Genomic DNA, 53,665 nt, shown 5'->3' with positions numbered 1-53,665 from the left:
CGGGCCTCTCCGGTCGTTCTCGCCGCCCACCCCCGCCTCGGGGGAGCCATGGGGTTTTTGGGCAGTGCTGGAGGCACCGATGGTTTTCACCTTCCAACCGCCATTTTTCGCTGGACTGTCAGGATATATTGCCGAAATGGCGGGAGCCTTCATCTGCGCCGCGCTCGGGATTGTGCCAAGCGTTCGCCACGCTGACTACATCGGCTCGTGGCTCCAGATTATCCGGGAAGACAATCGCGCCATCCTGCGCGCCGCCAGCGCTGCCTCCAAGGCGGCAGATTATATCCTCGCCTGTCGTGACACCGCATCGACTGATGTTGATGTCGCTGGTGAGGACGAAGCCGACGGCTTCGAGCTGGAAGGGAGGTTGGCGGCATGAACCTGCTCACCCCCGAAATTCGCGCGGCCTTGCTCGCGAACATGCACGCGCGCCGCAATGCGCAGGCACAAGGCGAACGAGAGCCTGATCCGGTTCCCGTTGTCCGCTTCTTCAATCCGCTTGGCGCGGCCACTTGGCTTGCCACCGAACTCGACGAGGACGGCATCCTGTTCGGCCTTGCCGATCTCGGCCTTGGCTGCCCCGAACTCGGCAGCTTCTCATTGCGGGAATTGCAGTCGCTGCGCCTGCCGTTCGCCCTCGGTATCGAGCGGGATATCCTCTTCGACACCGCGTTGCCCATATCGGCCTACGTCGCGGCAGCCCGTCAGGCCGGTTCGATCCCGGGCGCTGAAAAGCTGCTGAGGGAACGTGCCATGCAAGAAGGGGATGGCTGAAATCTGGTAGCCTGGCGACCTGCAAGATCGCTGGGTGGCCCGCCTGCGGCGGCCAGAGAGGAAGAGGAAGGCCAGGGCCTTCGTGACGGGCTTGGAAGCCGAGAGAGTGTCTCGCGGCGGCCCGTCCTGGAGACCTGCCATGGCCAGACAGCCTGCAAAAATCACCCTCAGCCCGTCGCGTGACATTCCCTTCGACCATCTGATCCTGTCACAATCCAATGTCCGCCGCGTGAAGGCCGGCGTGTCGATCCCCGAACTTGCTGAGGATATCGCGCGCCGGACTTTGCTTCAGAGCCTCAACGTGCGCCCGGTACTTGATGCCGAAGGTCAGGAGACCGGCATCTTCGAAGTTCCGGCCGGTGGCCGACGCTACCGTGCCCTTGAACATCTGGTGAAACAGAAGCGCCTGGCGCGCACTGCTCCCATTCCCTGCATCGTCAAGGCGGCGGACAATGACGTCTCGGCGGAAGAAGACAGCTATGCCGAAAACGCGCACCGGGAACAGTTGCATCCGCTCGACCAGTTCCGGGCCATGCAGGCCATGGTAGACAAGGGTAGCGCCGCCGAAGACATCGCCGCGCATTTCATGACCACGCCCGCCGTCGTGCGCCAGCGTCTCAAACTGGCGTCGGTTTCGCCCAAACTCCACGACATTTACGCCGAGGACGGCATGTCGCTGGACCAGTTGATGGCGTTCACCGTGTCCGAAGATCATGAGCGCCAGGAGCAGGTGTGGGAAATGCTTACCCACAGCTTCAACAAATCCGCCGCCTACATCCGCCAGCGCCTGACGGAAAACAGCGTCCGGGTTGCCGACAAGCGGGTGCGGTTCGTGACCGTCGATGCCTATGTCGCGGCTGGCGGCGGCGTGATGCGCGACCTGTTCGAGGACGATGACGGGGGCTGGCTCACCGATCCCGCACTGCTCGACCGCTTGGTCGACGCGAAACTTGCCGCCGAGGGCAACCGCATTGGCACCGAAGGCTGGAAATGGGTGGCGACTGCCGTCGACCAGCCATGGAATGCGACCAACGGACACCGTGAGATCGTTGGCGCAGAATTGCCCATGACTGAGGACGAGCAGGCAAGGCTCACGGTGCTTCAGGCTGAAATCGAGCAGATCGAGACCGAATGGGCCGACGACCCCAACGTGCAGCAAGACGTCTATGCGCGGATCGAAGGGCTTGAAACGGAAATCGGCCAGCTGGTCGACCGGCCCATGATTTTCGATCCTGCCGAAATGGCAATCGCCGGTGCCTTTGTGACGATCGAGGCGGATGGTTCGCTTTGCATTGAGCGTGGCTATGTCCGAGCCGAAGACGAGCCGGTGGCGGAAGTGAGCGGCGAAGACGATGGCTCCGGGGTCGATCCCGTTTCGGGCGAGCCAATGCCTGGCGCAAACCACAACGGGACCGCACCAAGCGCCAGCGGTTCGGCACCTACCGGAACTGATGAAGAAGATTCCGACGATGACATCCTCAAGCCGTTGCCCGACCGCTTGGTTGCCGACCTGACCGCCTGGCGCACGCTCGCGTTGCAGGATGCCTTTGCCCAAAGTCCCGCCACAGCCTTCGCGACGGTGTTGCACGCGCTCGTGCTCGACACCTTCTACAGCTACAGCCGCGAGAGCTGTCTGCAACTGTCGCTCAATCGGGTGTCCTTTGCCAATCCACCTGCAGGTCTGCGCGACAGTGCGCCCGCGCGGGCCATCGCCGAGCGCATGAAGCGCTGGCAGGATCGACTACCGGAGTCCGACAAGGAGCTTTGGGACGCGCTTCTGGCCTTCGACGCCGATGAACAGGCCAGTCTGTTTGCCCATTGCACATCGCTGGCGGTGAATGCTCAGGCCGAGATCGTCCCCAAATACGACAATGGCCGGGTGTCGACGCATAGCGTTGCACGCCGCATCGCTCACAGCCACGTGCTGGCGCATGCCGTTGGTCTTGATGTCGTCGCGGCAGGCTGGAAGCCCACTGTCGATGGCTATTTCCGCAGCGTGACCAAGCCGCGCATCCTTGCCGATGTGACCGAAGCGCGCGGGGAGCAGTTCGCTGGCATGATTGATCACCTGAAAAAAGGCGACATGGCCCGCGAAGCGGAACGGCTGCTGGAAGATGCCCACTGGCTTCCAGAGCCGCTGCGCACGCCCGACGCCGACGGTGGTCACGGCGCTGTGCCCGACGTTGATCGTGAAGGGCTCGAATTACCCGCGTTCCTTGATGATGACGAGGCGGCTTACGCGATCGCCGCCGAATGATCTGAACCGCGCGAGTTCAACATCCCGACTGTTTTTCCGTCACTCAGGCCCGGCCACCACGCCGGGCCGCCTCTTTTTGAGGAGACCTCACATGCCAAAAATCAGTGCTCCCGTGCCTTGCTGGGGAGGACGCCATGGCTGACTATCATTCACCAACGGTCGTACAACCCGACATACCAGTCGCGGCGATGACCCCGCTCGAACGCCGTTTGCTGTGCGAACTGTTCGACCATGAAGGCAATGACCAAGCGGTCTACTTTTTTGCTAGCGATAATGTCGCCGATACGGCTTGGATCGCGACCGCTGAGCTGGTCGAATTGCTCGGTCAGGATAATGGCATGGTCAGTCGCATCGCTGACGTGGTGCGCGCGGAAATCGCCAAGGGTGATCTTGGCGAAGACGAGTTCGAGCTCGATTTCTCGATGATCGGCTATGACCTGATCTTCCAGGACATTGTCCGGCGATCGCCTGACCTTGACCATGTGCAGATCATCGCAGCGTGGACCTGCACGAAGATGCGGCCCGACGGCTTTGGCGGGATGGCGACCGTCATAACGGCTGACGACGTCCATTCGATGTCCACCGCGTCCTACATCGAAGAGGTACTCGGGCGTTTGGGCGAGCCACCGCCCTCCACCTGAAATTTCCTATCCAATCACCCCACGAAGCCCGGCCGTTTAGCCGGGCTTTCGCGTTTCAAGGAGACCTGAAAATGTCTGCGCAATACATCTACGACACCGCCCCCTTGGGCAGCCTGATCCGCTATTCGAACGGCGAGCCGCGCCCGCCGGAGCGTTTTCGCCGAAAGCTTGCCGCTTGGAACAACGACAATGGCACCGGCAGGCTCGTTGAACGCTACCCCGGCCAGGTTGCCGACAACTACCGTTCGCCGGCGCATTTCATGCTCCATCTGGCAACATACGGCAGTCAGGGCGTTATCGTCATGACCGTGCGCCGCGCCTACAGCGTCGAAAGCCCGCTCAATTTCGAGATCATCGAAATGCCGAAACTTGGGCAAGTGCGCGTCTTGACCACGTTTCGGGATAAGGACGAATTGCGCCACCTCGCAGCCGACATGGCATCGGCAGAAGCATGGATGCGCGACAATCCCTATTCCGGGATGCGCACCGAGATTGTGACCGACGCTGATCTGGCCGTTCTGCCCACTGAACTCAGGAGGGCGGCATGAGCGGCATCATCGTCGAACATGGCAGGACCAGCGACGGATTGATGGCAGCGCGCGTCGATGGGCTGGCATACATCGCCGTTCCGCTCAAGGAAGGCTTCTCGATCGTGTCCGGCTGGAAGCTCAACCGGCCGATTTGCGAATGGACCCGTTCGGATGTCTATGTCGCCGAAAGTGCTGTGGCTGATGAAGTCTCCTTCCGTGCCTACATTGCCGACATCGCGCTGCATGTCCGCCAGCGCAACGCCCTCGGCCGCGTCGATACAATCCTGCGCGTTTCCACACCTTGGGGCATATCTCAATCGGCGACCATCTACGCTGAGGGGATCGTATTTCATTCCACTGCCGGTCATGGCGGCTTTAAGCTCGACCGGGCGCGCAATGCAGGGATGGATCCCGCGTTGCGACTATCTGGCGGCTGGTATGAAGAAGACGCCGAATGGGCGCTCGTCGCCGCAGGTTACCCGGACCTGTTCACCTACCGCGAACAGGCAATGGCGGACAGGGCGTTGCGGGATTGGTATCCTGATGCTTGGGAAGCCGTCCATGGCCGCGACTTATCAGCGGCAGAATCTTTCACCCGTGACCGCCAGCAGTTCGCCCGCCGCCACGCAAAGGACTGGGTGGTGATTTCCGCTGTCCGATCATCCGATCATCCTGGTATGGTAGAGGCGCTGGCCACCGTCGGAGGGGATCGGAATAGCCAAGAAACGCGACGATTTCTGGTGCGGGTCGGAGAATATGCAGCCGGACGCCATGGGTTCGTCATTGTTCCTGCATGCCACCAAGAAAGTGCACGCGTGGGAATTTGCTAGCGGCAAGTTGTTTGGGCGATCCGGAACGTCGGCTTCACGGCTACGACATTCTAAAGCAGGCCTTTGACGAGGCAGATCTCGTCATACTCCACCGACTCCTGGGTGCCCGACACGCTTCTCATGCCGGAAACCACAGACGCGGAGTGGACGGGATGCCAGCATCATTCCGCGACCCATGTCTGGAAAACGTCGATCGCGATCGCGAGCTGGCGGGCTTCTTCGGGACCACCCTTGTGGACGATGCCGACGATCTCGTTATGCGCATCAACTATCGGGCCTCCGGACATACCCTGTGCTAGTTCCTGGCTCACCTCGACCATTTGAACGCCGCTTTTGATTGGGAGCGAGGTAACCGAACCGCCGCGCACGTTCATTTTGTCACCGGGGCCGAAACCGGGATAGCCGAACGCCGTCACGGCGACGCCGACGGCCACCGGTTGAGCGGCGGCCTCAAGCTCGAAGTAGTCGGTCGCAGGAATCGCATGACCGAGCAAGGCGAGATCGCGATGGGGACACCGCTTCGCGACCGTCACATCGAAGCGGTTCGATGGCTTGGACGGGTGATAGACGGTGAAGTCGCTCACACCCTCGACACAATGCGAGGCCGTTACCAGTCCGATATCCTTCAGGAAGAAGGCCGTGCCCTGCTGACCACCCTTGGCCGAATGCTCGACGAGCCATACCGCACGATCCCGCCGCTCCTCGATCGTCGGCGCGAGTTTGATCGGCCGTGCCCCAAAGTTCTTGTTGAACCGAGTAGCCAGCGACCGCACGACGGGATCGGTCAGACCCTTCAGGTGGGTGATGTAGGAGATTTTGCCGCGCAGATGCTCGGCGATGACACCTTTGCCGCCTGCGTCGGCATATCTCTGCTGCGCGTCTTCCAGCCCAAGCTTCTCGACGGAGTGCAGCAGGGCGCGGATCTGTCGGACATAGCGCCGATCGACATTCAGGCCAGCGTTGATCTTAACGCCAGTGACGACCCGCCTTGAATTGCGATCGGCATAATGGGCTTTGTCGGGATTCACCGCGAAGCCGTTACTCTTGAAGGTCTCGCGCAGCGAAGGCGCGAGCGTGTCCGGCGAGAAACGGCCGACTGCGGGCAAGGCACCCTCGAACAGCGGTGACGGTGGCTGATAGCTTGAGAAGGTGATGTCGTCGGCATAGCGGGTGTAAATCGAACGCGCGGCCTTGGCGGCGCGAAGCAGCTCGGAATCGAGCCGGAAGCAGATCATATTGGAAAGGACAGGGCTTGAAGGCGCGCCCTGCGGGAGATGGCTGTTGAAGCAGCAAAGCCGGGCGATGATCTCGGCAACCCGATCATTGACGCCGAGTGACCGGAGCAATCCCGTGATGCGGTTCTCGGTAATCGTCGGGAAAAAGTCCTTCAGATCGAGATTGACGACAAACCGTCGCCGACCGTGGGCCGCGGCGTTGGTCTTTACCGAACGTGCTGGCACGAAGCCGTGGACTGGATTGCGGACCCGGTAGAGTTGATCGAGCAGTGGCGCGAGCTTGCTCTGCAGAATCTTCAGCCGCTTGTCGGGGGCGGTGATGTGCCGGACCTTGCCGCCGCCCTTGGCGATCGAAAATTGCGCGTACATCCGTTCTCGATACCACCAGATTTTTTTCAGCTCCTTCGGGCTGAGACCGAGATGCGCAAGAAGGCTGGCTTCATCGCCAAGTTCTGGGGGGATTGTGAGAGGGAAGTGCTTGCCGAATATGCGCGCAGCCGATGGCACGAGGTCTCCCTTCCAATCACGCCAGTCGCCCCGTAAAGAGCTGCGCGCTCGATATGTCCAGACATTCGCTCTTAGGCCGCAGTTGCACCGCCCGTATGCGAAGGAAGACCTCGTTGGACGACGTCTAACAGCTTACCCTGCTTTATTCCAGTGAGAGGTGATGCCGTCCGTGGGCTTCGGTCAGAGTAGCAGGCCAGACCTGCGGCAGGATCGACTGCAAGGTTCTCAAACCTCACTGATACCTTCAGTTCAGTGAGCGCGCGGCACGCTGGTACTGGCGTCCGACCACGAGATCTTGTTGATCAAGCTCGGGGGCAATCTTAGACGTGGTGTAAATGATCTGATGTGGCGTCTTCGAGCGCTTCGATAAATCCACAAGCAAGCGTTGAAAATTCCAAGACCGTTCTTCGACCATTCCCTTGTCTTCGACATTATCGAAGAGCATCCAGCGCGGCAGATTGAAACGCTTGTCGAGTAGAGAGGCACTCAGCAGGCCAGCAGCAAAGCTATTTTTTAAGATTACCATGCCGCTCGCACTGCCGGCGCGGTTCTTCTCACCATTGATCGCAATCCAGTCTCCCGAGAATTCAAAGGAGACGTTGTCGACCTCACCAAAATCGCTGTGCTCCTGAAGGTCTTTATCGAGGAACGCCTTCGTCTCATTCGAGATAAGCGTGTACGCCTCGAGCTTTCGCTTGCCTTGCGCACGCAAAATCGCCTCGATTTCTGCCTTTAGTCGCGTGACGCGGGTGTTGAGATCCTCTTTCGCATCGGACGCCGCCTGAATTTTCTTTGCCAACTCAAGGCGCTTTTGAAGGCCTTCGAGTTGGCTGTCGATGAAACCAACTTTGCGGCTCAGCTCAGCGATCGCACTTTCGCGGCCTGTGACCATGCCGGATTGGCCAAGTTCGATTGTCGACGATGCGCGCTTGAGCACCTGACGAGCAACGCGCAGCGTGCTCTTCTTCTGGGAAAGTTCCTGAAGTCGATCGACCTGGAGCGATTCAGATTCCTTCAGTTGCATCTGGAGATCTAGGCGAACAGCAAGCGTACGGCTGTCGTCAGCGCCATCGACACGCTTTGTGTCGCACAGTTGGCAATGCGCCTCATCTTTGGGTGCCACCGGCGCGAAGCATGACGGGCAATACTCAAAAGCGAGATGACCAAGCGCGAAGAATGTGGTTGATGCATCTTCGAAATCAGACAACGATTGACCTAGATGTTTTATGAAATCTTCTGCGTCGGAAATCTCGTATTCAAGAACTTCGATTTCATCGATCAGTTGAGCAACCGAACGTCTAGCGAGATTATATTCCTTGATCGCATCAGATCGCATCTTTTTTAGATCTGCATGTTCAGTGGCTTGTTCAGAAGCTGAAACCAGCTCATCGATCGACGAGAGCAGACCGGTCCGTTCGTTGCTGACCTTCTCGATGGTCGCGCTAATATGCTCGGAGAGGATATTCTCACCATAGCCAGACGCCACCACTACCAGGCTACGGTATTCCGTCACGGCAGCGCCGTACAGTTTCTCGGTCTCGCGCAGCGCGATTTGTTTTTCGTAAAGGTCGTACCCTCCAACGCCAGACAGCAGGTCACCTACCGCTTGCCTTGTTTGCCAAGTATCGAAATTCTCGACGCGGAAGATTCTCTGCACTGGCGTGAGTTGATCCACATACAGCAGCCGAAGCAACTGGTGCATGGTGATGTTGCTGCCGCCGTCACTGATCGACTCGGGCAGGCCGATCGCATTGAATAAGACCTGGCTAAAGCTGTAGCCGTGATCTGGCCGACGATACGGCAGTGTCTGCCAGCTTTCTTTGGGAGACGAGAGAGCCTCGTCCAGCGTGCCGAAGTAAATAGACATGGGCCGGCCGCCTTCGGTCGCCACGTCGCGCCTAAGGCTAAGGGTGCCAGACTTTGTGATGAGCTGAATGTAAACCTGCTCAGCACGTGAGGCAGAAGCTTTCCAGTCCTTCAAGTCTCCGCCGAGCCCGAAAAATATGAAGTCGGCGATCGTTGACTTCCCGGACCCATTCGAGCCGTGGATGATGTTCACTCCCGCGTGGAATACCTCGTCGTAGAGGACATGGGAGCCTCGCGTGACGAGCATACGCTCGATCCGGAAAAAAGCGCTCATGCTATTGGCCCTCGTGATGGAAGCCCTGCCCGTTTGGTAAGGTTATCGCGACCGGTCAGCGGCAAAGAGGCCACATCTTCAACCAGAAAGGCAACCAACGCCTTATCTGTAGTATTCTGCTCAAGTGCTTGCCGCATGATTTCTGCCGGCACCATAGTGCTTTCGAGGCTAGCGTATCGATCGCGGAGGGCGTCTCGCTTCAACATGCCTAGACCGGTCAGGCGCTTGAGCGCCGTTGTCTGGTAGAGTTGCAGCTCCTGCCAGACTGAAGCGGTCCCAGGGAGGCGAACAAAGGAGTTAGCGGGCGTTGGAATGCCCAGAGCACGAAAGCGTTCCTTGATATTCGCCGGGACAGACAGGCGGTGCAGCAAGGGCGGGAACATGAGGAACATGTCGAGGATTCTAAGCTGCTCCAACGGCATAGGTTCGTCCTTCGCCGTCATTAGGCGAACCATGCGAAAAATGCAGTGATAAGGGTCGCGAGACGCGTACCAGACACGCAGATCAGCCATTGTCCCACGCCAGATGGCAATTGCCCGCGAGGTAATACAGCGCCCCATCGACGAGACCTGCCGTTATCTCGTTCTCACTTGAGGAATGGTTGGCGGCGCACGGAGCGATTACCTGATCCTGCACCGCTTGATCGACTTGTTCAGCGCTGCCATCTTCTGCGATTACGCGCGCAACATGCCGACTGAAACGGCTCTCAACGTCGGCCAGCAGTTGTGTATAGCGGGTCACAGCCGAAGGCTGTGCTATATGGCGCTGAAGCGCCATGTTAAATCGCTCCTTCTTCCGCTTTGCAGCGCTAACGGCATAAGCGCGCCCGGCATCTGTCAGCTTTTGACTAAGGTCGCGACGGTCATGGTCCGCCAAGGTCGTGTAATACTCGTAGTCGGCCAATACCTCGGGCGCGACTGAGCTTGCCGGCTCCGCCGCGACGCCACCAGCCTTGGGGGCGGTGGCTTCGCAGATCGAGCCGCTTCCCATAGAGCCGGACGGACTTGGCTCAGGTGCAACCGTCTTAAGGATCCCGCGGATCATTGCGCACATGGATGCGTAGACTGGCGCACCTTTGCTGGCAGGCTTGCAAATATCAATGTGATTGCTTTGCACCGCGATCGGGTCGCTTCCAACGATACCTGGATTAGCCGAAACCTTATCGACTATCTGAAAACCGTACGTTTTCTCCGTTTCATAGAATGACCGGACCATAGCATTCTGTCGGGAGACCCAAGTGCGAAAGTGATCGTTGAGATCAATCAGAGCATCATCGCTGTACGCTAGCTGTTTTGATTGCTTGCTCTTGAACTGCTTCAGGAGGACGTCAAGCGACGTTGAAAACTGGGAGCCCTGATGAGGTGTGCCGAGAAAGGCAACCCCTGCAACCGATCGGCCGATGGCGTTGTAATCGGTATTGGCACTGTCAGCGCAGCGCCGCAGTACTTGTTTTATGATGAGGCCTCCGAGGCTGTGAGCGACCAAAAATGCATGTGGTGCGCTTTCCTCGCGGCTCGCGATTTGATCAAGCATGGCTAGAGCCAAATCCTGTATTGATGCCCCTTCACCAGATAAAAATCCCGCAAGCTTATTGGAATCATAGCTAACCACATAGACTCGGCAATTGGGGAATTGCTCCGCAAGCCAACGCGGCCAGAAACTATCATTATCCTTCTGCCAGGTTTCTATGGAGTCTCCGCCCAGCCCATGGACGAAGAAGATATCCAACACAGCAGCTGGTGGGGTTTGCGGACGAGGATCCGCAAAAACTTGACTCAATCCTTCAACCGACATGCAAGCCCCGCCTTCCCTTGACACCCTTAATCGGCAGTCTTGTTTTTCGCATTAAAAATCGTCGCGCAGTCCAGTCAAAGCGGAGTTATGCTGCCACGTCCACTTTGTTGGTGAAAGCTGACCAGCGCTTGGCCAAATCATTGCTTTCATGCGATACTCTCGATTTCTTTCGATTATGTGCCGATCGAGTGAGAGCTTTGCCGGGAGCGGGCGAACCGCCCGGGTTGCGAGAGAGAGTCCGGGCGTGATCCGCCCTTCCTGCTCTCCCGGAGATCTCACCAATGGCCCATATCCTTACGGACGCAGCGCTCGGCGCTGCGCCGCTCGCCCCGCATTGCGCATTTGATGAGCGTGCGCGTGCGCTGCTGACCGCAGCGACCTCGCTACTGCCCCTGCTCGAAACCGGGCAGAGTGTTGATTCGGGCCGTTTGCGCTATGCGATGACGGCAGCCTTTGGGGGCACCGACGCGGAAGGCGCATGGGATTGGAAGAGTGCCTATGATGCCTGTGAGGTTGCACAAATCCTTTTCCTGCGCCGTTTTGGCCCGGCAATCTTGGCGCGCAATGGCACCCGATCTCGCTCCCTGGCGCTGATTGAGCGGGTTTCTGCCCTTATGCCAACCCATACCCGGCGCTCTGAAACCAGCCTGGCCTTGCAACAATATTCGACGCCCGCTGGCCTGTCCTTCGTGGCCGTTGCCGCTGCTTCGATTGGTGCAGGCGAAACTGTGCTCGAACCTTCTGCTGGCACGGGCATGTTGGCGATTCAGGCCGAACTGGCCGGTGCACAGCTCGTGCTGAATGAACTCGCTGAAGGCCGGGCAGCGCTGCTGTCGCACTTGTTCTCAGGCGTGGCCGTCAGCGGACATGACGCTGCGTCGATTGATGATCGCTTGCCTGTAGCAGTGCGCCCGAGCGTTATCCTCATGAACCCGCCATTTTCGGCCGTCGCGCATGTTGACCGGACGATGAAGGACGCCGCGCTTCGCCACATCGCTTCCGGTCTGGCCCGGCTCGAGAATGGGGGCCGGCTGGTGGTCATTACCGGCGCTGGCTGTGCTCCTGATGCTCCAGCATGGCGCGATGCTTTCATCCGGTTGCAGGGGACCGGTCGTGTGGTCTTCACCGCCGCCATCGACGGCAAGGTCTATCGCAAGCACGGCACGACGATCGACACAAGATTCACGGTGATCGACAAGCTGCCCGCTTCCGATCCCACGACTTTCGTTCCGAGTGCAGGGACCGCTCCTGATACCGCGACCTTGCTCAAATGGGTCGAAGCGAATGTGCCGCCGCGCGGACCGATTGCCCCGTTGCCCGGTGCAGGACTGCATTGCGCTTCGTCGACGTCGCCCGTGAGCCGCGCGGTTGCTCGAACTGCCCCGATCAATCCCATGGTCGATGCCGATGCGCCTGAACTCACCTATTCGACTGCTGACTGGGCTCCGCCCGAGGGGCAACTCGGTGACAGCATCTATGAACGATATGGACTTCAATCGGTCGCCATTCCCGGCGCTTTACCGCACCCGACGCCGCTGGTTCAATCCGCGTCGATGGCCTCGGTGGCCCCGCCCAAACCAACCTATCGCCCGCACTTGCCCGAGCACCTGCTGCGTGACGGCGTGTTGTCCGACGCGCAGCTGGAATCCGTAATCTACGCTGGCGAGGCACATTCCGGGCATCTGGCAGGGTCCTGGACCGTCGACGAGACATGGGATCTCGTCTCGGCGGCGGCTGAAGAAAGCGATGCTGCCGTCCGCTTTCGCCGCGGCTGGTTTCTGGGTGACGGCACGGGCGCGGGCAAAGGCCGCCAGGTCGCAGGCATCATTCTCGACAACTGGCTCAAAGGCCGCCGTCGTTCGCTCTGGGTTTCGGTATCGGACCGCCTGCTAGAGGATGCTCAGCGCGATTGGTCGGCTTTGGGGCAGGAACGACTGCTAGTGACACCCTTGTCGCGCTACCGTCAGGGCACGCCCATCAAGCTGACGGAAGGCATCTTGTTCACGACCTATGCGACCCTGCGTTCGCAGGAGCGGGGCACCAAGGCGAGCCGGGTCCAGCAGATCGTCGAGTGGCTTGGCCGTGACTTTGACGGTGTCATCATCTTTGACGAGGCGCACGCCATGGCCAATGCCGCAGGCGGCAAGGGCGCGCGCGGCGATGTCTCAGCCTCGCAGCAGGGCCGGGCGGGCCTGCGGCTACAACATGCCCTGCCTAATGCCCGCATCGTCTATGTCTCGGCCACCGGTGCCACGACGGTGCAGAACCTCGCCTACGCCCAGCGGCTCGGCCTGTGGGGCGGCGAAGACTTCCCTTTCGCCTCACGGGCAGATTTCGTGGCTGCAATCGAGGATGGCGGCGTCGCAGCCATGGAGGTGCTGGCCCGCGATCTGAAGGCGCTTGGCCTTTATGCTGCACGTTCATTGTCATTCGACGGCGTCGAATATGACCTGCTCGAGCACCAGCTGACCCCTGAGCAGGTGCGGATTTACGATTCCTATGCCGGGGCATTTCAGGTCATTCACGCCCATCTCGATGCGGCGCTCGAAGCATCGGGCGTCACCAGTGCATCCCATGGGACCTTGAACGCACAGGCCCGATCGGCAGCGCGATCAGCTTTTGAAAGCGCCAAGCAGCGTTTCTTCAACCACCTGATCACCGCAATGCAGACGCCAAGCACAATTCAGGCGATGCAGCGCGATCTTGAGGCCGGTCACGCCTGTGTCGTGCAGATCGTCTCGACGGGCGAAGCCCTGCAGGAACGCCGTCTTGCCGAAATCCCGACCGACGAATGGGATAACGTTTCCGTGGACATCACGCCGCGTGAGTATGTGCTCGACTATCTCGCGCACAGTTTTCCGGTGCAACTCTATGAGCCTTTCACCGACAGCGAGGGCAATCTCGCCTCACGGCCTGCTTTTGATGCAGACGGCAACCCCATCCTCAATCGCGAAGCCTGCCGTGCCCGTGATGCAATGCTCGAGCGGCTTGCCGCTTTGCCGCCTGTGCCCGGCGCGCTTGACCAGATTGTCCAGCATTTCGGGAGAGATGCGGTTGCCGAGGTGACCGGACGTTCCCGTCGTATTGTGCCCCGCGCCAACAGCGATGGTTCAGTCCGCTTTGCTGTCGAGAACCGGCCAGCCTCTGCCAACATCGCTGAAACCCATGCGTTCATGGATGACAAGAAGCACATCCTCGTCTTCTCCGAGGCTGGCGGCACGGGCAGGTCCTATCATGCCGACCTTGGCGTGAAGAACCAGCGCCGCCGCGTCCACTACCTGCTCGAAGCAGGCTGGAAGGCCGACACCGCCATCCAGGGCTTTGGCCGCACCAACCGCACCAATCAGAAGCAGCCACCGCTGTTCCGTCCGGTATCGACCGACGTGAAGGCGCAGAAGCGCTTCATCTCGACGATCGCCCGAAGGCTCGACAGTCTTGGAGCGATCACGCGCGGCCAGCGGCAAACCGGCGGCCAGAACATGTTCAGCGCCAGCGACAATCTGGAATCCTACTATGCCCGCGATGCCATGCGCCAGCTTTACCAATTGCTGGTGCGCGGCAAGATCGATGGCTGTTCGCTCGGGCAATTCGAAACAGCCACCGGCCTGTCGCTGCTCGACAGTGACGGCGGGCTCAAGGACGAGCTTCCGCCCATCACGACCTTCCTCAACCGGATGCTGGCGCTCACCATTTCCATGCAGAACATCCTGTTCGAGGCCTTCGAGGGCCTGCTGACGGCCCGGGTCGAAGGCGCAATCGCCAGCGGCACTTATGAAATGGGCCTCGAAACCCTGCGCGCCGAGAGCTTCTCGGTCTCCGACCGCAAGACCATCTACACCCATCCCGGCACCGGAGCTGTGACCCACCTCCTGACCATCGAACGCAGAGACCGGATCGAGCCGGTTGTGCTCGAGAGGGCGCTGGCCATGGCAGTGGATCGCGATGCCGAACTCGTGATCAACACCCGCTCCGGGCGCGCGGCAGTCAAATTGCGCGCGCGCAGTCTGATTGACGACGATGGAGGCATTCACCCGCGCATCCGCCTCGTCCGCCCTTTGGAGGCGATCAATATTCTCGCCGAGGTGTTCGCTAGCGGTCATTGGGAGCCGGTGGACCGTGAGCGGTTCAGCGAAGTCTGGCAGGCCGAACTTGCCGACTTGCCCGAGTTCGAAACCTCGACCCTGCACATGGTTTCAGGCCTGCTGCTGCCGATCTGGCGGCGGCTCCCCAATGAATCGACCCGCGTCTACCGCCTGCAAACCGATGCTGGCGAGCGCGTCATCGGCCGCAAGGTTTCGCCCGCTTGGGTCGCCACGGTGATTGAGCAGGACACGGCGTCCGTCGTGCCTGCCGATGCTTGGGCGATGCTGTGTGCCGGAGATGCCAAACTGCATCTGGCCGAAGATCAGACGCTCGCCCGCGTCCGCGCCATGAATGACTGGCGGATCGAACTGACCGGCTTCAACGATCTTGGCATCGAGCGATTGAAGGCAATGGGCTTGATCTCCGAGATCGTCTCGTGGAAACTCAAGCTCTACATACCGACAGGGGCTGTCGGGGTGGATGTGCTCGCCAAGCTGCTGGACCGGTTTCCGATCCAGCGGATCGCGGCACGCAAAGCCGCCTGAAGGAGCCCCGCATGGACAGTCCCGCCACCGAAATCGCCCGCCGCCTTGCCGCCTCAGCCGAGGCGGTCTGCCGTCGTTACCTGTCCAATGGCCGCCGTGAAGGCCGCTACTGGCTGGTCGGCGATGTCCGTAATTCGCCGGGTCGCAGTCTTTACGTCAGATTGTCGGCCACGGCTGAGAGCCGGGGAGGCGCGGGCAAATGGACAGACGCGCAAAGCGGCGACCATGGTGATCTTCTCGACATCATCGCCGCAAGTTGCGCCCACCGGACCATGCGCGAGACACTTGATGAAGCCCGCCAATTCCTGAGCCTGCCGCCGCCACCGGAAACCACGCCGCGCAACCCGACCATACGCAAGGCGCCGACCGGCACATCAGAAGCGGCACGGCGCCTATGGGCCGCTTCAAAGCCGATCACGAACAGCATCGCAGCGCGTTATCTTGGTCGCCGGTCGATCACGGATCTGTCCGGCATAGATCAACTGCGTTTCCATCCGCGCTGCTACTATCGGCCTGCTGAAGATGATGTCCCCGGAGTGCGGGAGGCATGGCCAGCCATGATCGCTGCAGTCACCGACAATGAGGGCACTATCACGGGGGTTCACCGCACCTGGCTTGATCCACAATCCCACGACAAAGCCGCTGTCGCATATCCACGACGCGCCATGGGGCACTTGCTCGGCTCGGGCGTCCGGTTCGGCAAAGCGGACGGTGTCATGGTTGCCGGTGAAGGCCTCGAAACTCTCCTGTCGTTGCGGCAGGTGATGCCATCCATGCCCATGATCGCAGGACTATCGGCCGCCCACCTCGCTGCCATCCAGTTCCCTGCTGCGCTGCGCTGCCTCTATGTCGCGCGCGATGATGATCCCGCCGGGGCAACGGCATTGTCGACCTTGATCGAGCGCTGCGAGCCGTTGGGCATTGCGGTCATACCGCTTGAACCCCGACTCGACGATTTCAACAGCGACCTTACCGCCTATGGCCACGAGCGGTTGGCAGCGGCCATTCGGGTGCAGCTCAGCGTCGCCGATGCCGTGCAGTTTCTCAAACGATGAGCGAAGCTGGCCGGTAAGCGGGGGGTTTTCCGGGGCAGTGGGGCGCATGGCCACCTCTCCCAGTCCTTGAAGGTCGCCACGCCCTCGGCCTTCGGGAGGGGGCGACTGCGGCAGCGAACACGGGCACCGCAATGGCTACGCTGCGGCTATTTTCCGCCGGGGCTGCGCCCCTTTGCATCGCGAAACAAAATTGCCTTGCTTCGCCATCCTCCGCTGGCGCTCCGGCCGCGCGGTTCCGCTCGGTGCAGGCCCATGCCCGCCGCCGCTGGTCGTCGCCACGAAGGCCGCGAGAGGCGCGGCTCAGGACACGGAGACCATCATGGCAAGCGCCCCAGATCTTCCCCTTGAAGACACCACCCCCGAACTCGGCTCAACCGCCTATCTCCTTCAGGAAATGCAGCTCTACGGCTATCGGCCCTTCGAGGACGAACCCGATGGCAGGCCGTTACCCGACGCTCGCCTTGCCGGTGGCGCAGTTGCCGACATGTTCGACGGGCTAGTCTCGGCCTTGATCGACACCCGCATTGAACCCGATCTCGAAGACCTGCTCTGGAACCTCGTCAACATCTTCCACCGCGCCGGCGAGCGGGTCGAACGCGATCTTGACGACAATGAACAGGCGCAAAAACGCCTTCAGCGCGAACAGGATGGCAGCGAAGTGCGCTCGGTCGAACTTGAGCGCCAGATCGCCGAGGGAATCTCACTCATCGAACGCCGCGACACGATGGAATTCTTCCGCGAAGCCGCCGCCGATCAATTCCGCATCCACGCCCGCAAGGCCTGGACGCCCCGCACCGGATCCCGCGTCAACCGCAAGGCCATGACCTCAGCCATCATCGACAGCCGCGATTTCCTCAACAAACGCGCCAGAGAGAATGCTCGTGTGTTGTTGCCCGAAGGCACCCGCATTGCCTTCACAGGTGGCCCCGATTGCAACGATCACTCGGCGATCTGGGATGTCCTCGACCGGGTTCATGGGCGTCATGCCGACATGGTCCTGTTGCATGGAGCAACGCCCACCGGTGCCGAACGCGCCGCCGCTTGCTGGGCCGATACGCGCCGAGTTCCACAAGTCGCCTTCCGGCCTGACTGGAACCGACACAAGAAGGCCGCTCCGTTCAAGCGCAACGACCGTATGCTCGAAGCTCTGCCAGTAGGTCTGGTCGTATTTCCGGGCACCGGCATCCAAGACAATTTGGCTGACAAGGCGCGCAAGATGGGCATTCCGCTCTGGGACTTCCGCGAGAAGCGGTGAGACCGTCAAACTCATGCAAACCAATTTGAGCATTGTCGGCTGCCGACCACTTCCGGTCGTACAGGAGTCCGATGGCCAACGATAGGTTCAGTGAAAACCCGCCATTCAAATCGAGTGCGCGCGGTTGGTGCGCTCTGGCCGTGCCAATGGCAATGGTGGCGCGGGATGCAGTAATCGTTGATTCAATCCCTGCTCCAAGCGTTATTGGCTTTTCCGATCACTTCAGTTAGACGAGGGATCGAGAACCGGATCATTCCGGCTTTCATTGATCGCGCCGGTGCCCCCCGCAAGGGGCTTAATCGGGAATGCGGTGCGGAAGCTTGCTTCCAAATCCGTGGCTGTCTCTGCAACTGTAAGCGGATAGCGCGATGTACATCGCTCCTCATTTGAAGGGGCAGCCACTGGGCCGGACGCTAAATCATGCGAGGTCTGGGAAGGCGTGCATCAAGCTGTGACCCGTGAGCCAGGAGACCTGCCGGCGTCTGGTCGCTCTTGCCTTGGTCCAGAGGATGGCTGCGGCACGGTGAACTCCGTCTGAGCGACGAACGAGCGGCTGGGGTCGCATCGGAGACGTGCGTCGGCCACCCATGGCGTCCGGTCGCCGCGCGTGTCGCCCGTTCGCGCGGGTATGCCCCGGCCACGTCGCAAGACGCCGGGGGACTATTTCGTGATCAAGACCATTACTACCAGCAGCGCACTTCCGCTGATCTGTATCGGAACACCGGCCTTTGCCGAAACCTCTGAAAAGGGATCGCAAACAAGCGCGGATGCAGTCGTGGCAGGCAACGACATTGTGGTTTTCGGTCGCGGTGAGGCCATGATCGGCACTGCCAAATCAGCGAGCGAAGGAAGCGTCGGAGGGGCCGATCTCCTCGTGCGGCCCCTTCTCCGCGTGGCCGAACTGCTGGAAGCGGTGCCGGGGCTGGTTGCAGCCCAGCATTCGGGGAGCGGCAAAGCCAACCAGTATTTCCTGCGCGGTTTCAACCTCGACCATGGGTCTGACTTCAGTACTTATATCGATGATGTGCAGATGAACTTTCGTACCCACGGACATGGTCATGGCTATCTCGACCTCAACGGGCTCATTCCGGAGATCGTGGGCCGGGAGGATTTTCGTAAAGGGCCCTACCGCGCCGATGGCGGTGATTTCGCTCTGGCGGGAGCAGCCTATATGACGACCATCAAGGGTTATGACCGGCCATGGGCATCGGCCGAGGCTGGATCATATGGTTGGCGCCGCGTCGCTGCGGGCGGAACATTGCACGACCTGGGTGCTGGAGACCTCACGCTTGTCGCCCAGGCCAAGACCTATGACGGACCGTGGCAGGAACCTGAACGTCTGCGCCACTACTCGGGGTTCGCGAAATATAGGATGCCGACCGGTGCGGGCACATTGGAGGCATCTCTCCATGCCTACCGGGCGACATGGCACCCAACCGAGCAAATCCCCGAGCGCATTATCGGCACGGCGTTGTGTGCGGATGTGTTCTGCTCTCCAGATCCTTCCGCGCGGGGTGAGACGACGCGCCTGGTGGCTAACATCGCGGTCAAGCAACCGACATGGCGCGCCAATGTCTATGCCCAGTTTTATGACTGGTCGATGTTCTCGAACCCCACTTACACCGATCCGGATAGCACAAGCGCGCAGATCAAGCAGTTCGACCGGCGTTGGGTCCTCGGGCTGTCCGCACAAAAACATTGGGAAATCGCTGACAGTCTGGCTGTGAGCCTTGGCACCGAAAACAGATACGACGCCGTCGGGAATGTTGGTGTCGATCGAACGGCTGCCCGCGCATTTCTTGCGTCACTCGGGCACTACCGGGTCGGGGAATTGTCTTCCGCGCTCTACGGCGAAGTCGCTTGGAAACCCTTGGCGGGACTGCGTGTGACAGGTGGTCTTCGCGGGGACTATTATCACTATTCCGTGCGTGCACGAGATTCTGTTGCGGCGTCGCTGGGCGAAGGCAGTGGCTCAGCGTCGATTCTCTCTCCCAAGGCGTCAATCGCCTATCAGGTTACGCCGCATCTTGAACTCTACGCCAACTGGGGCCGTGGATTCCATTCCAATGATGTTCGGGGTGCGGTCAACAGGGACACGCCTGTTCCCGTTCTGGTTCGCGGCATTGGCAAGGAACTGGGAGGACGCATTCAATTCTCAGGGGTCACGTTAACCGCGACTTACTGGTGGCTGCATGTCGGCAGCGAACTTCGTTTCATTGGCGATTCCAATGCTGTTGAACCGTCGGGTGCCAGTGGGCGTCATGGCTATGAAATCGTCGCCTTCTGGCGGCCGTTCCCTTGGCTTGCGCTTGATGGAAACTATACCGCCAGCCATGCGCGCTTCGACAATGGCGATCACATCCCCAATGCATTCGAGAACGCGGCTTCAGCAGGTGCCGCCATCATTCTTGATCCCTGGGAAGCCAGCATTCGGGTGCGCCACCTTGGACCTTCTCCGCTTGTCGAGGACAACAGTGTCCGGGATCGGGGCAGCACGGTCATGAATGCCCGGGCCGCGTGGAAGGGCAAGAAGGTCGAGATATTTGGAGAAGTGCTGAACATCTTCGACAGCCGAGACAAGGACATCGCCTATTATTACGAGTCCTACATCCCCGCCTTTGATGCAGGTGCTCCGGTGGAAGGCCGGTTGAGCCGCGTGGTCGAGCCTCGAACTGTGAGGATTGGCGCAAAGGTCAATTTCTAGCGAAATCCCTTGATGGGCGGCGCTGCGGCACGTCTGCGGCACCGTCCTTCGTTTGTTCATTCCTCAATCGCCGAGCCAATCATGCCCCTCACGAAGACACTGCCGTCCCTGTCTCTGCGCCGACGAATTGGTGCCTTGTTTGCCGGATTGATCGCCGCCAACATTGGCGTCTGGGTCTGGGCATTCAGCCTGTTTCATGCACAGCCGTTGATGCTCGGCACCGCCGTGCTTGCCTGGGGGCTGGGCCTGCGTCACGCGGTTGATGCCGATCATATTGCGGCGATCGACAATGTGACCCGCAAGCTGATGCAGGACGGGCAGCGTCCGGTTTCGGTCGGATTCTGGTTCGCGATCGGGCATTCCGGAATCATTGCCATAGCATCGATCATCATTGCGGTGACGGCCAGCGCGCTGTCGCAGTTTGGCGCTTTCAAGGAAATCGGTGGCGTGATTGCAACCGTGATTTCCGCGCTTTTCCTGTTCACGATCGCCGGCATGAACCTGGTCATCCTGCGCTCTGTCTGGCGGACTTTTGCCCATGCTCGTGCAGGCGGCAGCTATGCCGAGGACGATCTTGATCTGCTATTGGGTGGGCGCGGTCTGCTTTCCAGACTGTTCAGGCCGATGTTCCGCCTCGTGAACAAAAGCTGGCATATGGCCCCGCTGGGGTTTCTGTTCGGGCTTGGGTTCGATACAGCAACCGAAGTTGCCATTCTGGGCATGTCGGCCAGCCAGGCCGCCGATGGCCTGTCGATCGGGACAATCCTGGTCCTGCCCGCCCTGTTCGCGGTCGGTATGGCCCTCATCGATACGGCGGACGGCGTGGTGATGCTGGGCGCTTATGAATGGGCCTTCGTGAAGCCGATCCGCAAGCTCTACTACAACATCACCATTACCCTGATCTCGGCCATCGTGGCGATTGTCATTGGTGGAATCGAAACGCTGGCCCTGATTGGCGACAAGCTGGCCCTTACGGGTAGGCCATGGCGGGTCGCCGCTGAACTGGGCGAAAATTTCAATGGTCTGGGCTTCGCCATCATCGGTCTTTTCGTGTTCTGCTGGCTGGCGAGTTACGCGATCTATCGCTGGAAGCGGTTCGATGAAATCGAGGTTTCGGTCGTTGCCTGACCGTCACTGCGTGGATCGTTGCGTCATACTCAGCCACGATGACCAGTCCTGCACCGTCTCAATCGATCTTGATGTCCGAATGCCGCTCGGGCTTCGCGTACATCACGGCGAGCGCGACGCGGCGATCCGGATGCTGATGGCTCGTTCCAACGGAACATTCGTTAAATCCAGAAAAAGTTGTGTCTTTGATCCGAATTCAAGGCAGGCTGCGGAAGATCTCGTCGATGCCATACGGAAACGGCTTTTCCGGATAGCGTGCAAGCCTGTCAGTCAACGGCAGGTCGAGGATATTCTCTGCATCACGTCCCGCGAGCGAACACGGTGGGCCAAGGACGGCCGCTTGGCCCTATCGGGGGCTTCCAGGATCAGAAAAGGCGTAACCGAAATAACGCTCTGGACTTATCCCTGCGATGCGATCGAGCGCCTGGCAGCCAACCCATCCGAGATAAGGCGATGGCGTAAAGAGGATGAAGCAACAACTTCAATTGGCTTGGCTGGCATTTTCGTCTAGAGCGCGCGGCGAAGGACCGGGGCAACCCGCCCTTCAATGATCGCGCCGGTGCCCCGCAAGGGGCTTAATCGGGAATGCGGTGCGGGAGCTTGCTCCCAAATCCGTGGCTGTCCCTGCAACTGTAAGCGGATAGCGCGATGCACATGCTCCTGAACACAGGAGCTGCCACTGGACAGCGCTTTGGCGCAAAGTCTGGGAAGGCGTGCATCAAGCTGTGACCCGCGAGCCAGGAGACCTGCCGGCGCACCGGTCGCTCTTGCCTGATCCAGGGGATGGTCACGGCACGGTAACTCTCCGTCTGAGCGACGAAGCTGTGCGGCTGGGGCTGCACGGCCGCGTGGTAACGGGTGCTTCATCGCGCCTGCCCGTTGCGATGCGCCGACCGGACTTGTCCGGCAAGCCCCGCCGTTTGTCGCTCTGGCGCGCGGAGGAATTGCTTGTGGCCGACCTGTCAAAGGTGCCTGTCACCATCATTACGGGCTTTCTGGGCGCGGGGAAAACCACGCTCATCAGCCATTTGATCCGCAATGCGGGCGGGCGCAGGCTGGCGGTGGTGGTCAACGAATTCGGCTCGCTGGGCGTGGATGGCCAGATTCTGGAATCTTGCGCCATTCCGGATTGCCCGGCGGAAAACATCGTAGAACTGGCCAATGGCTGCATCTGCTGCACCGTGGCGGATGACTTCATCCCCACGGTGGAAAAGCTGCTGGCGCTTGATCCGCGCCCGGATCACATCCTGATCGAGACATCGGGTCTGGCCTTGCCCAAGCCGCTGCTCAAGGCGTTTGACTGGCCCGCGATTCGTAGCCGGATCACCGTGGACGGTGTGCTGGCGCTGGCCGATGCCGAAGCGGTGGCGGCAGGCCGGTTCGCGCCCGATGTGGCCGCGCTTGACGCCCAGCGCGCCGCCGATCCCAGCATCGATCATGAGACGCCGCTTTCGGAAGTGTTCGAGGACCAGCTTGCCTGCGCCGACATGATTCTGCTGACCAAGGTTGATCTGGCAGGTCCGGAAGGTGTCGCCGCAGCGCGCGCGATCATCGCGGCGGAGCTTAGTCGCCCGGTTCCGGTGATCGAACTGACCGAAGGCGTGGTCGATCCGCGCGTGGTTCTGGGCCTTGATGCCGCTGCCGAGGACGACATCGCCGCGCGCCCATCGCACCATGATGGAGATGACGACCACGAGCACGACGACTTTGACAGCACCGTCATCGCATGGGGCGAGATCGCCGATCCGGCAGTGCTTGTGGCGCGGATCGAAACGCTGGCGCGCGATCACCATATCCTGCGCGTGAAGGGCTATGCCGCCGTTGCGGGCAAGCCGATGCGGCTGCTGGTGCAGGCGGTAGGCGCGCGGGTGCGCCACCAGTACGACCGCCCGTGGCGGCCTGACGAGCCGCGCCGCACCACGCTGGTCGCCATTGCCGAGCACGATCATGTCGATGCAGACGCCATTCGCGCGGTGCTGCTGGCGTAAGGCGCGGGCCATGCACGTCATTTTCCGCGAAACGCACGGGATGGAGGAAACCGCCGTCCCGCAGGATCTGGGGCAAGAGCCTGCGGATCTGGTGGTCCTGTCCTTTTCGGACAGCGACCTGGGCGCATTCGCGGCGGCATGGCATCAGGCCCGCGCGGGCGATGTGGCGTTCCCTTCGCTGCGGCTCGCCAATCTGGCGGCGCTGATGCATCCGCTGTCGGTCGACACGTATGTCGAGCGGACACTTTCGGGTGCAAAGGCGATCCTGATCCGGCTGATCGGCGGCACGCCCTATTGGAGCTACGGGCTGCAACAGGTCGAGGCGCTGGCCCGGTCGCGCGGCATCGCCCTGGCCGTGCTGCCCGGCGACGGCTGGGAGGACGCGCGGCTGGATGCGGTTTCGACCGTGCCGGTGCCTGCATTGCGCGAACTTGCGCAGTGGTGCGATGCTGGCGGTGCAGGGGCGGCGCAGGCGGCGCTTGCCGCGCTGTCGCAGCTGGCGGGGCTGATTGATGCCCCCGCCCGGACATGCGATCCGCTGCCGATGGCGGGAGGCTGGCATCCCGGCTTTGGCGTGGTCGATCCTGAAGCCTTTGTGCGCGATCCGGCAAGGCCGCTGGTCCTGATCGTGTTCTATCGTTCTTACCTGACCGCCCACGATCTGGACCCGTTTGCCGCCCTGCATACCGCGTTCGAGCAGCGCGGTTTCGATGCATTGTCGATCTTCGTCCCCTCGCTGAAAGCCCCGCAGGTGCGCGAACAGGTGGACCGCTGGGTGCGCGGACTTGGCCCGGTAGCGATCATCAACGCTACCGCTTTTTCCGCGCGGGGCGAGGACGGCGCCACCCCGCTTGATGGCGCGGGCGTTCCCGTGTTTCAGCTGGCGCTGGCCACGTCCGGGCGCGCGGGATGGGCGGCGGCGTCGCGCGGGCTTTCCCCCGCAGACATTGCCATGCATGTGGTGCTGCCCGAAATTGACGGGCGGGTGTTTGCAGGCATCGCCAGCTTCAAGGAGGCGGGGACGCGCGATCCCGCGCTTGGCTTTGCCCGTACCATCCATCGCGCCGATGCCGGCCGGATCGAAGCGATCACCGCGCGGGTAGCGGGCTGGATCGCACTTGCCCAAACGCCGGTTGCCGAGCGGCGGGTTGCGCTGGTCCTGTCGACTTATCCCGGCAAGGCATACCAGATCGCCCACGCCGTGGGGCTGGATGCGCTGGCTTCTGCCGAGGCGATCCTGGCCGATCTGGCCGAGGCGGGATATGCCACTGACGCGCAGGCCGGACTGGCAGCGCTCCTTGAATGCACACATCAGCACTGGCCGCTGGCAGAGTACCGCAAGGCGTTGGCAGCACTGCCCGATACCCTGCGCGCTGAACTTTTCGCCGCATGGGGCGAGCCGGAAGCCGATGCTGCCGCCGCCGATGGCGCGTTCCGTTTTGCCGCGCTGCCCATCGGCAACGCGCTGGTAGCCTTGCAGCCCGAACGCGGCGAGCGCGCCCATCGCGACGGCGACTATCACGACCTGTCCCGCTGCCCGCGCCATGGCTATGTGGCGTTCTACCTGTGGCTGCGCCAGCGAAGCGTGGACGCGCTGGTGCATGTCGGCGCACATGGCACACTGGAATGGCTGCCGGGCAAATCAGTCGCGCTGTCCGATGCTTGCTGGCCCGAGGCGCTGACCGGCGCGATGCCGGTGATCTATCCGTTCATCGTCAACGATCCCGGCGAAGCGGCGCAGGCCAAGCGCCGGATCAGCGCGGTTACGATCGGGCACGTTCCCCCGCCACTGGTGCAAACGCAAAGCGGTGCGGGGCTGGCCCGGATCGAGGCGCTGCTGGATGAATTCTCCAACGCTGGCGGGCTGGACCCGGCCCGCCGCGACCGTCTGCAAGTGAACATCCGCGACGAAGCGCGCGTGCTGGGACTTGAGGCGGAACTGGGCCTTGATGACGCGGCCACGCTGGTCGAGGCGATCACCCGGATCGACCGCTTCGTTTGCGATGTAAAGGACAGCCAGTTCGGTGGCGGGCTGCATGTGTTCGGGCGGGGAGATCAGGGCGCAGCCGAGCGGGCCGGATTGCTGGCGGCACTCGACGGACGCCGCGTTCCGCCCGGTCCCTCCGGCTCCCCCTTTCGCGGGCGCAGCGATGTGCTGCCAACCGGGCGAAACCTTTATGCGATAGACCCGCGCGCCGTGCCTTCACGCGCGGCCCATGCCCAAGGGGTGACACTGGCAGAGGAGCTGATCCGGCGGCATCTGCAGGATCACGGCGATTATCCGCGCGGGCTGGTGCTCGATCTGTGGGGATCGGCCACGATGCGCACGGCGGGCGAGGAATTCGCCATGGCGCTGCACCTGCTGGGCGCAAAGCCGCTGTGGGACACCGCGTCCGAACGGGTAACAGGCATCGAAATCCTGCCGCTGGCGCTGCTGGACCGGCCGCGTATCGATGTGACGTTGCGGATTTCCGGCCTGTTCCGCGATGCCTTTCCTGCGCTGCCGATACTGTTTGGCCAAGCGGTGCGCGCGCTGTGTTTGCGCGATGAACCGGCGGACTGGAACCCGTTTGCAGGGCAGGCTGCGGCACCGCGCGTCTATGGCCCGGCCCCCGGCAGCTATGGACTGGGTCTTGGCGATGCAGCCGAGGTCTATACTGAAGCGGCCCGGCGCGCTGCTGGTGAGGCATGGCTGGCGGCATCGGACCATGCGTTTGACGCAGCCTCCGATGCGATCGGAACCTTTGCCGATCCTGACGGCCTGCGCCAGCGTGTTGAAGGAGCGGACGCCTTTGTCCATCTTCAGGACTTGCCCGAAACCGATCTGCTGCTGGCCGCCGATTATGCCGCGCACGAGGCGGGCTTTGCCGCTGCCAAGGCGCTGATCGGTGGTTCGGCGGCGCTCTACCACCTCGACAATCGCGATCCGGGGCGCACCGTTGCGCGCACCCTGACCGAAGAGATCGCCCGCGTGGTCCGCGCCCGCGCGGCGCACCCAGGCTGGGTGGCGGGCATGATGCGGCACGGCTTTCGCGGGGGGGCAGAACTGGCCGCGACGCTGGACCATATGGGTGCCTTTGCGCACCTTTCAGGCAGCGTACCGCCGCATCTGTTCGACCTTTATCACGACGCGACACTGGGCCAGACCGATGTTCGCGCATTTCTTGAACGCGAGAATCCGGCTGCGCTGGCGGCGATGGAAGCCCGCTTTGCCGCGCTCCATGCCGCCGGGCTGTGGCAGACCCGGCGCAATTCCATCCTCGCCAGCCTGCCAAGGCTTGAGGACAGGGCATGAGCAGTTTTGCGGTGAAGGGCTGGTGCCCCGATGCCTGGCACCCGATGATGGCGGGCGACGGGCTGCTGGTGCGGGTAAAGCCTCGGCTTGGCCGCCTGACGCGGGCGCAAGTGCTGGGCCTGTGCGATGCCGCCGTGGTGCACGGCAATGGCCTGATCGACATGACCGCCCGCGCCAATCTCCAGCTTCGCGGGGTGCCTGAAACTGGCTGGCAGGCGCTGCTCGACCGGTTGCTTGTGCTGGATCTGGTGGACCCTGACCCTGTCATCGAACAGCGGCGCAACATTCTGGTCGCGCCGGATTGGCGCGCCGGTGATGACAGCCACCGCATTGCGGGCGCATTGCTGACCCGGCTGGATGAGTTGCCCGATCTGCCCGGTAAAGTGTGCTTTGCCATCGATGCCGGTCAGACCTGCATTCTGGGTGGCGAGGCGGGCGATTTCCGCATTGAGCGCGGCGGCGATGGCGGTCTGATCCTGCGCGCCGATGGCCGCGCCACCGGTATGGCGGTTGCTGCTGGCAGGGAAGTGGACGCGCTGATCGCGCTCGCCCACTGGTTTGCGGCCAGCGGCGGCGCGAAAGCGGGGCGCATGGCGCGACACCGGCTGGTCCTGCCCGAATGGGCCTGTGGCGACATTCTGCCCGCGCCGTCGGCTGCTTGCATCGTGCCGGGCCTTCATGATCTGGGCCTCCGTGATGGGAGTTGGGCCTATGGCTTGCCGTTTGGCCGGATAGAGGCGCGGATACTGGCCGTGATGGTGGAAGCATCGCCCGCCGCAGCGGTGCGGATCACGCCGTGGCGTGTGCTGCTGGTGGAAGGCGCGCCTGCCGTTTGCGCCGGTGGGCTGATCGATAATCCTGCCGACCCGCTGCTGCATGTCGATGCTTGCCCCGGCGCGCCCTGCTGCCCGCAGGCCTCGGTTGAAACCCGCGATCTTGCCCGCCGCCTTGCACCGCATGTCGCCGGGCGGCTGCATGTTTCGGGCTGTGCCAAGGGCTGCGCCCGCCAGCGCGCCGCCGATGTCACGCTGACCGGCCGCGATGGCCTGTTCGATCTTTCCCTGAACGCACCCGCCGGTGCGTTGCCAGTTCGCTCTGCGCTCAGCCCAGCCGAGCTTCTCGCCCATTTCGGAGCCGCTTGATGCCCCATATCTATGAAACCGATGGCGCGGCCATCTATCGCCAGTCTTTCGCCACGATCCGCGCCGAAGCCGATCTGGCGCCCTTTTCCGCTGATGAGGAACCGGTGGCGGTGCGCATGATCCACGCCGCCGGGATGGTGGACCTTGCCGCGCATATCCGCTTCTCACCCGGCTTTGCCAGTGCGGCGCGGGCGGCGCTGGCCGCTGGCGCGCCGGTGCTGTGCGATGCGCGGATGGTGTCCGAAGGGATCACCCGTGCGCGGCTGCCTGCTGATAATCAGATCATCTGCACCCTGAATGCGCCGCAAGTGCCCGACATGGCGCGGGCAATGGGTAACACCCGCTCTGCCGCCGCACTGGAACTGTGGCGGCCGCATCTGGCAGGCGCGGTGGTGGCCATCGGCAACGCGCCAACCGCGCTGTTCCATCTGCTGAATATGCTGGAAGATCCCGATTGCCCGCGCCCTGCGGCGATCATCGGCTGTCCGGTGGGCTTTGTCGGCGCGGCCGAATCCAAGGCCGCGTTATGGGCCGCGCCGCCGGTGCCGTGCTGCATCGTTGAAGGGCGGCTGGGCGGCAGCGCGATCACGGTTGCTGCGATCAACGCTTTGGCGAGCGGCAACGAATGAGCGCGGCCCTTTCCTGCGGGACGATCCACGGCGTGGGTTTGGGTCCGGGTGCGCCCGATCTGTTGAGCGTTCGCACCGACCGGCTGGTGCGCGGCGCCCGCCACGTGGCCTATTTCCGCAAGGCCGGGCGGCCGGGTCAGGCGCGGCGGATTGTTGAAGGAATGCTCCGCCCCGACGTGATCGAAATCCCGATGGAATATCCGGTGACGACCGAGATTCCGTTATCCGACCCGCGCTACAACGACTGTCTTTCCGCTTTCTATGCCGAATGCACGCAGCGATTGGTCATGCTGGCGCAGGCAGGCGAAGACGTGGTCGTGCTGTGTGAGGGCGATCCGTTTTTCTACGGTTCGTTCATGCATTTGCACACCCGGCTGGCGGGCACGGTTCCGGTGGCAGTGGTGCCGGGTATCACCGGCATGGCCGGGGCGTGGAACGCAACCGGCATCCCGATCACCTGGGGCGACGATGTGCTGACCATCGCGATGGCGACCCTGCCCGAGGATGAACTGGTGCGACGCATCCGCGATACAGATGCGCTGGTGGTGATGAAGATCGGGCGCAACCTGCCCAAACTGCGCCGCGCGGTGGCCGCTGCCGGGCGCGAGGATGCGGCATGGCTGGTCGAACATGCCGCCATGCCAGGTCAGCGGGTCACGCGGCTGATCGAGGCCGAAACGGTCACGCCCTATTTCTCGATCCTGCTGATTCACGGCCAGGGGCGCCGGCCATGAGTGCCGGGGCCATGAGCGGCTGGCTGGCCATCGCCGGTCTAGGGCCGGGCGACGAGGCGCTGATTACGCCCGAAGTCACCGCCGCTCTGGCCGGGGCAAGCGATGTCATCGGCTATATTCCCTATGTCGCCCGGATCGCCCCGCGCGCCGGGCTGACACTGCATCCGTCCGATAACCGGGTGGAGCTGGCCCGGGCCGCCCATGCGCTGGACCTCGCGGCGCAGGGGCGGCGCGTGGTGGTGGTATCATCGGGCGATCCGGGCGTTTTCGCGATGGCCGCCGCCGTGTTCGAGGCGCTGGAGGCAGGCCCGGCCCACTGGCGCGATCTCGACATCCGGGTGCTGCCCGGCATCACCGCGATGCTGGTCGCCAGCGCGCGGGCGGGGGCGCCGCTGGGTCATGATTTTTGCGCGATCAACCTGTCGGACAATCTCAAGCCGTGGAATTTGATCGAAAAACGGTTGCGGCTGGCGGCAGAGGCGGACTTTGCCATGGCCTTCTACAACCCGAGGTCAAAAGCCCGGCCCGAAGGTTTCGAACGTGTACTGGACCTGCTGCGCGAAGTGTGCGGCCCGGATCGCCCGATCCTGTTCGCCCGCGCCGTATCGACGCCGGACGAGCAATTGCGGATCGTACCGCTGGGTCAGGCCCGTGCAGACATGGCCGACATGCGGACCATGGTGATCGTCGGATCAAGCCTGACGCGGATCATCGAACGCCCAAGTGCGCGAAAGCCTAGCCCCATCCTCTATACGCCCCGCTCGGCCTTGGGTTCGGCATCATGACCCAGCCACACCAGCACATCTTCAGGGCGATAGCATTCGGCCCGGTCCGGAACGACGGGGCGATCAATCATCAGGACCGGCAAGCCCAGATACCGCGCCGCGATCAGCTTGGCCTCAGCGCCTTGCCCGCCAGCGTTCTTGCACACCACCAGATCGATGGCGTGCGCCTCCATCAATGCGCTGTCGCCTGTTGCGGTGAACGGCCCGCGATCGACGATCAGGGTGTGATGGGGCAAGCCCGGCGGCTGGTCTGGCGCATCGACAAAGCGCAACAGATAATGATGCTGCGGCTGGGCAGCGAAGGCTGCCACATGCATCCGGCCCAGCGCCAGCATGATGCGGCGGGTCGGGCCTGCCAGCGCTGCCACCGCACCGTCGATGCTGGCAACGCGGGTCCAGCGGTCTCCGGCGACCGATTGCCACGCCCGGCGGGTCAGCGCTACATGAGGCACTCCGGCCAGACGGGCCGCCTCCACGGCATGGCTGCTCATCGTTGCGGCAAAGGGGTGGGTCGCGTCCACCAGATGAGTCACGCGGTGGTGGCGCAGATAATCGGCCAGCCCCGCCACACCGCCGAACCCGCCGACACGCACCGGCACCGGTTGAGCGCGGGGGTTTTCGGTCCGTCCGGCATAGCTGAGCGTCGTCGCAATGCCCCGCGCGCCAAGCAGGCGGGCAAGCGCGCTGGCCTCTGTCGTGCCGCCCAGCAGGAGGACGTTGGGCATGGCTGATATGGCTCCTGAAGCGTGGTTGACGATCATCGGCATTGGCGAGGACGGGCCGGACGGCCTTTCCGCCGCCGCCGGCACGGCGCTGGCGCAGGCCGGACTGGTCATGGGACCGGCACGGCACCTGTCGCTGCTGCCCGCGATTACCTGTACCATGATCGAATGGCCAGTACCCTTTGCCGATGGCATTGCCCTGCTGATGCAACATCGCGGGCAGCGGGTGGTGATGCTGGCATCGGGCGATCCGTTCTGGTTCGGGGCGGGAAGCAGTGTGGCGAGCCTGCTTGATCCGGGCGAATGGGTTGCGATCCCCGCGCCTTCCACCTTCACGCTGGCGGTTGCGCGGCTGGGCTGGCCGGTTCAGGATGTGGCCTGTCTTGGCCTCCATGCCGCGCCGTTAGATCGGCTCAAGCCCCACCTGGCACCAGGGCGGCGCGTCATTGCACTGTTGCGCGATGGCGCGGCGGTGGCCGCGCTGGCGGACTATCTGACCGGCCAAGGCTTTGGCGCGTCAGCGTTGCATGTGATGGAAGCGCTGGGCGGGCCGCGCGAACGGGTTCGCACCGCGCGCGCCGAGGGGCTGTCTTTCACCGACATCGCCCATCCGGTAGCGGCCGGGATCGAGTGTGCCGGGCATGGCCCGTCCTTGCCGCTGACGGCGGGCCGACCGGATCACTGGTTTGCGTCCGACGGGCAGTTGACCAAGCGTCCGGTACGCGCGCTGACGCTATCGGCGCTGGCCCCGTGTGCGGGTGAGCTGCTGTGGGATATTGGCGCGGGATCGGGATCGATCGGGATCGAATGGCTGCTGGCCCACCCGGCCAACCGGGCCTGCGCGATAGAGGCGGATCCGGTGCGCGCGGACCGTGTGCGGGCCAACGCCGCTGCGCTGGGCGTTGACCGGCTGAAGGTGGTCGTCGGGACGGTGCCGGATACCTTGCCACCGGGACCATCGCCCGATGCGGTGTTCATCGGCGGTGGATTGTCCGATGCTTTGCTGGACGCGCTGTGGGCGCGTTTGCCCGCCGGAACGCGGCTGGTAGCCAATGCGGTGACGCTGGAATCAGAAGCGCTGCTTGCCCGGTGGCATGGCCAGACGGGCGGGAGCCTCCTGCGCATCGAACTGGCCGACGCCGCGCCGCTGGGCAGCCGCCACGGCTGGCGCGCGCGCTATCCGGTGGTGCAATGGAGCGCGGTGCTGTGATTGTCGCGGGCTTCGGCTTTCGGTCGGGCGTCAGCCTGTGTTCGCTGCGCGCCGCGTTCGCGCTGGCGGGGCAGGGGCAGCCGCCGGTCACCCATCTGGCTGCGGCGCATGACAAGCTTGCGGCGCTGGTGCCGCTGGCCGAAGTGCTGGACCTGCCGCTGATGGGCGTGGCGTCCGATGCACTGGCCGCCGTTTCCACCCCCACGCGCTCCATCGCCAGCCTGAACGCTCGTCACGTCGGCAGCGTTGCCGAAGCGTCCGCGCTTGCCGCTGCTGGCGCGGGTGCGCGCCTGCTGTCGCCGCGCCACATCTCCCCCGATCGCATGGCGACGTGCGCCATTGCTGCCAGCGTCAACCTTCAGGAAATCCCAACATGACCGTCCATTTCATCGGCGCCGGTCCCGGCGCGCCCGACCTTTTGACCTTGCGTGGACGCGACCTGATCGCAGAGTGCCCGGTGTGCCTTTATGCCGGGTCGCTGATCCCGGTGGCCGTGCTGGATCACTGCCCGCCGGGCGCGCGGATCGTGAACACCGCGCCGCTGGAATTGGACCAGATCATGGCCGAGATCGCCGCCGCCCACGCCGCTGGGCACGATGTGGCGCGGCTGCATTCGGGCGATCTTTCGGTCTGGTCGGCGATGGGCGAGCAATTGCGCCGCCTGCGCGCGCTGGACATTCCCTTTACCGTGACGCCCGGTGTCCCGGCGTTCGCCGCCGCCGCCGCTGCGCTGGAGGCAGAACTGACGCTGCCCGCGCTGTCGCAATCGCTGGTGCTGACCCGCACGCCGGGCCGCGCCAGCACCATGCCGCCCGCCGAAAGCCTGACCAATTTTGCCATGACCGGCGCGACGCTGGCCATTCACCTGTCGGTCCACAATCTGGCGCAAGTGGTGGCGGACCTGACGCCGGCCTATGGCGCAGATTGCCCCGTCACCGTGGTCTGGCGCGCCAGTTGGCCCGATCAGCGGATTGTCCGGGCCACGCTCGACACGATCGAGCAGGCCGTGGCGGGCAGTATGGAGCGCACCGCCTTGATCCTTGTCGGGCGGGTGCTGGCAGCACAGGATTTTGCCGAAAGCAGCCTTTACGCGCCCGGTTATGACCGCCGCTTTCGTCCGCAGGATGCCACGTCACGCTTTGCCGGTGCGGTCGAATGAGCGCGCGCCACCAGACTCCGGGATTGATGATCGCCGCCCCCGCATCGGGCACAGGCAAGACCACGGTGATGCTGGGCCTGCTGCGCGCCCTGACCGAAGACGGGCTGGCTGTGCAGCCGTTCAAGAGCGGGCCGGACTATATCGACCCCGCGTTTCACCGCGCGGCCAGTGGCAGGCCGTCGTTCAATCTCGATAGCTGGGCGATGGAGGACGATCTGATCGCTGGCATTGCGGCGCAGGTCGGGGGTGCGGACATGGTGCTGGCCGAAGGGTCGATGGGACTGTTTGACGGCGTGGCCAGCAAGGGTGCGTCGGGCAATGGTGCCAGCGCCGACATGGCGCGCCGGATGGGCTGGCCGATCGTGCTGGTGCTGGATGTGTCGGGGCAGGCGCAGTCCGCCGCCGCCACCGCGCTGGGGTTCAGCAGCCTTGATCCGGGGCTGCCATTTGCCGGGGTGATCCTGAACCGCGTGGCCAGTCCGCGCCATGAACGGCTGGTCCGCAAGGGGATTGAGGCGGTGGGCATCCCCGTGCTGGGCGCCCTGCCAAGGCGCGGCGACCTGACCCTGCCCGAACGCCATCTGGGGCTGGTTCAGGCGGTGGAGCATCCCGATCTTGATCGCGCGATTGCCGAGTTTGCAGCGTTCCTGCGCGCCCATGTCGATCTTGACGCTATTCGCCTTGCCGCTGGTGCCGCACCACAAGCCGACGGCGGCAAGCTGCCCGCCCCTCCGGCCCAGCGGATCGCCATGGCGCGCGATCCCGCCTTTTCGTTCGTCTACCCGCATCTGATCGAAGGCTGGCGGCGCGCCGGGGCGGAGATCCTGCCGTTTTCGCCACTGGCCGATCAGGCGCCCGCCGCCCATGCCGATCTGGTGTGGCTGCCTGGCGGCTATCCCGAATTGCACGCCGGGACCATCGCCGCCGCCACGACATTCCTGTCCGGCCTACGCCGCCATGCCGAAACGCGGCCCGTTCACGGCGAATGCGGCGGCTATATGGTGCTGGGGCAGGGGTTGATCGACAAGAGTGGTGAACGGCACCGGATGGCCGGGCTGCTGGGGCTGGTCACCAGCCATGCCCAGCGCAAGATGCACCTTGGCTATCGCCATGCCGAACTGCTGGTGCCGATATCGGGCCTTGCCGCCGGGACCAGACTGCGCGGGCACGAGTTCCACTATTCCACCATCGTTGAACAAAGCGACGCGCCGCTGGCGCTTGTGACCGATGCCGAAGGCGCGGCGGTGGCCGAAAGCGGATCGCATCGCGGCCATGTCACCGGCAGCTATTTCCACATGATCGCGCCCGCTTCGTGCCGAGAAGCCCAATGATCGACCTCCACCTGATCGGCATCGGCACGGGCAACCCCGATCACCTGACAGCGCAGGCCGTGGCGGCGATGAACCAAGCTGACCTGATCCTGTTGCCGCGCAAGGGGCAGGCCAAGTCCGACCTGATCGACCTGCGCCGGGAGATCTGCGCGCAGGTTCTGACGGGGCCAACGCGGATTGTGGAATTTGACCTGCCAGTAAGAGGTGGGCCAGTGCGCGGTAATGGGGCCACTTATCTGGATGACGTCAATGCCTGGCATGATGCCATCGCGGATGCGTGGCAGGCGCAGATCACCCAGCATTTGCCCGGTGGCGGCACACTGGCGCTGCTCGTCTGGGGCGACCCCTCGCTGTATGACAGCACCTTGCGCATTGCCGATCGGCTGAGCAGCGCGGGCGTTGAAATCACCGTGCGGGTGGTGCCGGGCATCACCAGCCTTCAGGCGTTGACCGCCGCCCATGCCATGCCGTTGAACCCGCTGGCCGGCCCGGTGACGATCACCACCGGGCGGCTGCTGCGCGCCCATGGCTGGCCTGCCGGAGCCGACACGATTGTCGTCATGCTCGATAGCGGCGGCGCGTTCGAGGGGCTGCAACCGCAAGGCATCACCATCTGGTGGGGCGCTTATCTGGGCATGGCGCACGAGGCGCTGGAACAGGGCCCCCTGGCGCAAGCCGGTCCCCGGATCGCGTTGCGCCGGGCGGAACTGCGCGCGCGCCATGGCTGGATCATGGATGTCTATCTCATGCGAAGGGAATTGGCCGATGGAACCTGAAAACCAAGTAGAAGTTGCAGGCGGCGATGCCCGCCACGCCGAAAAGATGCGCAAGAAGCAGACCGCGCAGGCCAAGATCATGGCCAGCAAGACCCGCGAACAGGGCCTGCTGATCGTCCACACCGGCAAGGGCAAGGGCAAAACCAGCGCGGCGCTGGGCATGGTGGTTCGCGCCATTGGCCACGGCATGAAAGTGGGGGTGGTCCAGTTCGTCAAAGGGGCGATGAAAACGGGTGAAAAGGCCGTGTTCGATGCCTTTCCGGACAATGTCGAATTCAAGCCGATGGGCGAGGGATTTACCTGGGACACACAGGACCGCACGCGCGATATCGCGGCCGCCCGCGCCGGCTGGGACGAGGTCAAGCGCATGATCGCCGACCCCAGCTATCACATGGTGCTGGCCGACGAACTGAACATCGTGCTGCGGTATGACTATCTGCCGGTCGATGAAGTGGTGGCGGTGCTGACCGCGCGCGATGCCATGAAGCATGTGATCGTTACGGGTCGCAACGCGCCCGACGCGCTGATCGAGGTGGCGGACCTTGTCACCGAGATGACCATGGTGAAGCACCCCTTCCGTTCGGGCGTGAAGGCGCAGGCGGGGATCGAATTCTGAGCGACGCCCCGCCTGTGTTCGACGCGGAATTTGCGGAGCAATTCACGCAATTGCTGCGCTGGCGGCGCGATGTGCGGCAATTCGATCGCCGCGCTGTGGCGGAAGCGGACATGCGCGCGCTGCTGGCCTGCGCCGCGCTGGCGCCATCGGTCGGCAATGCCCAGCCGTGGCGGTTCGTGCGCATACGGACGCCGGACATCTGCAAGGCGCTGGCCGCCCATGTCGACGGGCAAAGCGCCCATGCGGCAGAGCGTTATGCCGGGCAGGAGCGGCACGATCACTACTTGTCGCTCAAGCTGCACGGCCTGCGTGAGGCGCCCGAACTGATCGCGGTGTTCTGTGACGAACAGCCCGAGGCGGGGCACGGCCTTGGCATTGCCACCATGCCCGAAATGTTGCGCTATTCCTGCGTGCTGGCGATCCACAATCTGTGGCTGGCGGCACGGTTGCGCGGACTTGGCCTTGGCTGGGTGTCGATTGTCGATCCCCCGGCGGTCCATGCCCTGCTGGACGTTCCCGCCACCTGGTCGCTGATCGCGCTGCTGTGCATCGGCTACCCAGCCGATATTTCCGACACCCCCGAACTGGAACAGCGCGGCTGGCAGCCGCGTGAACCGTGGGCCGACCGGGTGTTCGAACGATGATTATCAATCAAAGGACCAGAAAACCATGCTGATACCCGTGGAGGACGGCCCCGCTATCGTGGCCTGCAACACCTGCCGCCACAGTGCCGATGCGCGTGAGGACGCCGCCGGAACGCGCGGCGGCGCGCAACTTGTTGCCGCGCTGCGCTCGGTTCAGCAGAGCGACGCGCGCTATGCCGGGGTTGCCGTGCAGGAAATGGCCTGCCTGTTTGCCTGCACCGATTTCTGCACCATCCACCTGCGCGCGCCGGGCAAGGTCGGCTATGTGCTGGGCCGCTTCGCCCCGGACGAGGACGCCGCTACCGCCATTCTGGACTATGCGGTCCACTATGCCGCCAGCGAGCATGGCCGGGTGCCGTTCAAGCAATGGCCGCAAGGCGTGAAGGGCCATTTCATCACGCGCACCCCGCCGCCGGGCTTCGTCGCGGAATGAGCCGGTTTGCCACGCTGGCCGCGTTTGAAGCAGCCCTTGCAGATATGCCAATCGCTGATGCGGACGCCATCGCCGCTGCGCGCGCGCGGCAGACCAGTCTGACCAAGCCAGCCGGATCGCTAGGGCGTCTGGAAGACATCGCCGTGTTTCTGGCCGGATGGCAGGGCACGGCGCAGCCGGTGATCGAACAGGGTCGCGCGGCGATCTTTGCCGGGAATCATGGCTTCGTCGTCCACGGGGTCAGCTCCTTTCCCGCCAGCGTGACCGCCGCGATGGTCGGCAATTTCACTGCTGGCGGCGCGGCGATCAACGCACTGGCCGGGGCGGCCGGACTGGATCTGCGGGTGGTTGCACTCGATCTCGACCGGCCCACGGCGGACTTCACTGTCGCTGCGGCAATGGACGAGACGGAGTGCCTTGCTGCACTTTCTGCCGGAGCGGCGGTGGTGGAGCCGGGGCTGCACCTGCTGGTCGTCGGCGAAATGGGCATTGGCAATTCGACCGCCGCCGCCGCGCTCTGCGCGCGCAGTTATGGCGGCACGCCCGCGCAATGGGTCGGGCCGGGCACCGGGGTTGATGCGGGCGGAATCGCGCGCAAAGTGGCGGTGGTGGAACAGGCACTGGCCTGTCATGCCAATGCGCCGGACACCCCGTTTGAAATCCTGCGCCGGTTGGGCGGGCGCGAAATCGCCGCGATTGCCGGGGCCGTGCTGGAGGCGCGCCGTCTGCGTATTCCGGTGGTGCTGGACGGGTTCATCAGCTGCGCCGCGCTGGCGCCGCTGGCCGCCGCCGTTCCGGCGATCACCGATCATTGCCTGGCGGGCCATTGTTCGGCTGAACCGGGGCATATCCGACTGCTGGGGCATTTGGGCCTTGATCCCCTGCTTTCGCTGGGGATGCGATTGGGCGAAGGCAGCGGCGCCGCACTGGCGGTGTCGGTAATCCGGGCAGCGCTGGCCACGCACAATGGTATGGCGACATTTGCCGAGGCCGGGGTGGCAGACGGCTTGTGAGCAGCTTTCCACTTTACCTCTTGCGCCATGGCGAACCGGAAGGCGCGGGGCGGCTGATCGGCCGCACCGATGCGCCGCCTACGGCCGCCGGTATCGCGGCCTGCGCCGATCAGGCGCGGGATCTGGCGGCGGAAGTGCTGATCGCGTCCGACCTGTCACGGGCGCGTTTGGCGGGCGAGGCCATTGGGCTGGCGACCGATGTGCCGCTGTCAATCGATCCGCGCTGGCGCGAGCTGGACTTTGGCGCATGGGACGGGATGGCGCCGGGCGATGTCGAAGGCGCGGCGCTGGCGCGGTTTTGGGACGATCCCGATGGCCATGCGCCGCCCGGTGGAGAACGCTGGTCGGCGCTGGTGGAGCGTGTGTCCGCTGCCATTGACGATCTGGCCGCGCGGCCAACGCTGATCGTCACGCACGCTGGCGCGATGCGGGCGGCGCTGGCGGTGTTGTGCGGGTTTGACATGCACCAGACGTGGGCCGTTGACCTGCCCTACAATTGCCTGCTGACGTTGCGCGTCTGGCCCGGAGCAACCCCCACGGCACAGATCGCGGGGCTTTATCCGTGAGGGGCTTCATCATCGCCCTGCAATTCCTGACGCGGCTGCCTATGCCAACTCCACTGCGGACAATAGTCGTGGATGATGCCGCGTTTGCCCGGTCGATGCGCTGGTTTCCCGCTGTAGGCCTGGTTATTGGTGCAGCGGTTGCGGGAGCCGCATGGGCAGGCGCGCTGGTCGATCACCGGCTGGGCACATTAGCCGCACTGATCGTCTGGGTGGGCGTGACCGGCGCGCTGCACCTTGATGGCCTGGCCGACCTCGCCGATGCCAGCGGCGCGGCGCATAAAGATCGCGAGCGGCTGCTGGCCGTTCTGGCCGATCCCCATGTCGGCAGCTTCGGCGTTGTCGCGATTGTGCTCCAACTGCTGAGCAAGTTGGTGCTGCTGGATATGCTGGTGGATGCACGGGCGTTTGGCGCGCTGGTACTGGTGCCGTTTGCCGCGCGCATCGGCCCGCTGGTGTGGACATGGTGGCTGATGCCGCTGCATCAGGGGCTGGCGGCTCGATTCCGTTCCGCCATCGGCGCGATCGATCTTGCGGGCTGGGCGGCCGCGCTGGCAGCGGCGGCGTGGTTCACTCCGGCGCTGCTTGTCACACCATTGCTCGTTCTGTGGTGGGGGAGGCACGTGCGCCGCGCGTTGGGCGGGATTTCCGGCGATGGCCATGGTGCAGGCATCGAGTTGATCGAAACCGGCTTGCTGCTGAGCGTGGCAATCACGGGCCTATGGATACACACGACATGAACAGTTTTAGTTTTCACGGCGGCAGGTTGGCCGATGCCATGGCGCAGTTCGGCATGGGCAAGGCGCCGTGGATCGACCTGTCCACCGGCATCAATCCGCATGGCTGGCCCGGCGCGGACAATCTGGCAGTGGACTGGCAGGCGCTGCCCGACACCGGCGCGCTGAACGATCTGGAGGCCGCCGCCGCCGCCTGTTTCGGCGCGGACCCTGCCCATGTCTGCGCTGTTCCGGGCACGGAGATCGGCTTGCGCATGCTTGGCGATATCCTGCCCGGCCCCGCTATCCATGCCCAGCCCAGCTATCGCACCCATGGCGAGATGATTCCCCGCAGCCGTCCCGTAGCCCTGACCGAATTGGCGGGGACAGAGGAAGCGACCCTCATCATCGCCAATCCCAACAACCCCGATGGGCAGATCACCCCGCCCGCGACGCTGCTGGGCTGGCTGGAGGCGCGGCGCGACAGCGCAGCGTGGCTGGTCGTGGACGAAGCCTTTGTCGATGCCGCCCCGCACAGCAGCCTTGCCGCCCATGTGCAGGACGAACAGCGGCTGATCATCTTCCGCTCGTTCGGCAAATTCTTCGGGCTGGCCGGGGTGCGGCTCGGCTTTGTGCTGGGACCGCGCGCGCTGATCGCGCAATATCGGCAGCGGTTGGGCAGTTGGCCGCTATCGGCAGCGGCGCTGGCCATCGGCACGGCGGCATATCAGGATGTGGACTGGACAGCCGCCATGCGGATGGCCTTGCTTGAACAGGCGGATGCGCTGGACGCGGTGCTGGCGCGGCGAGGTTTCAGCGCGATAGGTGCCTGCCCGCTGTTCCGGCTGATCGAAACGGACAATGCCGCCGCGCTGTTCGAACGCCTTGCGCGCCATGCCATCCTGACGCGGCCGTTCGATTACGATCCGCGCTGGCTGCGCCTGGGCCTGCCCGCCGACCGAGAGGCGCTGGATCGCCTTGATGCGGCGCTGGCTGATGATTGATCTGACTGCTTTCCTGGCCTTGGTGCTCGACGCGGCAGTGGGCTGGCCTCAGCCGCTGTATCGCCGGATCGGCCATCCTGTGGGCATCTTTGCGCGGATTATCGCCGCGCTGGAACGGCGCTGGAATGTCCCCTCGCGGTCCGATGGACAGCGGCGCATGGCCGGGGCGGTCACCGTCCTGCTCCTGCTGGGTGTGGCGGGCGGTGCGGGCTGGGTGCTGCAAAGTCTGCTCGTGGCAATCGCCGGGCCTTGGGCCTGGCCCCTGATCGCTGTGCTGGCCTGGCCGGGTCTGGCGCAGCGCAGCCTGTACGACCACGTGCGCCCCGTTGCCGATGCGCTGGAGCGGCAGGATATGCCCAGCGCGCGCGCCGCAGTCGGCATGATCGTTGGCCGTGATACGGCGGCGCTTGATGAAGCGGGTGTTGCCCGAGCGGCGATCGAGAGTCTGGCGGAAAGTTTCTGCGACGGGGTGGTCGCGCCGTTGTTCTGGCTGCTGGTGCTGGGGCTGCCCGGTATCTGGGCCTATAAGGCGATCAACACCGCCGACAGCATGATTGGGCACCGCGAGGAGCGATGGCGCGCCTATGGCTGGGCTGCGGCCCGCACCGACGATGCGATGAATCTCGCGCCAGCGCGTCTCGCGGGATTGCTGATCTGCCTGTGCGGCGGGGGTGGCTGGCGGATAGTATGGCGCGATGCGTCCAGGCACGCCTCGCCCAATGCGGGCTGGCCCGAGGCCGCGATGGCCGGGGCGCTGGGGCTGCGTCTGGCGGGGCCAATCGCTTATGACGGGATTCTTTCGGACAAGCTCTGGATTGGGGAGGGAGACCGCCCGGCCCGGGCAGAGGATATTCAGCGCGGATTGGGCATCTACGCCCGTGCATGTCTGTGCCTGTGGTTGATAGCGGCCGGAATTGCAGGAGGTGCAGCATGGGCGCTATAATGCTTCAGGGCACCGGCTCTGATGTGGGCAAATCCGTGCTGGTGGCGGGGCTGTGTCGCGCCTTGGTGCAGCGGGGTTTGCGGGTCTTGCCGTTCAAGCCGCAGAACATGTCGAACAATGCTGCCGTCACCAGCGATGGCGGCGAGATCGGCCGGGCGCAGGCCTTGCAAGCGATCGCCTGCAAGGTGGAGCCGCATACCGACATGAATCCGGTGCTGCTGAAACCGCAGGCGGATCGCACATCGCAACTGATAGTGCATGGCCGGGTGCGAGGCACATTGGGCGCGGGCAATTTCCGGCAGGCACGGGGCGCTTTGCTGGGCGAAGTTCTGGCCAGCTATGAGCGGCTCCGTCAGGCCTGCGACATCGTCGTGGTCGAAGGCGCAGGATCTCCTGCGGAAATCAACCTGCGCGCAGGCGACATTGCCAACATGGGATTTGCGCGCGCGGCAGGCGTGCCAGTCGTGCTGGTGGGCGATATTGATCGCGGCGGAGTAATTGCCGCCATCGTTGGCACGAAAACGATTATCGACCCGGCCGACGCGGCGATGATCCAGGGCTTCATCATCAATAAGTTCCGGGGCGATCCCGCCTTGTTCGCCGATGGCTATGCCCAGATCGAAAGCTTGTCAGGCTGGCGGGGTTTAGGTGTTGTCCCGTGGCTGGGGGCCACCGCGCGTCTGCCAAGCGAGGATGCCGTGGTACTGGAACGCGGCAAGATGCGCGCAGGGGGGCGCACCATGATCGCCTGTCCGATCCTGCCGCGCATTTCCAATTTCGATGATCTTGATCCGCTGAAGCTCGAACACGAGGTAGAACTGCACATGGTTCCGCCCGGTCAGCCGATTCCGGCAGAAGCCGCGCTCATCATCCTGCCCGGATCAAAGGCGACCATTGCCGATATGGCCGCTTTGCGCGACGAAGGCTGGGACATCGATATTCTGGCGCATCACCGGCGTGGCGGGCTGATCCTTGGGATTTGCGGTGGTTACCAAATGCTCGGCAAAAGTATCGCAGATCCCGATGGGATTGAAGGTCCGGCCAGCGCTGCCAGCGGCCTTGGCCTGCTTGATGTCGAATCAACCTTGCACGCCCACAAGGCGTTGCGCCCGGTCAGCGGGCTGGCGATGGACGCGCCTTTTCAGGGGTATGAAATGCACATGGGGCAAACCAGCGGGCCGGACACGCAGCGGCCCTTCGCCCTGCTTTCCGATGGACGCTGCGATGGCGCGATTAATGCAGGCGGAACGGTGTTTGGTTCCTATGTCCACGGCCTGCTGGCCGATGCGGAGCTGCGCCGGGCACTACTGTCGCGCATGGATGTAGAAGCCGGGGGCGTGGACTATGGCTTCACCGTCGAGGCGGCGCTTGACGAGATCGCAGTCGCGCTGGAGGAGGATCTCGATATCGACGCGCTGGTGGCGCTGGCGATGGCGGAACGCCCCGCCTCCGTCCCAGCGAGAGACAGTGCATGAGCAGTGCCTTGCCCCATTTGCTGGTGCTGGGCGGAGCTCGTTCGGGCAAAAGCCGCTTTGCCCAAGGCCGGGCAGAGACCCTGACAGGTAAACTGGTCTATCTGGCGACAGCCCAGGCCTTCGATGATGAGATGCGCGAACGAATCGCGCTGCACCGCGCCGATCGCGGTCCGCGCTGGTCAACTGTCGAGGCACCGCTGGACCTGGCGGTGGCAATCACGGCATATAGCACGCCGGAAACGGTGGTGCTGGTCGATTGCCTGACGTTGTGGGCTTCGAACCTGATGCTAGCGGAACGCGATACTGCTACCGCTACGGAAGGACTGGCGCGCTCGCTTTCAGCCGCACGGGGGCCGGTCATTCTGGTCGCCAACGAAGTGGGTCTGGGCATTGTACCCGACAACGCCCTTGCCAGAAGGTTTCGCGATGTTGCGGGCCGCATCAATCAGGAAATAGCGGCAGTGGTTGAAGAGGCAGTCATAATGTTCGCCGGCCTTCCATTGACGCTGAAACCTAAAGGATGAGCGGCTAGCCATACCACTTGCCACTGTGCAACTCGTGGGGGCAGGTGGTATGGGGCAAAGCCAGATCCAGCGTGTCGGTGACGTCGCCAGCAATGATTGTGGTGCATAGCTTCCACTAGATGATGTAGCGGGAATAACGGTGTCTGCGGCTCGCTGATTAGCGAGTATGCCTTCGGACTCGGGGATCCCCGACCGCAGAGGTAATCACCGAAGTGCGCCAGTGCTCGACTGTCGACCGGTCTTGACAGCCTGGCCCGTTTTTTGTCCCGGTGTTGACACCTGAGCCGGAAACCTTTTGCCCCAGACCCCCATCCGCCCCATCTCACGCTAGCTAAGGCGGGTTGCGGCGAAGTCTGCCGTTTGAGCGGCGCACGTCGAACGGCAGCATTGTCCCAGACTCTGTCCTTCCAGCGAGCCGAAAACCGACTCAGTTCACGATAGCCTTTGGGAAAGTTTGCGGCGGCGGAACGACTGATCTGGGGTGAAATGCTGGCAGCCCTTCAACTATCCAGCAACCGTTTCTCGTAGACTGTGCCAATTTCGCTTCCATCCCACACATAGCAAAGGTGCCGCTCCTGTCGGCAATTTGCCAACAGTCTAGGCCGAAACACAGCGGCACATTCGCCGTCAGGATCGCGGACACTCTCATAGACAATCCCGTCCGAACCTGCATCGCGCATGGTCCGAGCGGTTTCCTGCGACACGGCATAGCTGCTCGGATGGTACAGAGCTGACAACGCCTCTCGCTGCCCGCGGATGTCGTGAAGGCTCGCGTCGAGATCGACGGCATAAACCCGCATGTCGAGTTCCTGCGCCGGTTCGTCGGTGGCCTTTAGGAAGTGCGTGCGGTGATGTCGGGTCTCGGCGATGGCGGTTGCCAGTGTAAGTCCGGCATAGAAGACGCCGTAGCTACCGTCGGTGAAGCGGTCGCCGACCGGGTTGAGGTGGGTGAACGCCGCCATGATCGGCGAGGATCCGGGGCCTGACACGCGGTCTTCAGGCGGCACGAGCGACAGCTCGCCTGCTTCGTCGCGCAGGCGGTCATTGGTCATCGCCTCGATGGCATAGACCGCTTCGAGATCGGCAGGATCGGCAATCGCCTCGAACAGCGAGATCGGGGGAAATCTGCTGGGGATGATGCGGTAGCAGGGCGTCCAGCGAACTTCAGACGTGGGAATGTCCACGGGTCAGCCGCGCTGCCCGTCAACATACTGACGCACAACATAGAGATCGGCGACATTGCCTGACATCATCCGTTCGAGCGCCGAGGCGCCGCCGAAAACCTGCGCCTTGTTGGGTTTGCGCACCCACTCATCGGCCGTCTTGGGCAACAGGATCTGCAGGCCTTTGTAGATGCCCATGACATAGGAAATCCGCTCCAGCGCATCCTTGGGCAGCGCCGCGACCACGCCGCGCTTCCAGGATTGGAAGGTCGAGCGGCTCTCCAGACCGAGCAAGCGCATCTGCTCCTGCTCTTTCAGGCCCCAGGCATCGGCAATGCGGAAGAACGTGCGCAGGGCTGGCCCCGTCAGATCCTTGCGATCAAGTCCCTTTACAGGCGCTTTGGCTGCAGTTTGGATACCCATGGCGGCATGTCCTTTCATGGCTTCATATGCTTATATTCTGTACAAAAGTCAATATGAGAGCTGATATTGCACATTTCAGTCTGTGTAATGCGGCGAGGAGCCCCCGCTGTTGCCCGTCGAATGTCCAAGGTGACAACGCCTCTCGATCAGCCAATTGCTGCGTGCGAGGGATGATTGCTGCTGCACTCCATGCAGTGATCCGGTGGGGAGGAAGCCTCCGACTTTTGGTCGATGAAAACGGAGATTGCCGAGTGACATTCGTTTTCAGGCGGAGCGAAAACCACCCCTCCTTGTCGCCTGTCTGCGGGTCTCGTCACGCCTAATACCGTCAACCCCGTGCGGGGTTCGCCCTTCGCTGACGCTGCGGTGACGGCGGCTTCCGGCCCCTTCTTTTGGCGCCATCGGGGATGGTCCCCGACCACCTTTAGGAGAAACGACATGGCTACCATCGCAAATCTCACCGTGAAGTCTGACGACAGCTTCGAAGGCAACCTCGCCACGCTGACCGTGTCGGCACCGATCGCCATCATCCCCAACAACCGCAAGACCAAGGACAGCGAACCCGACTACCGCATCGTCAGTCGCAAGAACGGCTTCGAACTGGGCGCAGGCTGGAAGCGCTTCTCGCAGAACACCGGCGCCGAATATGTCTCGGTCTCGCTCTCAGCTCCTGAATTCGGCACCATCTATGGAAACATCGCCAACGCGCCAGGCGATGATCCTTCGAAGAAGGTCATCATCTGGAACCCGCCGAGCTAAGGCGTAATTGGCGGCCCCAACTCCGGGTGGGGCCGCTCCTGCCTGGGCGTAATTCGTCCCGTGAGAGGTCGTTGATCGAGAGCGCAGTTAAGCCTTGGCTGACACCAGCCAGGCCTTGCCCTGCATCATCACCCCTTGGTTCGGCACGTGGTGCTTTGCGAACAATTCCAGCAATTCACCCTCCGCCGCAGCTCGGACATCTGTTCCTTGCTCGTCCAGCGCTTTGCCGACGGCCATGGAGGACAACACGAAACTTACCGCTTCCTGCGCCGTTGCTCCAACGCCGCCAACCGGTTGCTGCCCTGTATAGGCCATGATGTCGGGACTCGAAAAACCACCGGCCGCAAGCACCTCGTTCAGATACTCCAGATCCTCGAATGCGAAGGGTCCTGGAGCGCGCGGTACAGCAGGTGGAATATCAACATGTCTGCGGACAACGCCCATCATTTCCATCATCCACAAATTGTCGCGCGGCGGAGCCCAAACTGCGAGATCGATACGCGCACCGGGCCGCAAAAGGCTGCGCAGGTTTGCAAAAGCCTGATGCGGCTCAGCAAAGAACATGCTGCCGAAGCGCGAAAAGAGACGATCGAATGGCGCATCCGGCAGTTGTACATTGCTGGCATCCGCACAGATGAAGCGGATATTGCCAACACCGGCGTCGCTCGCCCGCTTTGTCGACGCCGCAGTGAGGTCAGGCGAAATATCAATACCCAACACCTCACCCCCGGGAGCCACCGCATTGGCAATGGCAATGGTTGTGCCCCCACCGCCGCAGCCAATATCAAGCACACGCTCAACAGGCTGAAAATCAGCGCGGGCTAGTAGAGCTGCACCTATGGGTGCGATCATCCCTTCAAACCGCGCAAGATTGGCTAGCCACTTGGTGCCCATTTCCCCGGCCCAATCTTCGCCCTTGATCGTGCTGGTTTTATCACCCGACTGTTTCGTCATGCCGCTTCCCTCTCACAAGATTACAGAACCATAGGCCAGAATTCGCCATAAAAGGTAGTGACTAATTACTCACAAAAGCGCAAGGTGGTCAGATGCCCCGCACCAAACTCTCCGCCGATGCACGCCGTGCCGCCACTGTTGAAACGGTGATTGGCTTGGCAGCAGCCACCAATCCGGCGGACATTACGACTGCGCAGATTGCAGCGCAGATGGACGTGACGCAGGGCGCACTTTTCCGCCATTTTGCCGACAAGCAAGCGATCTGGGCTGCAGTGATGGACTGGACTGCCACCACGCTGCTCGCGCGCTTTGATGCCGTTACAGGGGTGACGCCAATTGAACGGCTGCGTGCCATGTTTGCCACGCATATCGATTTCGTCGTGACCCACCCCGGCGTGCCCCGAATATTGTTTGGCGAATTGCAGCGGGATGGCGACGCGCTGGGCAAGATGAGCGTGCGCGCACTGATGGCCGCGTATCGCGAACGTGTGACGAACCTGCTGACTGAAGCAAAAGCGCAATCGCTTATCGCCGAGACGGTCGACATCCCCGCTGCGGCCACAATGTTCCTTGGCATGGTGCAAGGGCTGGCCATGCAAGCAATGGCAGCCAGTGATTTCACCACGATGCCCGCCGTTTCGGGGAGGCTATTCGACCTCTTTTGTGATGGACTGGGAGTGGCCAAATGACTTTGCCATTCACCATGAGCCGCCGCGGCTGGACATTGCTGGCCGTGTTAGCGCCACTTCTGCTGCTCTTTGCCTGGGTGGCATTCCGCTCTGGCCCGCTTGCCCCGGTCAATGTGACGATCGCGCAAGTAGAGGAGCGCAGCATTGCCCCGGCCATGTTCGGCATCGGCACCGTCGAGGCGCGCTACACCCAGAAAGTTGGGCCAACCGCTGCGGGCCGGGTGACAATGGTCGCCGTGGATGTGGGCGACATAGTAGTCGCAGGGCAATTGCTGGCACAAATCGATCCAATCGACCTCGACCAGCGCATCGATGCAGCGGCTGGCGGGACTGCGCGGTCAGCCGCGCTGGAACAGGCCGCAGTAGCTCAGATTGCGGATGCGAACGCCCGGGTCGTTCTCGCCCGATCCGTGGCCGCACGGACGGAAGAGCTGAAACGGGGTGGCTGGGTCACCGATGCGATGGTTGATCAACGCCGTCAGGAACTGGCTGCTGCGCAGGCAGGACTTGCGGCGGCGCAGGCCAATCGCAGTGCTGCCACAATGGATCGGGGACGTCTGGGCGCTGAACGATCGGCGTTGGTGGAGCAACGTGCCAACCTGCGCCTTGTCGCACCGCACGCTGGGCTGGTGGTGCGCAGAGCTGTGGAACCCGGCACAACCGTAGTGGCCGGTCAGGCTGTGATTGAGACTATCGATCCATCGCAATTGTGGATCAACGTACGCTTCGACCAGACCCAATCGGCTGGTCTGGCAGCGGGCCAGCAGGTGCGGATTGCTTTGCGATCGAGGCCGGATGCTCCCCTTTCCGGCATAATCGAACGCGTTGAACCGATGGCAGATGCGTTGACGGAGGAAGTGCTGGCCAAGGCACGGTTCACTATAACCGGCGGATTGCCCGCAATCGGTGAATTGGCCGAGGTAACCGTGGCCCTGCCGGCACAGGCACGATCACTGGCCATACCTAATGCAGCTGTACACCGGATTGATGGGCAGGTTGGCGTTTGGGTGGTCCGTGACGGCGATCTTGTCTTCGCGCCCGTCAGGCTGGGCGCTCAGAATCTGGAAGGCTGGGTGCAGGTGCTGCATGGCCTCACCCGGGGCGAGGACATAGTAATTCACAGCGCGCGGGCGCTATCGGCTAGCAGCCGATTCAGCATTGTCGACGCACTGCCATGATCAGCCTAGCGGGGCGCGATATCCTGCATGGCTGGGGCAAATTCGTTCTTACCGGTGTAGGACTGGGTTTGTTGATCGGTGTCACCTTGTCGATGGCGGGCGTCTATCGCGGCATGGTCGATGATGCGCAGGCCTTGCTGGACAATAGCCGAGCCGACCTGTGGGTCGTGCAGAAGGACACGCTCGGTCCCTATGCCGAACCGTCCAGCCTGACCGAAGACAGCGAACGCCCGATCCAGGCGATGCGCGGTGTCGCCCAAGCCGCGGGCGTAACTTACCTCACCATGCAGATTGCGCACGGTGACAAGGATGTGCGGGTAATGGTCGTCGGGGCGGAAATGGGCGAGCCGGGACTGCCCGGCCAACCCACCCATTTGATCTCCGGACGCCAGATCGTGCGTGGCCACTATGAAGCTGTGGCCGATGTGAAGACCGGCTTCGCAATTGGGGATCGCGTCAAAGTGCGCCGCAACTTCTACACCATCGTCGGGTTGACCAGCCGGATGGTGTCATCGGGCGGCGACCCGATGTTGTTCCTGTCGCTAAAGGATGCCCAGGCCGCCCAGTTCCAGAAGGACAGCGACGCCATTGTCCGTCAGAGGGCGCGCACGGCTGCCAATCCCCAACTGAACCCGCCGGGCAATCCGGCGGTTGCGCAAGCTGTAAACGCCGTTCAGTCGGGCAATAGCAACGTCAATGCCATTCTGGTCACCATCACACCGGATGCCGATCCCGATGAAGTCGCCGCCGCAATCCGCCGTTGGCAACGCCTCACGGTCTATACGCGCGCCCAAATGGAAGAGATCCTTGTCCAGAAACTGATTGCCAACTCGGCCCGGCAGATCGCAATGTTTCTGGTCATCCTTTCGATCGTGAGCGCAGCCATCGTGGCGTTCATCATCTATACCATGACAATCGGAAAAATCCGCGAAATTGCCGTGCTGAAACTGATCGGCACGCGCAATCGAACGATCTCGTGGATGATCTTGCAACAGGCGCTGGGGTTGGGACTGATTGGATTCATCGTCGGCAAAATTGCCGCCAGCCTGTGGGCGCCCTTCTTCCCTAAATATGTTCTGCTGCTGCCATCGGATTCGATCCTGGGCTTCGTGGCGGTGATGCTGATCTGCACAGTGGCCAGCTTTCTGGCCATCCAGGCTGCGATCAAGGTGGATCCGGCGGAGGCGATCGGTGGCTGAGGGCATCATCCTTGAGAATGTCGTCAAGACCTACGGCAGCGGCGACACGGCAGTTCATGCCCTGCGCGGCGTCGACATGGCCGTGGCAAAGGGCGAAGTGATCGGACTGATCGGGCCATCAGGCTCTGGCAAAAGTACATTGCTAAAATGCCTTGGCGCAGTGATCGAACCGACGTCAGGCAAGATGACGATTGGTGACCAGTGCATTTATGACAATGGCTGGAAGGTCCGCGATCTGCGCGCGCTGCGCCGCGATATGATCGGCTTCATTTTTCAGGCACCCTATTTGATCCCTTTCCTTGATGTGACCGACAATGTCGCGTTGCTGCCGATGCTGGCCGGAAAGCCAAATGCAGAGGCACGAAAGATGGCCCGAGATTTGCTCGACGCTTTGGATGTCGGTCACCGCGCCGCCGCCATGCCCTCACAGCTTTCGGGGGGGGAGCAGCAGCGTGTGGCGATTGCCCGGGCATTGATCAATCGTCCGCCGGTCATCCTTGCCGATGAACCCACTGCGCCGCTGGATGGCCAGCGTGCTCTTGCTGTTGTGGGGCTTCTCAACGACATGGCCCGGCAGTTCGATACCGCGATCATCATCGTCACTCATGATGAAAAGATCATCCCGACCTTCAAGCGGCTCTATAATATTCGAGACGGCCATACGGTTGAGGAAACACCGGGTCATCATGAGCCAGAAGCATCGTTCGGAATATGACCTCCGTGACAACCTTCAAGACAAGAGCTAAGTGGCGGCGCGAATGAACACCTTGCGCACCTTCACTTTCCAGCGGCGAACATGGGCGATGGTGCTTGTGGCGATCGCCCTGCTCGTTCGCGGACTGATCCCTGCGGGCTATATGGTGGCACCCTCAGCGCTCACACTAAGCGTTCAGATTTGTTCGGGTTTCGAAAACGAGCACAGCACCATCGAGATTGTGGTGCCGCGATCGGGCAATGGGCAGGACCGCTCAGGCGATCATAGCCAGAAGAATCCACCTTGCGCCTTTTCCGCCCTGTCGATGGCGTTGATCGCGGGGGCGGATGGCCTTTTGCTCGCATTGGCACTCGCATTCATCCTCATCACGAGCGCACGTCTCGTTGCGTTGCCGGTGCATCGGCGCTTTGCGCATCTGCGCCCGCCACTGCGTGGCCCTCCATCATTCGCCTGACAAAACGACCTGAACCTGCGGACTGATCCGGGCCACAATCGCGCCTGAGCTCCGCATCAATTTCAAGGCAAGTCACCCGAACCGGCATCTTCGATGCGGGCGGCACGACTTTGCATGTTTTGCGAATGATCTGAACCATGAAGACTTCACTCTTAAGCTTGGCGGTCGCCCTGACCGCTGCCACGCCTGCCTTTGCCGCTGAAGGCGATGAACAATCAGCTGACACCATCGTCGTGACAGCGCCGCGCCTGACGGCCACCGATGCCGCGACCGAAGCTGACGAGGAACTGTCCACCGGCCCCGATGGCGCGGCCTTTATTGCGCGTCAGCCCGGCGCGGCTGTCGTCGCGAATGGCACGCTTTCCGGCCAGGTGCAGATGCGCGGCCTGTTTGGCGAGCGCATCCTGCTGCGGATCAATGGCCAACGTTTCGCGACAGGTGGCCCCAACGCCATGGACCCGGCAATGCACTATGCACCGATGATGCTGATCGACAGGATCGAGATCGCACGCGGCATTTCCCCTGTGCGTGACGGCCCGGGATTGGGCGGCGGCGTCAACACCATCCTCAAACATGCGCGCTTTGGCGACGGCTCCAGCCTGTCACCACAGATCGACCTGACCAGCCAATATCGCAGCGTCGATGACAGTGTGGCCATTGGCGGTCTTGTGGCTCTCGCCAGCGACAGCCTGCGCCTCGGCGTGATTGGCTCCTATGAAGCCGGTGACGACATCCGCTTCCCCGGCGGGCGCATTGGCAGCACGTCATTTCATCGCACAGTCTATGGCGTTCAGGCTGGCTTTCGCGCGGGGCCCGGCGAGTTCAGTCTCGAATATCGGCGGCAAGATACCGGCCGCTCGGGCAACCCGCCGTTCGCCATGGACATTGTCTATTTCCACACCGACTTTGCCCGCGCAGGGTTTGAAGGTGATCTGAACGACGACCTGCGGCTGGAAGTCCACGCCAATTACACCGGTGTGTCCCACCGCATGAACAACTATGAACTACGCCCCGCGCCAATAATCGCAATGACCCGGCAGTCAGACACCTATGCCGACACAATGGCCGCCGATGCGTCGCTGCGCTTTGGTTCGGCAGATCGCCACATCCGGGTCGGCGGTGATTTCGAGCTGATCGACAAGGGCTATGTGCTCTATAATCCCTTGTCTCCAGCCTTCTTCATCCATCCGCTTGATCGGGCCAGCAGCGACCGGGTCGGCGGCTTTGTCGAATGGCGGAGCGGCTTTGGTGCTATTGAATCCGAACTGGGACTACGCATCGACCGCCACGGCGCATCGACCGGCCCATCGCGCTTTGGCCCCGGTGTTCCGGCCGGTCCGGTCAATCTGGCCAATGCCTTTGCACTGGCCGACCGCAACTGGTCGGGCACCAGCGTCGATGCATCGCTCCGGCTATGGGCAGAGATGGATGCATTCACTCCGCGGCTGACACTCGCGCACAAGACGCGCGCACCCAGCCTGATCGAGCGCTATTCTTGGTTGCCCACTGAAGCCAGCGGTGGTCTCGCCGACGGGAACATCTATGTCGGCGACGTCAATCTCAAAATCGAAAAAGCTTGGATCGCAGAGCTTGGCGTCGACTGGCAGGGTGACACTGCCTACGCCCGACCGGTCATCTACTATCGCCGGATCAACGATTTCATTCAGGGTATACCGTTCGACACCACTCCCGGCATTCTTAACACCCCGGTTGAAATCGTATCAAATGGCAGCGGTGATCCCACGCCGCTGCGCTTTGCCAACACTGATGCGCGCATATGGGGCGCCGATATCGCGTTCGGCGCAAAGATTGCGGGTCCGCTGCGCCTTGACGGTGTCGCCAGCTATGTGCGTGCTGAACGCACCGACATTGCCGACAATCTCTACCGGATGGCACCTGCCAACGGACGTCTGGCAGTGAGCTGGGAGGAAAGCCGCTGGTCGATCTCGGTCGAAGGCCAGTTCATCGCCCGGCAGCACCATGTGTCCGCTACCAATACTGAGGCGCCGAGCGCTGGCTATGTCCTTGCCAACATCTCTGGCTACTGGCTGATACGCGACGGTGTCCGGCTCGATCTTGGCATCGAGAATCTGTTCGACACCTACTATCTCGATCATCTGGCCGGATATAACCGGATAACAGGGTCCGATGTCCCGTTGGGATCACGTTTGCCAGGCGCAGGCCGCTCCGCTTTCGCCCGAATCCGCTGGGCGATGTAGCAAAAGGCGGGCGCTTGTCTGCACTGTGCTGACGAGCGCCCGCTACCCTAACCCTCATCGCCAGCGAGCGCGGCGCAGCGCTCGCCGGTCAGAGCCAATACCTGGCCCTGGACGGTAGCGGCAACCTCGCCCTCCGCCGCAAAGGCCGGGAGCCGGACGGTTCCGACGGCTTGTGCGAGGCTGCCGGTCAATTCGGCAATGGCCCTTTCCGCGTCACCTTGCGGCAGGCCGATCGTGCGTGCCAGCGTCATGAAATCCCGGCGCGTCAGCCGATCATCCTTGCCACCCAGCTTGAGCGCCATGCGATCGCCGCCAAGACCCGGGAAGACCCGCGTCGTGACCGCATCATACAGCGGAGCGAAGCGAACCGAGGTGAAAGCCTTGGCATTCGGTTCGGCGATTTTGAGCAGCGCGAGATTTTTGAGGTGCATATCGCCATCGGCAATCAGCCAGGCAAAAACCGCACGGCGGAACAGGATATCGAGATCCGCTGCAGGGTCGGTCGACAGCGGCCGCAGTCCGCGCGCCATCCGCTCTATCGTCCCGTCATATTTGGCAGAGGCAGGAAGATCGAGGATCGAGCAGAAATCCTCAAGCGCGATCCGCCTCTGATCATCCGGCTCCAGGCGGATGTCGAACCGCTCTACAATGAGCGCGGGAGCCATGCCATCGGGCATCGCCGTCAGGGCGACATCAGGCGCGGCAAAGCCTGCAGCGCGGCCAAGTTCAAGG

Annotated in this window: 48 protein-coding genes, 1 pseudogene and 2 riboswitches (1 of these 51 running past the window's edge); of the genes and pseudogenes, 40 read left to right on the top strand and 9 right to left on the bottom strand. The window is 62.8% G+C overall.

The annotated features are described in order from the left end of the window. Window positions 1–112: 112 nt before the first annotated feature. The 6 genes and pseudogenes from EWH12_RS09390 to EWH12_RS09365 form a co-directional block, all read left to right on the top strand. Window positions 113–379: pseudogene (locus tag EWH12_RS09390) on the top strand (zincin-like metallopeptidase domain-containing protein); the annotation flags it as partial. Further along, entirely contained in the window at window positions 376–774 is a 399-nt protein-coding gene (locus EWH12_RS09385) for a DUF2958 domain-containing protein (protein ID WP_129926389.1), read from the top strand. The pseudogene EWH12_RS09390 and the gene EWH12_RS09385, both read left to right, overlap by 4 nt. Window positions 775–913: 139 nt before the next feature. Continuing rightward, entirely contained in the window at window positions 914–3,031 is a 2,118-nt protein-coding gene (locus tag EWH12_RS09380) for a ParB/RepB/Spo0J family partition protein (protein ID WP_129926388.1), read from the top strand. 134 nt (window positions 3,032–3,165) lie between these two features. Then, window positions 3,166–3,672, top strand: coding sequence for a hypothetical protein (locus tag EWH12_RS09375; protein ID WP_129926387.1), 507 nt, complete (start codon window positions 3,166–3,168; stop codon window positions 3,670–3,672). A gap of 71 nt (window positions 3,673–3,743) precedes the next feature. Continuing rightward, window positions 3,744–4,220: a hypothetical protein gene (locus tag EWH12_RS09370; protein ID WP_129926386.1), complete on the top strand. Its 477-nt coding sequence runs from the start codon at window positions 3,744–3,746 to the stop codon at window positions 4,218–4,220. Beyond that, entirely contained in the window at window positions 4,217–5,032 is an 816-nt protein-coding gene (locus tag EWH12_RS09365) for a DUF7007 domain-containing protein (RefSeq protein WP_129926385.1), read from the top strand. Before EWH12_RS09370 ends, EWH12_RS09365 begins: the two co-directional genes overlap by 4 nt. Before the next feature lie 161 nt (window positions 5,033–5,193). Here EWH12_RS09365 and EWH12_RS09360 read toward each other — a convergent pair whose 3' ends face one another. The 4 genes from EWH12_RS09360 to EWH12_RS09345 all read right to left on the bottom strand — a co-directional run bounded on the left by EWH12_RS09360 (window position 5,194) and on the right by EWH12_RS09345 (window position 10,708). Continuing rightward, window positions 5,194–6,774, bottom strand: a complete 1,581-nt coding sequence (locus tag EWH12_RS09360; protein ID WP_129926384.1) for a trypsin-like peptidase domain-containing protein — start codon at window positions 6,772–6,774, stop codon at window positions 5,194–5,196. 244 nt (window positions 6,775–7,018) lie between these two features. Next, entirely contained in the window at window positions 7,019–8,914 is a 1,896-nt protein-coding gene (locus EWH12_RS09355; protein ID WP_129926383.1) for an AAA family ATPase, read from the bottom strand. After that, window positions 8,911–9,426, bottom strand: coding sequence for an ABC-three component system middle component 5 (locus tag EWH12_RS09350; protein WP_129926382.1), 516 nt, complete (start codon window positions 9,424–9,426; stop codon window positions 8,911–8,913). Before EWH12_RS09350 ends, EWH12_RS09355 begins: the two co-directional genes overlap by 4 nt. Further along, the gene (locus EWH12_RS09345; RefSeq protein ID WP_129926381.1) at window positions 9,419–10,708 is read right to left on the bottom strand and encodes an ABC-three component system protein; all 1,290 of its coding nucleotides are present in this window, start codon (window positions 10,706–10,708) and stop codon (window positions 9,419–9,421) included. Before EWH12_RS09345 ends, EWH12_RS09350 begins: the two co-directional genes overlap by 8 nt. A gap of 281 nt (window positions 10,709–10,989) precedes the next feature. Between EWH12_RS09345 and EWH12_RS09340 the strand changes: the two genes are divergently transcribed. From EWH12_RS09340 to cobJ, 12 genes are all read left to right on the top strand, one after another. Continuing rightward, complete coding sequence (locus tag EWH12_RS09340) at window positions 10,990–15,336, top strand: strawberry notch-like NTP hydrolase domain-containing protein (protein WP_129926380.1); 4,347 nt, start codon at window positions 10,990–10,992, stop codon at window positions 15,334–15,336. An 11-nt stretch (window positions 15,337–15,347) separates the two neighbouring features. After that, on the top strand, window positions 15,348–16,391 hold the full coding sequence (locus tag EWH12_RS09335; RefSeq protein ID WP_129926379.1) for a DUF7146 domain-containing protein: 1,044 nt from the start codon (window positions 15,348–15,350) through the stop codon (window positions 16,389–16,391). A 319-nt stretch (window positions 16,392–16,710) separates the two neighbouring features. Beyond that, window positions 16,711–17,646, top strand: a complete 936-nt coding sequence (locus tag EWH12_RS09330) for a DUF2493 domain-containing protein (RefSeq protein WP_129926378.1) — start codon at window positions 16,711–16,713, stop codon at window positions 17,644–17,646. A gap of 258 nt (window positions 17,647–17,904) precedes the next feature. Further along, window positions 17,905–18,140, top strand: a riboswitch (cobalamin riboswitch). Window positions 18,141–18,274: 134 nt separating this feature from the next. After that, window positions 18,275–20,350 (top strand): TonB-dependent receptor, encoded by a 2,076-nt coding sequence (locus EWH12_RS09325; RefSeq protein WP_066673514.1) that lies wholly within the window; start codon window positions 18,275–18,277, stop codon window positions 20,348–20,350. An 81-nt stretch (window positions 20,351–20,431) separates the two neighbouring features. Continuing rightward, a complete protein-coding gene (locus EWH12_RS09320; RefSeq protein ID WP_066653898.1) occupies window positions 20,432–21,478 on the top strand; it encodes a HoxN/HupN/NixA family nickel/cobalt transporter in 1,047 nt (348 codons plus the stop codon). Between the two features lie 79 nt (window positions 21,479–21,557). Continuing rightward, on the top strand, window positions 21,558–21,989 hold the full coding sequence (locus tag EWH12_RS09315; protein ID WP_129926376.1) for a hypothetical protein: 432 nt from the start codon (window positions 21,558–21,560) through the stop codon (window positions 21,987–21,989). Window positions 21,990–22,018: 29 nt separating this feature from the next. Next, window positions 22,019–22,246: riboswitch (cobalamin riboswitch) on the top strand. 182 nt (window positions 22,247–22,428) lie between these two features. Further along, the gene (cobW, locus tag EWH12_RS09310) at window positions 22,429–23,466 is read left to right on the top strand and encodes a cobalamin biosynthesis protein CobW (RefSeq protein WP_066653895.1); all 1,038 of its coding nucleotides are present in this window, start codon (window positions 22,429–22,431) and stop codon (window positions 23,464–23,466) included. A 10-nt stretch (window positions 23,467–23,476) separates the two neighbouring features. Continuing rightward, complete coding sequence (cobN, locus tag EWH12_RS09305; protein ID WP_073977029.1) at window positions 23,477–26,761, top strand: cobaltochelatase subunit CobN; 3,285 nt, start codon at window positions 23,477–23,479, stop codon at window positions 26,759–26,761. Beyond that, window positions 26,758–27,903 (top strand): cobalamin biosynthesis protein CobG, encoded by a 1,146-nt coding sequence (locus EWH12_RS09300; protein ID WP_066653805.1) that lies wholly within the window; start codon window positions 26,758–26,760, stop codon window positions 27,901–27,903. The genes cobN and EWH12_RS09300 overlap by 4 nt, the downstream gene beginning before the upstream one ends. Then, window positions 27,903–28,532 (top strand): precorrin-8X methylmutase, encoded by a 630-nt coding sequence (locus EWH12_RS09295; protein WP_066653804.1) that lies wholly within the window; start codon window positions 27,903–27,905, stop codon window positions 28,530–28,532. Before EWH12_RS09300 ends, EWH12_RS09295 begins: the two co-directional genes overlap by 1 nt. Then, the gene (gene cobI, locus EWH12_RS09290; RefSeq protein ID WP_053556447.1) at window positions 28,529–29,266 is read left to right on the top strand and encodes a precorrin-2 C(20)-methyltransferase; all 738 of its coding nucleotides are present in this window, start codon (window positions 28,529–28,531) and stop codon (window positions 29,264–29,266) included. The genes EWH12_RS09295 and cobI overlap by 4 nt, the downstream gene beginning before the upstream one ends. An 11-nt stretch (window positions 29,267–29,277) precedes the next feature. Continuing rightward, the gene (cobJ, locus tag EWH12_RS09285) at window positions 29,278–30,051 is read left to right on the top strand and encodes a precorrin-3B C(17)-methyltransferase (protein WP_124810533.1); all 774 of its coding nucleotides are present in this window, start codon (window positions 29,278–29,280) and stop codon (window positions 30,049–30,051) included. Here cobJ and EWH12_RS09280 read toward each other — a convergent pair. Further along, window positions 30,015–30,776, bottom strand: a complete 762-nt coding sequence (locus tag EWH12_RS09280; protein WP_066653801.1) for a cobalt-precorrin-6A reductase — start codon at window positions 30,774–30,776, stop codon at window positions 30,015–30,017. The genes cobJ and EWH12_RS09280 overlap by 37 nt on opposite strands. Between EWH12_RS09280 and EWH12_RS09275 the strand changes: the two genes are divergently transcribed. Genes EWH12_RS09275 through cobU form a run of 15 tightly spaced genes read left to right on the top strand, consistent with a single transcriptional unit; the run spans window position 30,775 to window position 43,180 of the window. After that, window positions 30,775–31,983: a bifunctional cobalt-precorrin-7 (C(5))-methyltransferase/cobalt-precorrin-6B (C(15))-methyltransferase gene (locus EWH12_RS09275; protein ID WP_066673515.1), complete on the top strand. Its 1,209-nt coding sequence runs from the start codon at window positions 30,775–30,777 to the stop codon at window positions 31,981–31,983. The genes EWH12_RS09280 and EWH12_RS09275 overlap by 2 nt on opposite strands. Next, window positions 31,980–32,360 carry a cobalamin biosynthesis protein gene (locus EWH12_RS09270; protein ID WP_066653889.1) on the top strand — a complete coding sequence of 127 codons (381 nt, stop codon included), beginning with the start codon at window positions 31,980–31,982 and terminating at the stop codon, window positions 32,358–32,360. Before EWH12_RS09275 ends, EWH12_RS09270 begins: the two co-directional genes overlap by 4 nt. Then, on the top strand, window positions 32,357–33,142 hold the full coding sequence (gene cobM / locus EWH12_RS09265; RefSeq protein ID WP_066653796.1) for a precorrin-4 C(11)-methyltransferase: 786 nt from the start codon (window positions 32,357–32,359) through the stop codon (window positions 33,140–33,142). The genes EWH12_RS09270 and cobM overlap by 4 nt, the downstream gene beginning before the upstream one ends. Further along, window positions 33,139–34,473 carry a cobyrinic acid a,c-diamide synthase CobB gene (locus EWH12_RS09260; protein WP_066653794.1) on the top strand — a complete coding sequence of 445 codons (1,335 nt, stop codon included), beginning with the start codon at window positions 33,139–33,141 and terminating at the stop codon, window positions 34,471–34,473. The genes cobM and EWH12_RS09260 overlap by 4 nt, the downstream gene beginning before the upstream one ends. Then, on the top strand, window positions 34,470–35,249 hold the full coding sequence (cobF, locus tag EWH12_RS09255) for a precorrin-6A synthase (deacetylating) (RefSeq protein ID WP_066653792.1): 780 nt from the start codon (window positions 34,470–34,472) through the stop codon (window positions 35,247–35,249). The genes EWH12_RS09260 and cobF overlap by 4 nt, the downstream gene beginning before the upstream one ends. Further along, complete coding sequence (cobO, locus tag EWH12_RS09250) at window positions 35,239–35,865, top strand: cob(I)yrinic acid a,c-diamide adenosyltransferase (protein WP_066653789.1); 627 nt, start codon at window positions 35,239–35,241, stop codon at window positions 35,863–35,865. The genes cobF and cobO overlap by 11 nt, the downstream gene beginning before the upstream one ends. 14 nt (window positions 35,866–35,879) lie before the next feature. Then, window positions 35,880–36,509: a 5,6-dimethylbenzimidazole synthase gene (gene bluB / locus EWH12_RS09245; RefSeq protein ID WP_124810531.1), complete on the top strand. Its 630-nt coding sequence runs from the start codon at window positions 35,880–35,882 to the stop codon at window positions 36,507–36,509. Window positions 36,510–36,534: 25 nt separating this feature from the next. After that, on the top strand, window positions 36,535–36,942 hold the full coding sequence (locus EWH12_RS09240) for a DUF1636 domain-containing protein (RefSeq protein ID WP_066653785.1): 408 nt from the start codon (window positions 36,535–36,537) through the stop codon (window positions 36,940–36,942). Further along, window positions 36,939–37,955 carry a nicotinate-nucleotide--dimethylbenzimidazole phosphoribosyltransferase gene (gene cobT, locus EWH12_RS09235; RefSeq protein WP_066653783.1) on the top strand — a complete coding sequence of 339 codons (1,017 nt, stop codon included), beginning with the start codon at window positions 36,939–36,941 and terminating at the stop codon, window positions 37,953–37,955. Before EWH12_RS09240 ends, cobT begins: the two co-directional genes overlap by 4 nt. Then, window positions 37,952–38,521, top strand: coding sequence for a histidine phosphatase family protein (locus EWH12_RS09230; protein ID WP_066653780.1), 570 nt, complete (start codon window positions 37,952–37,954; stop codon window positions 38,519–38,521). The genes cobT and EWH12_RS09230 overlap by 4 nt, the downstream gene beginning before the upstream one ends. Beyond that, on the top strand, window positions 38,518–39,258 hold the full coding sequence (locus EWH12_RS09225) for an adenosylcobinamide-GDP ribazoletransferase (protein ID WP_066653778.1): 741 nt from the start codon (window positions 38,518–38,520) through the stop codon (window positions 39,256–39,258). The genes EWH12_RS09230 and EWH12_RS09225 overlap by 4 nt, the downstream gene beginning before the upstream one ends. Continuing rightward, window positions 39,255–40,238 (top strand): threonine-phosphate decarboxylase CobD, encoded by a 984-nt coding sequence (gene cobD, locus EWH12_RS09220; RefSeq protein ID WP_066653882.1) that lies wholly within the window; start codon window positions 39,255–39,257, stop codon window positions 40,236–40,238. Before EWH12_RS09225 ends, cobD begins: the two co-directional genes overlap by 4 nt. After that, a complete protein-coding gene (cbiB, locus tag EWH12_RS09215) occupies window positions 40,231–41,181 on the top strand; it encodes an adenosylcobinamide-phosphate synthase CbiB (protein ID WP_066653886.1) in 951 nt (316 codons plus the stop codon). Before cobD ends, cbiB begins: the two co-directional genes overlap by 8 nt. Beyond that, complete coding sequence (locus EWH12_RS09210; protein ID WP_066653776.1) at window positions 41,169–42,656, top strand: cobyric acid synthase; 1,488 nt, start codon at window positions 41,169–41,171, stop codon at window positions 42,654–42,656. The genes cbiB and EWH12_RS09210 overlap by 13 nt, the downstream gene beginning before the upstream one ends. Continuing rightward, window positions 42,653–43,180 (top strand): bifunctional adenosylcobinamide kinase/adenosylcobinamide-phosphate guanylyltransferase, encoded by a 528-nt coding sequence (gene cobU / locus EWH12_RS09205; protein WP_066653774.1) that lies wholly within the window; start codon window positions 42,653–42,655, stop codon window positions 43,178–43,180. The genes EWH12_RS09210 and cobU overlap by 4 nt, the downstream gene beginning before the upstream one ends. 500 nt (window positions 43,181–43,680) lie before the next feature. Here the strand turns inward: cobU and EWH12_RS09200 are convergent, their stop codons facing one another. Next, window positions 43,681–44,364 carry an RES family NAD+ phosphorylase gene (locus EWH12_RS09200; RefSeq protein ID WP_006966709.1) on the bottom strand — a complete coding sequence of 228 codons (684 nt, stop codon included), beginning with the start codon at window positions 44,362–44,364 and terminating at the stop codon, window positions 43,681–43,683. A gap of 3 nt (window positions 44,365–44,367) precedes the next feature. Next, on the bottom strand, window positions 44,368–44,766 hold the full coding sequence (locus EWH12_RS09195; RefSeq protein ID WP_196805715.1) for an antitoxin Xre-like helix-turn-helix domain-containing protein: 399 nt from the start codon (window positions 44,764–44,766) through the stop codon (window positions 44,368–44,370). Window positions 44,767–45,204: 438 nt separating this feature from the next. Here EWH12_RS09195 and EWH12_RS09190 point away from each other — a divergent pair, with 438 nt between their 5' ends. Continuing rightward, window positions 45,205–45,525 (top strand): DUF736 domain-containing protein, encoded by a 321-nt coding sequence (locus EWH12_RS09190; RefSeq protein ID WP_006966713.1) that lies wholly within the window; start codon window positions 45,205–45,207, stop codon window positions 45,523–45,525. An 87-nt stretch (window positions 45,526–45,612) separates the two neighbouring features. Here EWH12_RS09190 and EWH12_RS09185 read toward each other — a convergent pair whose 3' ends face one another. Beyond that, complete coding sequence (locus EWH12_RS09185; protein ID WP_006966715.1) at window positions 45,613–46,479, bottom strand: class I SAM-dependent methyltransferase; 867 nt, start codon at window positions 46,477–46,479, stop codon at window positions 45,613–45,615. Between the two features lie 92 nt (window positions 46,480–46,571). Here EWH12_RS09185 and EWH12_RS09180 point away from each other — a divergent pair, with 92 nt between their 5' ends. The 6 genes from EWH12_RS09180 (at window position 46,572) to EWH12_RS09155 (ending at window position 52,933) form a co-directional block, all read left to right on the top strand. Further along, window positions 46,572–47,168 carry a TetR/AcrR family transcriptional regulator gene (locus EWH12_RS09180; RefSeq protein ID WP_006966717.1) on the top strand — a complete coding sequence of 199 codons (597 nt, stop codon included), beginning with the start codon at window positions 46,572–46,574 and terminating at the stop codon, window positions 47,166–47,168. Continuing rightward, a complete protein-coding gene (locus tag EWH12_RS09175; RefSeq protein ID WP_129926375.1) occupies window positions 47,165–48,346 on the top strand; it encodes an efflux RND transporter periplasmic adaptor subunit in 1,182 nt (393 codons plus the stop codon). Before EWH12_RS09180 ends, EWH12_RS09175 begins: the two co-directional genes overlap by 4 nt. Then, window positions 48,343–49,545, top strand: coding sequence for an ABC transporter permease (locus EWH12_RS09170; protein ID WP_006966720.1), 1,203 nt, complete (start codon window positions 48,343–48,345; stop codon window positions 49,543–49,545). The genes EWH12_RS09175 and EWH12_RS09170 overlap by 4 nt, the downstream gene beginning before the upstream one ends. After that, window positions 49,538–50,260, top strand: a complete 723-nt coding sequence (locus EWH12_RS09165; protein WP_006966722.1) for an ABC transporter ATP-binding protein — start codon at window positions 49,538–49,540, stop codon at window positions 50,258–50,260. Before EWH12_RS09170 ends, EWH12_RS09165 begins: the two co-directional genes overlap by 8 nt. Before the next feature lie 43 nt (window positions 50,261–50,303). Continuing rightward, window positions 50,304–50,714 (top strand): DUF2946 family protein, encoded by a 411-nt coding sequence (locus EWH12_RS09160; RefSeq protein WP_006966724.1) that lies wholly within the window; start codon window positions 50,304–50,306, stop codon window positions 50,712–50,714. A gap of 158 nt (window positions 50,715–50,872) precedes the next feature. Continuing rightward, window positions 50,873–52,933, top strand: coding sequence for a TonB-dependent receptor plug domain-containing protein (locus EWH12_RS09155; RefSeq protein ID WP_242495998.1), 2,061 nt, complete (start codon window positions 50,873–50,875; stop codon window positions 52,931–52,933). A 47-nt stretch (window positions 52,934–52,980) separates the two neighbouring features. Here EWH12_RS09155 and EWH12_RS09150 read toward each other — a convergent pair whose 3' ends face one another. Then, window positions 52,981–53,665, bottom strand: partial view of a HipA domain-containing protein gene (locus EWH12_RS09150; RefSeq protein WP_006966728.1) — the end only. 1,169 nt of this gene lie beyond the right edge of the window; 685 of the gene's 1,854 nt are visible here — the last part of the coding sequence; the start codon falls outside the window, past its right edge; its stop codon occupies window positions 52,981–52,983.

This window comes from Sphingobium cupriresistens (assembly GCF_004152865.1).
Taxonomy (GTDB): domain Bacteria; phylum Pseudomonadota; class Alphaproteobacteria; order Sphingomonadales; family Sphingomonadaceae; genus Sphingobium; species Sphingobium cupriresistens.
The sequence above is the reverse complement of the archived record's forward strand: the minus strand, read 5'-3'. Positions and strand labels throughout refer to the sequence as shown.

Bases quoted from the DNA above. Each gene is read 5' to 3' on its own strand.
- EWH12_RS09385 (WP_129926389.1), top strand. From the start codon at position 376: ATGAACCTGCTCACCCCCGAAATTCGCGCGGCCTTGCTCGCGAACATG.
- EWH12_RS09380 (WP_129926388.1), top strand. From the start codon at position 914: ATGGCCAGACAGCCTGCAAAAATCACCCTCAGCCCGTCGCGTGACATT.
- EWH12_RS09375 (WP_129926387.1), top strand. From the start codon at position 3,166: ATGGCTGACTATCATTCACCAACGGTCGTACAACCCGACATACCAGTC.
- EWH12_RS09370 (WP_129926386.1), top strand. From the start codon at position 3,744: ATGTCTGCGCAATACATCTACGACACCGCCCCCTTGGGCAGCCTGATC.
- EWH12_RS09365 (WP_129926385.1), top strand. From the start codon at position 4,217: ATGAGCGGCATCATCGTCGAACATGGCAGGACCAGCGACGGATTGATG.
- EWH12_RS09355 (WP_129926383.1), bottom strand. From the start codon at position 8,914: ATGAGCGCTTTTTTCCGGATCGAGCGTATGCTCGTCACGCGAGGCTCC.
- EWH12_RS09350 (WP_129926382.1), bottom strand. From the start codon at position 9,426: ATGGCTGATCTGCGTGTCTGGTACGCGTCTCGCGACCCTTATCACTGC.
- EWH12_RS09345 (WP_129926381.1), bottom strand. From the start codon at position 10,708: ATGTCGGTTGAAGGATTGAGTCAAGTTTTTGCGGATCCTCGTCCGCAA.
- EWH12_RS09340 (WP_129926380.1), top strand. From the start codon at position 10,990: ATGGCCCATATCCTTACGGACGCAGCGCTCGGCGCTGCGCCGCTCGCC.
- EWH12_RS09335 (WP_129926379.1), top strand. From the start codon at position 15,348: ATGGACAGTCCCGCCACCGAAATCGCCCGCCGCCTTGCCGCCTCAGCC.
- EWH12_RS09330 (WP_129926378.1), top strand. From the start codon at position 16,711: ATGGCAAGCGCCCCAGATCTTCCCCTTGAAGACACCACCCCCGAACTC.
- EWH12_RS09325 (WP_066673514.1), top strand. From the start codon at position 18,275: ATGCCCCGGCCACGTCGCAAGACGCCGGGGGACTATTTCGTGATCAAG.
- EWH12_RS09320 (WP_066653898.1), top strand. From the start codon at position 20,432: ATGCCCCTCACGAAGACACTGCCGTCCCTGTCTCTGCGCCGACGAATT.
- EWH12_RS09315 (WP_129926376.1), top strand. From the start codon at position 21,558: ATGCCGCTCGGGCTTCGCGTACATCACGGCGAGCGCGACGCGGCGATC.
- cobN (WP_073977029.1), top strand. From the start codon at position 23,477: ATGCACGTCATTTTCCGCGAAACGCACGGGATGGAGGAAACCGCCGTC.
- EWH12_RS09300 (WP_066653805.1), top strand. From the start codon at position 26,758: ATGAGCAGTTTTGCGGTGAAGGGCTGGTGCCCCGATGCCTGGCACCCG.
- EWH12_RS09295 (WP_066653804.1), top strand. From the start codon at position 27,903: ATGCCCCATATCTATGAAACCGATGGCGCGGCCATCTATCGCCAGTCT.
- cobI (WP_053556447.1), top strand. From the start codon at position 28,529: ATGAGCGCGGCCCTTTCCTGCGGGACGATCCACGGCGTGGGTTTGGGT.
- cobJ (WP_124810533.1), top strand. From the start codon at position 29,278: ATGAGCGGCTGGCTGGCCATCGCCGGTCTAGGGCCGGGCGACGAGGCG.
- EWH12_RS09275 (WP_066673515.1), top strand. From the start codon at position 30,775: ATGGCTGATATGGCTCCTGAAGCGTGGTTGACGATCATCGGCATTGGC.
- EWH12_RS09280 (WP_066653801.1), bottom strand. From the start codon at position 30,776: ATGCCCAACGTCCTCCTGCTGGGCGGCACGACAGAGGCCAGCGCGCTT.
- cobM (WP_066653796.1), top strand. From the start codon at position 32,357: ATGACCGTCCATTTCATCGGCGCCGGTCCCGGCGCGCCCGACCTTTTG.
- EWH12_RS09260 (WP_066653794.1), top strand. From the start codon at position 33,139: ATGAGCGCGCGCCACCAGACTCCGGGATTGATGATCGCCGCCCCCGCA.
- cobF (WP_066653792.1), top strand. From the start codon at position 34,470: ATGATCGACCTCCACCTGATCGGCATCGGCACGGGCAACCCCGATCAC.
- cobO (WP_066653789.1), top strand. From the start codon at position 35,239: ATGGAACCTGAAAACCAAGTAGAAGTTGCAGGCGGCGATGCCCGCCAC.
- EWH12_RS09240 (WP_066653785.1), top strand. From the start codon at position 36,535: ATGCTGATACCCGTGGAGGACGGCCCCGCTATCGTGGCCTGCAACACC.
- cobT (WP_066653783.1), top strand. From the start codon at position 36,939: ATGAGCCGGTTTGCCACGCTGGCCGCGTTTGAAGCAGCCCTTGCAGAT.
- cobD (WP_066653882.1), top strand. From the start codon at position 39,255: ATGAACAGTTTTAGTTTTCACGGCGGCAGGTTGGCCGATGCCATGGCG.
- cbiB (WP_066653886.1), top strand. From the start codon at position 40,231: ATGATTGATCTGACTGCTTTCCTGGCCTTGGTGCTCGACGCGGCAGTG.
- EWH12_RS09210 (WP_066653776.1), top strand. From the start codon at position 41,169: ATGGGCGCTATAATGCTTCAGGGCACCGGCTCTGATGTGGGCAAATCC.
- cobU (WP_066653774.1), top strand. From the start codon at position 42,653: ATGAGCAGTGCCTTGCCCCATTTGCTGGTGCTGGGCGGAGCTCGTTCG.
- EWH12_RS09195 (WP_196805715.1), bottom strand. From the start codon at position 44,766: ATGGGTATCCAAACTGCAGCCAAAGCGCCTGTAAAGGGACTTGATCGC.
- EWH12_RS09190 (WP_006966713.1), top strand. From the start codon at position 45,205: ATGGCTACCATCGCAAATCTCACCGTGAAGTCTGACGACAGCTTCGAA.
- EWH12_RS09185 (WP_006966715.1), bottom strand. From the start codon at position 46,479: ATGACGAAACAGTCGGGTGATAAAACCAGCACGATCAAGGGCGAAGAT.
- EWH12_RS09180 (WP_006966717.1), top strand. From the start codon at position 46,572: ATGCCCCGCACCAAACTCTCCGCCGATGCACGCCGTGCCGCCACTGTT.
- EWH12_RS09175 (WP_129926375.1), top strand. From the start codon at position 47,165: ATGACTTTGCCATTCACCATGAGCCGCCGCGGCTGGACATTGCTGGCC.
- EWH12_RS09170 (WP_006966720.1), top strand. From the start codon at position 48,343: ATGATCAGCCTAGCGGGGCGCGATATCCTGCATGGCTGGGGCAAATTC.
- EWH12_RS09160 (WP_006966724.1), top strand. From the start codon at position 50,304: ATGAACACCTTGCGCACCTTCACTTTCCAGCGGCGAACATGGGCGATG.